At 68.9% G+C, this 57,219-nt stretch carries 50 protein-coding genes and 1 pseudogene (1 of these 51 only partly in view); 35 read left to right on the forward strand and 16 right to left on the reverse strand.

Annotated elements, in window-relative coordinates; translation table 11 throughout:
* Window positions 1–462 precede the first annotated feature (462 nt).
* The 22 genes from RT91_RS00655 (at window position 463) to RT91_RS00760 (ending at window position 28,048) form a co-directional block, all read left to right on the forward strand.
* Window positions 463–1,194 carry a sugar transferase gene (locus RT91_RS00655; RefSeq protein ID WP_035185091.1) on the forward strand — a complete coding sequence of 244 codons (732 nt, stop codon included), beginning with the start codon at window positions 463–465 and terminating at the stop codon, window positions 1,192–1,194.
* Window positions 1,195–1,210: 16 nt separating this feature from the next.
* A complete protein-coding gene (prsK, locus tag RT91_RS00660; protein WP_035185366.1) occupies window positions 1,211–3,268 on the forward strand; it encodes an XrtA/PEP-CTERM system histidine kinase PrsK in 2,058 nt (685 codons plus the stop codon).
* The gene (gene prsR / locus RT91_RS00665) at window positions 3,261–4,679 is read left to right on the forward strand and encodes a PEP-CTERM-box response regulator transcription factor (protein WP_007423615.1); all 1,419 of its coding nucleotides are present in this window, start codon (window positions 3,261–3,263) and stop codon (window positions 4,677–4,679) included. The genes prsK and prsR overlap by 8 nt, the downstream gene beginning before the upstream one ends.
* Window positions 4,680–4,780: 101 nt before the next feature.
* On the forward strand, window positions 4,781–7,561 hold the full coding sequence (locus RT91_RS00670; RefSeq protein WP_240314132.1) for a tetratricopeptide repeat protein: 2,781 nt from the start codon (window positions 4,781–4,783) through the stop codon (window positions 7,559–7,561).
* A gap of 9 nt (window positions 7,562–7,570) precedes the next feature.
* Window positions 7,571–8,881 carry a putative O-glycosylation ligase, exosortase A system-associated gene (locus tag RT91_RS00675; RefSeq protein ID WP_035185099.1) on the forward strand — a complete coding sequence of 437 codons (1,311 nt, stop codon included), beginning with the start codon at window positions 7,571–7,573 and terminating at the stop codon, window positions 8,879–8,881.
* On the forward strand, window positions 8,878–9,090 hold the full coding sequence (locus tag RT91_RS00680) for a hypothetical protein (RefSeq protein WP_013641132.1): 213 nt from the start codon (window positions 8,878–8,880) through the stop codon (window positions 9,088–9,090). Before RT91_RS00675 ends, RT91_RS00680 begins: the two co-directional genes overlap by 4 nt.
* Entirely contained in the window at window positions 9,090–10,319 is a 1,230-nt protein-coding gene (locus tag RT91_RS00685) for a glycosyltransferase (protein ID WP_035185103.1), read from the forward strand. The genes RT91_RS00680 and RT91_RS00685 overlap by 1 nt, the downstream gene beginning before the upstream one ends.
* A gap of 538 nt (window positions 10,320–10,857) precedes the next feature.
* On the forward strand, window positions 10,858–11,499 hold the full coding sequence (locus RT91_RS00690; RefSeq protein WP_012040442.1) for an XrtA/PEP-CTERM system exopolysaccharide export protein: 642 nt from the start codon (window positions 10,858–10,860) through the stop codon (window positions 11,497–11,499).
* A 7-nt stretch (window positions 11,500–11,506) separates the two neighbouring features.
* A complete protein-coding gene (locus tag RT91_RS00695; protein ID WP_007423881.1) occupies window positions 11,507–12,988 on the forward strand; it encodes an XrtA system polysaccharide chain length determinant in 1,482 nt (493 codons plus the stop codon).
* Complete coding sequence (locus RT91_RS00700; protein ID WP_013641133.1) at window positions 12,985–13,914, forward strand: chromosome partitioning protein; 930 nt, start codon at window positions 12,985–12,987, stop codon at window positions 13,912–13,914. Before RT91_RS00695 ends, RT91_RS00700 begins: the two co-directional genes overlap by 4 nt.
* A gap of 4 nt (window positions 13,915–13,918) precedes the next feature.
* On the forward strand, window positions 13,919–15,643 hold the full coding sequence (locus RT91_RS00705) for a hypothetical protein (protein ID WP_035185108.1): 1,725 nt from the start codon (window positions 13,919–13,921) through the stop codon (window positions 15,641–15,643).
* A 2-nt stretch (window positions 15,644–15,645) separates the two neighbouring features.
* Complete coding sequence (locus RT91_RS00710; RefSeq protein WP_035185111.1) at window positions 15,646–16,572, forward strand: ExeA family protein; 927 nt, start codon at window positions 15,646–15,648, stop codon at window positions 16,570–16,572.
* Complete coding sequence (locus RT91_RS00715) at window positions 16,569–17,423, forward strand: XrtA system polysaccharide deacetylase (RefSeq protein WP_013641135.1); 855 nt, start codon at window positions 16,569–16,571, stop codon at window positions 17,421–17,423. Before RT91_RS00710 ends, RT91_RS00715 begins: the two co-directional genes overlap by 4 nt.
* On the forward strand, window positions 17,389–18,465 hold the full coding sequence (locus RT91_RS00720) for a FemAB family XrtA/PEP-CTERM system-associated protein (RefSeq protein ID WP_408735328.1): 1,077 nt from the start codon (window positions 17,389–17,391) through the stop codon (window positions 18,463–18,465). Before RT91_RS00715 ends, RT91_RS00720 begins: the two co-directional genes overlap by 35 nt.
* A 6-nt stretch (window positions 18,466–18,471) precedes the next feature.
* Window positions 18,472–19,656 carry a TIGR03087 family PEP-CTERM/XrtA system glycosyltransferase gene (locus tag RT91_RS00725; RefSeq protein WP_035185117.1) on the forward strand — a complete coding sequence of 395 codons (1,185 nt, stop codon included), beginning with the start codon at window positions 18,472–18,474 and terminating at the stop codon, window positions 19,654–19,656.
* Window positions 19,653–21,110, forward strand: a complete 1,458-nt coding sequence (gene xrtA / locus RT91_RS00730) for an exosortase A (protein WP_035185119.1) — start codon at window positions 19,653–19,655, stop codon at window positions 21,108–21,110. The genes RT91_RS00725 and xrtA overlap by 4 nt, the downstream gene beginning before the upstream one ends.
* A gap of 118 nt (window positions 21,111–21,228) precedes the next feature.
* Entirely contained in the window at window positions 21,229–21,603 is a 375-nt protein-coding gene (locus RT91_RS00735) for a hypothetical protein (RefSeq protein WP_012040450.1), read from the forward strand.
* A gap of 145 nt (window positions 21,604–21,748) precedes the next feature.
* The gene (locus tag RT91_RS00740) at window positions 21,749–22,111 is read left to right on the forward strand and encodes a hypothetical protein (RefSeq protein WP_012040451.1); all 363 of its coding nucleotides are present in this window, start codon (window positions 21,749–21,751) and stop codon (window positions 22,109–22,111) included.
* 402 nt (window positions 22,112–22,513) lie between these two features.
* Window positions 22,514–22,945 (forward strand): cupin domain-containing protein, encoded by a 432-nt coding sequence (locus RT91_RS00745; protein WP_240314133.1) that lies wholly within the window; start codon window positions 22,514–22,516, stop codon window positions 22,943–22,945.
* A 147-nt stretch (window positions 22,946–23,092) separates the two neighbouring features.
* Complete coding sequence (locus RT91_RS00750; protein WP_013641140.1) at window positions 23,093–24,976, forward strand: sigma-54-dependent Fis family transcriptional regulator; 1,884 nt, start codon at window positions 23,093–23,095, stop codon at window positions 24,974–24,976.
* Window positions 24,977–25,114: 138 nt separating this feature from the next.
* On the forward strand, window positions 25,115–26,191 hold the full coding sequence (locus tag RT91_RS00755) for a 2,3-butanediol dehydrogenase (RefSeq protein WP_013641141.1): 1,077 nt from the start codon (window positions 25,115–25,117) through the stop codon (window positions 26,189–26,191).
* A gap of 33 nt (window positions 26,192–26,224) precedes the next feature.
* Window positions 26,225–28,048 (forward strand): NAD(P)/FAD-dependent oxidoreductase, encoded by a 1,824-nt coding sequence (locus RT91_RS00760; protein WP_013641142.1) that lies wholly within the window; start codon window positions 26,225–26,227, stop codon window positions 28,046–28,048.
* Window positions 28,049–28,203: 155 nt separating this feature from the next.
* Here RT91_RS00760 and RT91_RS00765 read toward each other — a convergent pair whose 3' ends face one another.
* From RT91_RS00765 to RT91_RS00800, 8 genes are all read right to left on the reverse strand, one after another.
* On the reverse strand, window positions 28,204–28,794 hold the full coding sequence (locus RT91_RS00765) for a TadE/TadG family type IV pilus assembly protein (RefSeq protein ID WP_035185125.1): 591 nt from the start codon (window positions 28,792–28,794) through the stop codon (window positions 28,204–28,206).
* Window positions 28,781–29,338 carry a TadE/TadG family type IV pilus assembly protein gene (locus tag RT91_RS00770; protein ID WP_007423486.1) on the reverse strand — a complete coding sequence of 186 codons (558 nt, stop codon included), beginning with the start codon at window positions 29,336–29,338 and terminating at the stop codon, window positions 28,781–28,783. Before RT91_RS00770 ends, RT91_RS00765 begins: the two co-directional genes overlap by 14 nt.
* 12 nt (window positions 29,339–29,350) lie before the next feature.
* Window positions 29,351–30,646 carry a pilus assembly protein TadG-related protein gene (locus RT91_RS00775; RefSeq protein ID WP_035185130.1) on the reverse strand — a complete coding sequence of 432 codons (1,296 nt, stop codon included), beginning with the start codon at window positions 30,644–30,646 and terminating at the stop codon, window positions 29,351–29,353.
* Window positions 30,647–30,733: 87 nt separating this feature from the next.
* A complete protein-coding gene (gene rhaM, locus RT91_RS00780) occupies window positions 30,734–31,048 on the reverse strand; it encodes an L-rhamnose mutarotase (RefSeq protein ID WP_035185133.1) in 315 nt (104 codons plus the stop codon).
* A gap of 19 nt (window positions 31,049–31,067) precedes the next feature.
* A complete protein-coding gene (locus RT91_RS00785; RefSeq protein WP_035185136.1) occupies window positions 31,068–32,039 on the reverse strand; it encodes an ABC transporter permease in 972 nt (323 codons plus the stop codon).
* A complete protein-coding gene (locus RT91_RS00790; RefSeq protein ID WP_240314134.1) occupies window positions 32,039–33,073 on the reverse strand; it encodes an ABC transporter permease in 1,035 nt (344 codons plus the stop codon). The genes RT91_RS00785 and RT91_RS00790 overlap by 1 nt, the downstream gene beginning before the upstream one ends.
* Window positions 33,074–33,116: 43 nt before the next feature.
* Window positions 33,117–34,646, reverse strand: coding sequence for a sugar ABC transporter ATP-binding protein (locus tag RT91_RS00795; protein WP_035185140.1), 1,530 nt, complete (start codon window positions 34,644–34,646; stop codon window positions 33,117–33,119).
* Between the two features lie 7 nt (window positions 34,647–34,653).
* Entirely contained in the window at window positions 34,654–35,664 is a 1,011-nt protein-coding gene (locus tag RT91_RS00800; RefSeq protein WP_007423655.1) for an autoinducer 2 ABC transporter substrate-binding protein, read from the reverse strand.
* Between the two features lie 251 nt (window positions 35,665–35,915).
* On the opposite strand from RT91_RS00800, the gene RT91_RS00805 reads away from it, so the two are divergent.
* Genes RT91_RS00805 through RT91_RS00820 form a run of 4 tightly spaced genes read left to right on the forward strand, consistent with a single transcriptional unit; the run spans window position 35,916 to window position 41,434 of the window.
* On the forward strand, window positions 35,916–36,698 hold the full coding sequence (locus tag RT91_RS00805) for a DeoR/GlpR family DNA-binding transcription regulator (RefSeq protein ID WP_012040461.1): 783 nt from the start codon (window positions 35,916–35,918) through the stop codon (window positions 36,696–36,698).
* Between the two features lie 26 nt (window positions 36,699–36,724).
* Window positions 36,725–37,909, forward strand: coding sequence for an L-rhamnose isomerase (rhaI, locus tag RT91_RS00810; protein WP_035185368.1), 1,185 nt, complete (start codon window positions 36,725–36,727; stop codon window positions 37,907–37,909).
* 11 nt (window positions 37,910–37,920) lie between these two features.
* Entirely contained in the window at window positions 37,921–40,023 is a 2,103-nt protein-coding gene (locus tag RT91_RS00815; protein WP_035185143.1) for a bifunctional rhamnulose-1-phosphate aldolase/short-chain dehydrogenase, read from the forward strand.
* Complete coding sequence (locus RT91_RS00820; RefSeq protein ID WP_035185145.1) at window positions 40,013–41,434, forward strand: rhamnulokinase family protein; 1,422 nt, start codon at window positions 40,013–40,015, stop codon at window positions 41,432–41,434. The genes RT91_RS00815 and RT91_RS00820 overlap by 11 nt, the downstream gene beginning before the upstream one ends.
* 15 nt (window positions 41,435–41,449) lie before the next feature.
* Here RT91_RS00820 and RT91_RS00825 read toward each other — a convergent pair whose 3' ends face one another.
* Window positions 41,450–43,345 (reverse strand): methyl-accepting chemotaxis protein, encoded by a 1,896-nt coding sequence (locus RT91_RS00825; RefSeq protein ID WP_007423431.1) that lies wholly within the window; start codon window positions 43,343–43,345, stop codon window positions 41,450–41,452.
* 156 nt (window positions 43,346–43,501) lie between these two features.
* Here RT91_RS00825 and RT91_RS00830 point away from each other — a divergent pair, with 156 nt between their 5' ends.
* The 3 genes from RT91_RS00830 to RT91_RS00840 are packed head-to-tail and all read left to right on the forward strand — an operon-like array spanning window position 43,502 to window position 45,386.
* Complete coding sequence (locus RT91_RS00830) at window positions 43,502–44,062, forward strand: HPF/RaiA family ribosome-associated protein (RefSeq protein WP_012040466.1); 561 nt, start codon at window positions 43,502–43,504, stop codon at window positions 44,060–44,062.
* A 59-nt stretch (window positions 44,063–44,121) separates the two neighbouring features.
* Window positions 44,122–45,039 (forward strand): DnaJ C-terminal domain-containing protein, encoded by a 918-nt coding sequence (locus tag RT91_RS00835; protein ID WP_035185148.1) that lies wholly within the window; start codon window positions 44,122–44,124, stop codon window positions 45,037–45,039.
* Window positions 45,036–45,386 (forward strand): chaperone modulator CbpM, encoded by a 351-nt coding sequence (locus RT91_RS00840; protein WP_035185150.1) that lies wholly within the window; start codon window positions 45,036–45,038, stop codon window positions 45,384–45,386. Before RT91_RS00835 ends, RT91_RS00840 begins: the two co-directional genes overlap by 4 nt.
* On the opposite strand, the gene RT91_RS00845 is transcribed toward RT91_RS00840, so the two are convergent.
* Both RT91_RS00845 and RT91_RS00850 read right to left on the reverse strand, forming a co-directional pair.
* Window positions 45,362–46,081 (reverse strand): molybdopterin-dependent oxidoreductase, encoded by a 720-nt coding sequence (locus tag RT91_RS00845; protein WP_012040468.1) that lies wholly within the window; start codon window positions 46,079–46,081, stop codon window positions 45,362–45,364. The genes RT91_RS00840 and RT91_RS00845 overlap by 25 nt on opposite strands.
* Before the next feature lie 5 nt (window positions 46,082–46,086).
* Window positions 46,087–46,719: a cytochrome b/b6 domain-containing protein gene (locus tag RT91_RS00850; RefSeq protein ID WP_012040469.1), complete on the reverse strand. Its 633-nt coding sequence runs from the start codon at window positions 46,717–46,719 to the stop codon at window positions 46,087–46,089.
* Between the two features lie 194 nt (window positions 46,720–46,913).
* On the opposite strand from RT91_RS00850, the gene RT91_RS00855 reads away from it, so the two are divergent.
* From RT91_RS00855 to RT91_RS00870, 4 genes are all read left to right on the forward strand, one after another.
* A complete protein-coding gene (locus tag RT91_RS00855) occupies window positions 46,914–47,156 on the forward strand; it encodes a hypothetical protein (RefSeq protein ID WP_007424011.1) in 243 nt (80 codons plus the stop codon).
* Between the two features lie 135 nt (window positions 47,157–47,291).
* Window positions 47,292–47,948, forward strand: a complete 657-nt coding sequence (locus tag RT91_RS00860; RefSeq protein ID WP_012040470.1) for a peroxiredoxin-like family protein — start codon at window positions 47,292–47,294, stop codon at window positions 47,946–47,948.
* A gap of 5 nt (window positions 47,949–47,953) precedes the next feature.
* A complete protein-coding gene (locus RT91_RS00865; protein ID WP_007424009.1) occupies window positions 47,954–48,823 on the forward strand; it encodes a LysR family transcriptional regulator in 870 nt (289 codons plus the stop codon).
* 84 nt (window positions 48,824–48,907) lie between these two features.
* A complete protein-coding gene (locus RT91_RS00870; protein ID WP_012040471.1) occupies window positions 48,908–49,498 on the forward strand; it encodes a peroxidase-related enzyme in 591 nt (196 codons plus the stop codon).
* A 4-nt stretch (window positions 49,499–49,502) separates the two neighbouring features.
* Here the strand turns inward: RT91_RS00870 and RT91_RS00875 are convergent, their stop codons facing one another.
* Genes RT91_RS00875 through RT91_RS00890 form a run of 4 tightly spaced genes read right to left on the reverse strand, consistent with a single transcriptional unit; the run spans window position 49,503 to window position 53,625 of the window.
* A complete protein-coding gene (locus tag RT91_RS00875) occupies window positions 49,503–50,573 on the reverse strand; it encodes an ABC transporter ATP-binding protein (RefSeq protein ID WP_035185154.1) in 1,071 nt (356 codons plus the stop codon).
* Window positions 50,573–51,409, reverse strand: a complete 837-nt coding sequence (gene ugpE / locus RT91_RS00880) for a sn-glycerol-3-phosphate ABC transporter permease UgpE (RefSeq protein WP_007424006.1) — start codon at window positions 51,407–51,409, stop codon at window positions 50,573–50,575. The genes RT91_RS00875 and ugpE overlap by 1 nt, the downstream gene beginning before the upstream one ends.
* Entirely contained in the window at window positions 51,406–52,284 is an 879-nt protein-coding gene (locus RT91_RS00885) for an ABC transporter permease subunit (protein ID WP_035185157.1), read from the reverse strand. Before RT91_RS00885 ends, ugpE begins: the two co-directional genes overlap by 4 nt.
* Window positions 52,285–52,296: 12 nt before the next feature.
* Window positions 52,297–53,625 carry an extracellular solute-binding protein gene (locus RT91_RS00890; protein ID WP_007424004.1) on the reverse strand — a complete coding sequence of 443 codons (1,329 nt, stop codon included), beginning with the start codon at window positions 53,623–53,625 and terminating at the stop codon, window positions 52,297–52,299.
* A gap of 194 nt (window positions 53,626–53,819) precedes the next feature.
* On the opposite strand from RT91_RS00890, the pseudogene RT91_RS22950 reads away from it, so the two are divergent.
* A pseudogene (locus tag RT91_RS22950) lies at window positions 53,820–54,554 on the forward strand (alpha/beta fold hydrolase); the annotation flags it as partial.
* Between the two features lie 21 nt (window positions 54,555–54,575).
* The gene (gene pcaC / locus RT91_RS22955) at window positions 54,576–54,983 is read left to right on the forward strand and encodes a 4-carboxymuconolactone decarboxylase (RefSeq protein ID WP_373856276.1); all 408 of its coding nucleotides are present in this window, start codon (window positions 54,576–54,578) and stop codon (window positions 54,981–54,983) included.
* Between the two features lie 33 nt (window positions 54,984–55,016).
* Here pcaC and RT91_RS00900 read toward each other — a convergent pair whose 3' ends face one another.
* A protein-coding gene (locus RT91_RS00900; RefSeq protein ID WP_035185161.1) for a molybdopterin cofactor-binding domain-containing protein crosses the window boundary here: on the reverse strand, window positions 55,017–57,219 show its 3' portion. 80 nt of this gene lie beyond the right edge of the window; the window shows 2,203 of its 2,283 coding nt (coding positions 81–2,283); the start codon falls outside the window, past its right edge — the gene reads right to left on this strand; it ends in the stop codon at window positions 55,017–55,019.

A 57,219-nucleotide genomic window follows, 5' to 3' on the forward strand; every position in this document is an offset into this window, starting at 1 on the left:
CGCCCGGCAACCGCGCCTGTCCGCTCCACCCGGACCTCCGCCTCGACACCGGCTGATCCGGCGCGGCGGCACGCCGCGTCGCGACCGGCGGATGATCCGGAAACGGGTTGGGAGAGGCTCTTCAGCCGCGATTCGGGCAGCCTTACGTTTACGTCATCTAAAAAATGCGAATCGTTTAACTAAACGATACAACAAGACAAATTTAAGATTATTTGCGTAAATTGATGCAAATCATGAAAAATTATTAATTGGATTCCATCATATTTTGTAGACATTTTGCATACGAATCGACATAACAAACTGTTTTTGTGGCATAATGTCAAGCGCGGTCGATATCTCCGTTTTGAGAACTTCGTTTGCCTATTAGATAAAATTGAGTTAATAAAGCGCCACTGGATAACATTGCTTCACATTAGGCGTTTCGATCCGCCTTTTAGATTTATCGCATATTTGAGAGGTTGCATGATGATCGTCGATCCGAAGCATCGGTTTCCGCTGGTCCGCTTCATGCCTTATGGCGATCAGCTTGCAGAACTGCCGCATTTCGCCTCGCCGGTCACCCGCGCCCCTGCCGCGCCCGACCTGCAGATCCGGCGGGAGGGGCGCCTGGCCCGCGCCTCCCGCCGGGTCTTCGACGTCACGATGAGCCTCGTCATGGCGGTCTTTCTCGCCCCCGTCATGCTTCTCGCCGCCCTCGCCATCGCCATCGACAGTCCCGGCCCGGTCTTCTACCGCCAGACCCGCGTCGGCCTGAACGGCCGGCCGTTCCGCATCACCAAGTTCCGCAGCATGCGCCGCGACGCCGAGGGAGCGGGCGTCGCCGTCTGGGCCGCGACCGAGGATCCGCGCATCACCGCGGTCGGCCGCATCCTGCGCAAATACCGGATCGACGAGCTGCCCCAGTTCTTCGACGTCCTGCGCGGCGACATGAGCATCATCGGCCCGCGCCCCGAGCGTCCCGAGTTCGTCGCGATCCTGCGCGAGTCGATCCCGGACTACGATTTGCGCCACGCGGTGAAGCCGGGCATTACCGGTCTCGCTCAAGTGCGCTATGCTTACGGCGCCTCGGTCGAGGATGCGCGGATCAAGCACATCTATGACACCGAGTACCTCAGGAAGAGGTCGTTCCTGCTCGATGGAAAAATTCTGATCGAAACCGTTTCGGTCGTATTGTTTGGCAAGGGCGCACGGTGACGGCCTGCGTGGGCATGTGAACGAATCCGGACTCGGCGCCGCCGGCATCGCCGTCGGCCTGGCCTATCTCGCTCTCTCGGTCTTCGTGATTCTCGCCCGGCTGCCGCGGCAGGACCGGCTGAACCTGCCGCCGGTCGCCTGGCCGCTCTGGCGCCGCACCCGCCTGCCGATGACGCTCGCCGCCGTGGCGACCGGCGCCTTCGCCCTCGCCTCGAGCCTGCTTCCGCCCGGCTCGGCCGTGGCCTCCGGCACCTGGATGGCGGCGCTGCTCGGCTGGACCGGCGCGGTCGTCATCCTCGATGCGGTCTCCCGCGGCAAGAGGCTGCGCGAGCTGCCGGCCCTCCAGCGCGGCCTGCTGACCGCGCTCGTCGTCGTCTTCGCCGCGGTGACGCTGACGCGGGCGCTCGCACCGGCGCTGGGCGCGGCCATCGCCATCGAGGCCCAGGTCGTCTTCGCCATCGCCATGCTGGTGCTGCTGGAAAACGTCATGCGCAACGCCGAGCGCGAGATCCTCTGGCATGTCAGCCTGCCCGGCGTCGCCACCGGCGGCCTCGCGCTGGTCAGCCTGCTTCTCTACGCGGCGGTGATCCTGCAGCACCGCTTCAGCCCGCCGCTGATCGGCGCGAGGCTCGCCCTGCTGGTCATGGTCCTGCCGCTCTTCGCCGCCGGCGCGATGCGCGCGATCCGCTGGCGGCCGCGCCGGCTGCACCTCTCGCGGGAGGCGGCGTTCTACTCCGCCAGCCTGATCCTCGGCGGATCGTTCATGATCGTGCTCGGCATCGTCGCCGAACTCGTGCGCGATTACGGCACCGGCCTCGCCGGGGTCATCGAATGGGCCATCATGTTCGCCGGCCTGCTGGTGCTCGCGATCGTGGCGAGTTCCGGCTCGGCGCGCTCCCGCCTCATGGTCGCGCTCAGCCGCCATTTCGCGGCGGCGCCGTACGACTACCGCCAGGAATGGCTGCGCAGCATCGCGACGCTGTCCGCCGATGGCGGGGTCAGCGTCGCCCAGCGGGCGATCAAGGCGCTGGCCGACACGGCGGATTCCCCCAGCGGCATCCTGCTCACGCACGACCGGCAGGCCGCCAGGCTCCGCTACAGCGAGGGGTGGAACACCGCGCTCGAAATCCCGGCCATTCCGGCGGGGACCGACCTGTTCCGCCAATGCTGCGAACGCACGGTCGTCGAACTCGACCCCGAGGGCGTGACCGCGCCGTTCTGGCTCGCCGTCGCCCTGCCCGATCCGCGCGCGAGCGGCCCGCTCGGCGTGGTGCTGCTCGGCCGGCCGCGCGTCGCGCAGCCGTTGCACCGCGAGATGGCGGCGCTGCTCACCGTGGTCGCCGGCGAGATCTCGCTGGTGATGGCGGAGCGGCAGGCCGCGGAAGCCCTGGCCGTCGCCCGCCGCTTCGAGGAAGCCGGCAAGCGCTTCGCCTTCGTCGCGCACGACATCAAGAACATCGCCAACCAGCTCGGGCTGCTGCTCGACAACTCCCAGCGCCACATGGCCGACCCGGAATTCCAGGCCGACCTGATCGGCACGGTCCGCGATTCGGTCGACAAGATCCGCGCGATGATCCGCCGCCTCGATCCGTCGGCCGCCGACCGGGCCGGCCGGCTCGACGTCGGCGCCCGCCTGCGGCATCTGCTCGCCCATCGCGGCAGGGTGGTGCTCGACGAGGGAGACGGTCACTCGATCGTCGCCATCGACCCGATCACGTTCGACATGATCGTCAACCATTTGCTGGACAATGCCCTGGAGGCCGGCACGGCGGCGCAGACCGTCACCGTCGCCCTGTCGCACGAGCCCGGCCGGGTGACGATCCGGGTCATCGACCAGGGCCGCGGGATGAGCGCGCATTTCGTGCGCGAGCGCCTGTTCAGGCCCTTCGCCTCGACCAAGGCCGCCGGCTTCGGGATCGGCGCCTTCCAGACGCGCGAACTGATCCTGCAGGCCGGCGGATCGCTCGACGTGGAGAGCGAGGAAGCGGCCGGCACCACCATGACGATCCGCCTGCCGACGGTCCACGAACCGGCGGCGGAACGCCTCGAAACGGCCGGCATCGATCATGAGTGAGCCCACCGTCCCCGAGCCGAGCCTGCTGATCGTCGAGGACGATCCGGGCCTGCGCCGGCAATATCGCTGGGCGTTCCCCGGCCGCACCGTCCTCGTCGCGGGCGACCGCGACCAGGCCATCGACCAGGCGCGCCGGGCGCGGCCCGAGGTCGCCATCATCGATCTCGGACTGCCGCCCGACCCCGACGGCATCAGCGAGGGGCTGGCCATCCTCGATGCGCTCTTCCGCGAGCTTCCGGCGATCAAGGTGATCGTGGCGACCGGCAACGGCCGCCGCGAGAACGCGCTGCTGGCGATCGGGCGCGGCGCCCACGACTTCTTTGAAAAGCCGGTCGATATCGAGATCCTGCGGATCATCGTCGACCGCGCCTTCCGGCTGGCCGCGCTGGAGCGGGAGAACCGCCGCCTCAGCAACATGGTGGGGCCGAGCCCGCTGCCGCGCGTCATCGCCGGCTCCGAGACCATGCTCAAGACCTGCCGGACGATCGAGAAGCTCGCGCCGGCGACCGCGCCGGTCCTGCTGCTGGGCGAAAGCGGCACCGGCAAGGAGATCCTCGCCCGGGCGCTACACGATCTCGGCCCCCGCGCGGACGGCCCCTTCATCGCGATCAATTGCGGCGCGATCCCCGAGCCCCTGCTGGAGTCCGAGCTGTTCGGGCACGAGAAGGGCGCCTTCACCGGCGCCATCAAGCAGACGCCGGGCCGGATCGAACTGGCCCAGGGCGGCACGCTCTTCCTCGATGAAATCGGCGACCTGCCGCTCGCCCTGCAGGTCAAGCTGCTGCGCTTCCTGCAGGAGGGCGTGATCGAGCGGGTGGGCGGGCGGCGCCCGATCCCGATCGACGCGCGGATCGTGTCCGCGACCCATCAGGATCTCGACGGGCTGGTCGCCGCCGGGCGGTTCCGGCTCGACCTGCTGTTCCGCCTGAATATCGTCAGCGTCAGGATCCCGCCGCTGCGCGAGCGCGGCGGCGACGCGGTCCTGCTGGCGCGCTTCTTTCTCCGGCGCTTCGCCCAGGACCAGAACCGTCAGGGACTCGCCTTCTCCGAGGCGGCGATCGCCGCGCTGATGCGGCATGGCTGGCCGGGCAACGTGCGCGAGCTGGAAAACCGGGTGCGCCGCGCCGTCATCATGGCCGAAGGCCAGCAGATCGAGGCGGCCGACCTCGACCTGGCGGACGGCGCGCTCGCGCCGCTGCCGGACCTGCGCTCGGCGCGCCGCGAGGCGGAGCGTGAAGCCGTCCAGCTCGCGCTGGCCCGGGCCGACGGCTCGATGGTCGCCGCGGCGAAGCTGCTCGGCATCAGCCGTCCCACCCTGTACGCGCTGATCGACAGCCTGGGCCTGAGCGATGACGTCAGGGCGGACCGCGCCGCCGACGCCGCCGACCCGTCCGGACCCGACGAGCCATGACCGCGCCATCGACGGTCAGGCCTGAACGCAATGCCGCACATGAACGCGAGAAGAGGCGCGCGATGATGAAACCAGCGTCGATCATGCGATCCGTCCGGTCGGTGACACTGTCACTGGCCGTGGCGGGGATGGCGGGCTTCGCCCCCGCCGCCCATGCCGGGCAACCGCGCTCCTACCAGCGGGCGCAGGCGGCCGTGGCGCACGGCAAGCTGCTCGATGCGCGGCTCGACCTGCTGAACGCCGTCCGCCGGCATCCGCATGACGGCGCCGCGCACGCCCTGCTGGGCGAGGTCTCGCTCCAGCTCGGCGATGCCGTCTCGGCCGAGCGCGAGGCGCGCAAGGCCATCGCCGCCGGCTACCAGCCGAACCGCAGCCTGGCCCTGCTGCTGCGCAGCTACGTGGCCCAGGGCAGGTCGATCGCCCTGCTGCACGATTTCCCGATCGGCTCGGCCACCGGGGTCCACGCCGCCGTCATCGCCGTGGGGCGGGCGCGCGCCAACCTGGTCCTCGCCCGCTTCGACCGCGCCGAGGCCGACCTCGCGCGCGCCGCCGGTTTCGCGCCCGATGCGCCGGGCCTGTACGAGACCCGGATCGACCTCGCCATCGCCCGGCACGACCTCGCCGCGGCGCGGCGCATGATCGCCGCGCGGCTCAAGGTGACGCCGGCCGCGCCGGCCCTGCTGCGCCGCGAGGCGCAACTGGACATCGGGGAGGGCCAGCCGGCGCGCGCCGCAACCATCCTGCAGCGCGCCAATGCCGCGGACCCGCTCAACACCCGCGGCAAACTGCTGCTCATCCAGGCTCACCTGGCCGCCGGCGCGCTGCCCGCGGCGCAGGCCGAGCTCAAGCGCGCGGCTTCCCTGCTGCCCCATTCGGCCGGGCTCGCGTATTTCCAGGCGACGATCGACGTCGACGAACATCACTGGCATCGCGCCAGCGCGCTGCTCGATCATCTCGGCGGCATCGCCACGCAGCTGCCCGGCATCCTGTATCTTCGCGCGAGGACGGATGCGGCGCTCGGCCAGCCGGCCGCCGCGCTGACCGCGGCCCAGAAGTTCGCGGCGCAGCAGCCCGGTGACAGCGCCGCGCAGCTGCTGGTGGCCACGCTGGCGGTGCGGAGCGGTCATTACGGCGTCGCCAGCCGCAGCCTCGACAAGCTGGCGGCGGCCGGGAAGCTGGATGCCCAGGCCCTCGACCTGCGCACGGCGATCGAGATCCACGACCACAAGTGGAATGAGGCCGAACAGGACGCGCTTCAGGCCCTCAAGGAGGATCCGAAGGATCTCGCGGCGGGGATCAATCTGGCCGAGCTCGCCCAGCAGCGCGGCGACTTCAAGGCGGCCGAGCAGCGATACCGCGCGGTGCTCGCCGGGGTTCCCGCATCGGCGAGCGCCGTGCTCACCTCGGTCGAGATCCGGCTGGGATCGGCCGCGCTGCTGGCGAACGACGCCCCGACGGTAACGCAGATGGTCGCCGCGCTGGACAAGCAGGGCGCCACACCCGCCGCCGCGCAGCTGCAGGCGAAACTGGACTTCCGCCGCGGCGATCTCGACGCGGCGCGGGCCGACCTGACCCGGCTGCTCGCCGCCCGCCCTGGCTCGGTGACGGCGCAGCTCGGCCTCGCGCGGGTCGACCTGCTGACGCAGCGGCCGGATGCGGCGCTGAAACGCCTGACCGCCGTGGTGAAGGCGCATCCCGCGGACCCGCGCCCCGTGCTCGCGCTGGCCGCCCTGCAACGGACGATGAACCAGCCCGACGCCGCGCTGGCCACGCTCGATCGCGCGCATGACCGTGCCCCCGACAATGTCGCGTTCGTGGCGGCGATCCTGCAGCAGCGGCTCGCGGCGAAGCAGTTCACCGAGGCCGGCAACCTGGTCTCGACCCTCCCGGCCGCGATGCAGCGCCAGCCGCAGATCCTGCTCCTGCGCGCGAAGCTCGATGCCGCGCAGGGGCGCCTCGATCAGGCCGCCCTGAACCTGCAATCCCTGCTGGCCGCGACGCCGGACGACGTGACGTCGCGGCTGGCGCTCGCGCATATCGACATGGCGCGCAAGCAGCCGCAGGCGGCCGAAGCGGTGATCGAGGCCGGGCTCGCGCGCGATCCGCGCCAGCTCGCCCTCATGCAGGCCCGGGTCGGCCTGGCCCTGGCGCGGCACGGCGCCGGCGCGGCCGAGCAGGAGGCGAAGCGACTCGCCGCCGCGCCCGACCACATGCCCGAGGCCGGCGCGCTGGAAGGCGATCTCGCCCTGTCGCTGCATCATTGGGCGAAGGCGGCGGCCGCGTTCAAGGCCGCCTATGACGCCAATCCGTCGCCGGCGCTGGCGGCGGGCGCGATCCGCGCCGACATCCAGGGCGGCCATCGCGACGCGGCGCTGGCCCTGCTCAAGGCGGCGAGCGCCCGGTTCCCCGACAGCGTGGCGCTGAGCGACATGCGGGGATCGGTCGCGCTGTCCCGGGGCGACCTGAAAGCGGCCGCGGCGGAGTACGCACACTCCCTGCGCCTGGCGCCGCAGGACGCGGTGGCGCTCAACAATCTCGCCTGGATCGAGGCGAAATCCGGCAAGCCGGACGCCGAGGCCTTGGCCGAGCGCGCCTATGTCGGGGCGCCGACGCCGCAAACCGCCGACACACTCGGCTGGATCCTGCTCCACGGCACGCCCGGCAAGGCGCGGCGCGCGCGGGCGGCGGCGCTGCTCGATGCGGCGCACCGGGAAGACCCCGCCGACCCGTCGATCGCCTATCACGATGCCGCCGCGCTGGCCCGCACCGGCGAGCGGGGCAAGGCGATCGCGATCCTCAAGCCGATCGTCACGCCGAAGGCCTCGTTCGCCGACCATGCCGCGGCGGCGGCGCTGCTGGCGAAACTGGAGCGGCAGGGCTGAGATCCCGCGATGCTGCATCTCCTGGCGCTGGCCGTTCCGTTCCTGATCCTGCTCGGCATGGCCATGGTGCGCCCCATGGTCGGGGTGATCGCGTTCGACTGGATCTCGCTGATGAACCCCCAGCAGGACCTCTTCGGCACCGGGGCGCATCTGCCCTGGGCGCTGGGTGCCGCGCTGGCGACCGTGATCGGCTGTCTCGTCGCGCATGAGCCGCGCCGCTTTCAGATGACATCGACGCAGGTACTGATCGTCGCCTTCGCCGGCCTGATCACCTTCAACACGCTCTTCGCCCTGGTGCCGGCCAGTGTGGAGAGCCATGACTACATCCAGCTGATCAAGTCGCTCGGCTTTGCCCTGCTCGCCGGCGCCCTCGTCACCAGCCGCCGGCGGCTGCACGCGGTGCTCTGGATCATGGTCATCTCGATCGGCTATTACGGCGTGCGCGGCGGTGGTTTCGCGTTGCTGACCGGCGGGAAAGATCACGTCTACGGCCCGGCCAACACGTTCATCGGCGACAACAACCAGCTCGCGGTGGCGCTGCTGATGACGATCCCGCTGATGAACTACCTGCGCCTGCACGCCGCCCATCGCGCGGTGCGGACGGGTCTGCTCGCGAGCATGGTGCTGACGCTGTTCGCCGTGGTCGCGACCTATTCGCGCGGCGGATTGATCGCCCTCGCCGCCATGGTCGCGCGGCTGTGGTGGAACAGCAGAAACCGCCTGACCAGTTTCCTGCTGTTCGGAATCGTGATGGCCACCGCGATCAGCTTCATGCCCGCCGACTGGAAGGCGCGCATGTTCACCATCCTGCATTTCCATCATTCGAATTCGGCCAATGAGAGAATGACGGTCTGGCGCGATGCGTTCGGGATCGCGCTGCACAATCCGCTAACCGGCGGCGGATTCCAGGCCACCGCCATGCCTGGCGTCATCCATCGCTATTTTCCGATGGCGCAGCAGCGGGCGACCCACAGCATCTGGTTCGAGGTCCTGGGCGACCAGGGATTCCCGGCGCTGTTCGTCTGGATCGCGCTGAACCTCAACGGCCTGTTCATGGCGCGGCGGGTGGCGCGGCGGGCGCGAGGCAATCCGGCCCTGGCCTGGCTGGTCGATTTCGGCCGCATGACGGAGGTTTCCATCATTGCCTTCATGGTCGGCGGATCGTTCCTTTCGCTCGGCTATTACGACTACTTCTACATGCTGCTGATTCTCGTGTCCTCGGCCCTGGTGCTGCTGCGCGCGGAATTGCCCCGGGTCGCCGCCGAGGCGGCGCCTGCGGCCGCACGGGGGTGGCGGGCGCGCGGGGCGGTCGCGCAATGAGCGCCGCGCTTTTTCTCCTCGCCATGATCGCCGTCCTCTGGCTCGGGGTCTGGATTTTCGACGAGCCCCGGACGGCGGATCCGTCCCGCAAGCCGCGCGCGACCCCGTTCGATTACGTCGAGGCGAAGCCGGCCGCACCGGCCGCGGTCACCCCGGCCGCGGGCGCGGGCTGGCGGCAGCGGCGGGCGCAGTCGAAGACGCGGCCGTGATGCGCATCGCCACCGTGTCCACGCTTTATCCCAATGCGATGTTTCCCTCGCACGGGATTTTCGTGGAGACGCGGCTGCGTCATCTCGTCGCCGATACCGGCTGCGCGGCGCGGGTGATCGCGCCGGTGCCCTATTTTCCATTCCGCGCGCCGCTCTTCGGCCGGTTCGGGCAATGGGGCCGCGTGCCGCGCGAGGATGTTCGCCTCGGGCTCGATGTGCTGCATCCGCGCTACGGGGTGATTCCCGGCATCAGCGGTGCCGCGACGCCGTCGCTGCTCTACCGGGCGATGTGCCGGGGCATGGAGCGCCTGCATGCGGCCGGATTTCATCCGCAGCTGATCGATGCCCATTACCTGTATCCGGACGGTGTCGCCGCCGCGCGTCTGGCGCGGCGCCTGGGCCTGCCGCTGGTGATCACGGCGCGTGGTTCAGATGTCACCGCCTGGCCGGCGCACAGGGGGCCGGCCCGGCAGATCCGCGCCGCGATCCGGCAGGCGGATCACCTGATCGCGGTGAGTGCGGCACTGGCCGAGGGCCTGGTCTCGCTGGGCGCGGACCCGCGATCGGTCACGGTGTTGCGCAACGGCGTCGACCTCGGGCGGTTCGTCGCGATCGACCCCGCGCTGGCCCGCGAGCGGATCGGTCAGCAACGGCGGTATCTGCTCTCGGTCGGGCATCTGATCCCGCGCAAGGGGCATGACCGGGTGATCCGCGCGCTGGCGATCCTGCATCGGCGCGGCCTCGGCTCGCACGACCTGCTGATCGCCGGCAGCGGCGCGGAGGAGCCGCGGTTGCGCAGGCTCGCGGCGTCGCTCGGGCTGGGCGGGCGGGTGCGGTTTGCGGGCAGTATCCCGCAGGAAGATCTGCACGCCTATTATTCCGGCGCGGATCTTCTCGTGCTGGCGTCGAGCCGGGAAGGCTGGGCCAACGTGCTGCTCGAGTCGATGGCGTGCGGCACGCCGGCCGTCGCGTCGCCGGCGCCGGGAAATGCCGAGGTCGTGCGCGATCCGGCGGCGGGGCTCGTGGCCGCGGCGAACACGCCGGAGGCCCTGGCCGACGCGATCCTGACGCTGCTCTCATCCCCGCCCGATCGCGCGGCGACGGAGGGTTTTGCCGCGGCGCACGACTGGCGGAGCATCAGCCTCGGCCAGGCCCGGATTTTCGAGACCGTTCTGGCACGGCGCGGTGCGGCGGCGGGCGCGCCGGTCGAACAGGCGGCCTGCGCATGAGGGGCGCGATGACGATGCTCCGCTCATCAACATGAGGGGCACCGCAGCCGATCCTTCATGGTCTTCGGCGGAAGATCGTCGTAACGCAAGGTTGTCTTAAATTAAACATACTCGCCGCTCTCGTGATTTTTATACCGTAATAGGATTCCAGTCCAGAAATGTGCATAAATCTGTCGCTTTCCCACGATCGCCATGCTATGCCCTGAGGGATCGCTTAACTGATTGTCAGGCGCGTATTTCAGCGAGAGAGGTCATTTTGAAGAACGTATCGATCGACGTGTCTGGCGTCGGGGACGCCGATCGCGTTCCCCGTCGCTGACCGGCCCGCATGAGCATCGTCGTGTCTCCTGCCGCAAGCTGCCGTGAACCCGGTTGGGCGCGTGTCGCCGCGCCCCGCGGCGACGGGTGGGTGCGCGGGCCTGGCCGGCCGCGGCGTGGTCGGACGATGCACGATCCCGGCCCGGAATTTTCATCACCGCCCCGATGACCGTTTCACGCGCCGCCCGGGATCTTTGACCGGCAAGGAGATTGCAAGCCCATGAATTCAGATCGTTACCGGCGGATTTTTCGCCACAAGACAACCCTGCCGTTGCTGTTCATGGCCGCGCTAAGCCTGGGACTGGCCAGCTGCGCGGCGCCGCCGGCGCCGAAAGTGCCGACCGTCGCGGTTCCGAACCCGACCTACCGGATCGGGCCGGGGGATGTGTTGAGCGTGTTCGTCTATGGCTCGCCCGATCTCTCGGAGGCGGCGGTGCCGGTGCGGCCGGACGGACGATTCTCGATCCCGCTCGTCCAGAACATCCGCGCGGCCGGCAAGACGCCCCTGCAACTGCAGAACGACATCGCCAGGCGGCTGAAAAGCTACGTCAAGAATCCCAACGTCACCGTGATCGTCAAAAGCTTTCACGGCGCGCTCGGCAGCGACATCAGGGTCATCGGCGCCGGCAAGCCGCGCGCGATCCCGTACGTCAACGGCATGACCATGCTCGACCTGATGACCGAGATCGGCGGCGTGCCCCGTTTCGGCCTGGCCAATGGCGCCTTCATCATCCGCCGCACCGGCGGGCATGACGTGAAGATCCCGGTCGCCCTCGGCGCGCTGCTGAACCAGGGCGACCTGAAGCAGAATATCACCCTGCAGCCGGGTGACATCGTCGTCATCCCGCGCAGCCTGTTCTGAGCCGCCGATGGAACAGCTCATCGAAACCGCACTGCGGCTGCTCGCCACCGCCTGGCGCAAGCGCTGGTACGCGCTCGCCACCGCGTGGCTCGTCTGCGCGCTCGGGTGGACGGCGGTCATGCTGCTGCCGCCGAATTTCGAGGCCAGCGCGCAGCTCTACGTCGCGGCCGACCCGGTGCTGACGCCGCTGCTGCGCGGCATCGCCATCAACGGCAATTCCGAACAGGAATTCAACCTGCTCCGCCAGACGCTGCTCAGCACCCCCAATCTCCAGCACCTGATCGACCGCGAAGGGCTGCACGCGCAGGGGCCGGGTGCGCGCGAGGCGCTGGTGCGCCGGCTGCGGGCGCGGGTGACCGTGGTGCCGCAGAGCCGCAACCTGTTCACCATCCGCTATGTCGGCCACGATCCGCGGCGCGCCTACAACATCATCGCCGGTCTGGTGAACATCTATGTCGAGCGCGCGTCGGACCACAACCAGAGCGACATCGACAATGCCGGCAAGTTCCTGCAATCGCAGATCGACTATTTCCACAACCAGCTGAAATCGCTCGAAGCGCGCCGCGCGGCGTTCCAGGCGAAATATCTCGAACTGCTGCCGGGCAGCGACGGCGTTTCCGCCGTGCGGGCATCGGGCGCGCGGGTCCGCAAGCTGGAGACCGAACTGCAGGACGCCAAGGCCGAGCAGGCGCTGCTGGCCAGCGAACTCGCCAAGACCAAGCCGCTGCTGTCGGAAACCCAGGCCGCCGGCGGCAACCCCGCGCTCGCCGCGGCCCTCGCCAACCTGGCCAGGCTGCGCCAGCAATACACCAACAGCTATCCCGGCGTGCAGGCGGCCGAACGGCAGGTCAAGGCGCTCGAACACGGGCCGGCCGGCGGCGGCAAGTCCAGCTACAGCGTGCCGGTCGCCAATCCGGTCTACAAGGCGCTGCATCTCGAGATCCTGCAGACGCAGACCAGGATCCTCGAGACGACCCGCGCGCTGGCGCGCGCCAAGGTGGAGCATGCGAAGCTGACCGCGCTCGCCCGTTCGGCGCCCGGCGTCGAGGCGAAGTTCATCAACCTCAACCGGAATTACGGTGTCCTGCAGAAGGAATATCAGGACCTGATCAGCCGGCGCGAGGCGATGCGCATCGGCGCCGCCGCCAATATCGATGCCAACCAGGTGCAGCTGCAGGTGATCAATCCGCCGGTTCTGCCCCGGCTTCCCATCGGGCCGAACCGGCGCCTGTTCCTCGTCGCCGTGCTGGTCCTCGGCCTCGGCGCCGGGCTCGGCGTCGGCGTGCTGCTCGGCGAACTCGAGGGCCGCGTCCGCTCCGAGGCGGATCTGCGCGGCTTCGGCATCCCGGTGATCGGCCAGATTTCCGACATCTCGCCGCAATCCGGCGTGATCATGCCGGCGCTGCGCATCGGCATCGGCGGTTCGCTGCTCCTGGGCGTGTTCGGCGCGCTCTTCATTGCGACCTTCATCATCGGGGGGCTCGGATGAGCCAGAACGAACGTCCGCCGAATTCCGTCCGCAGCCTGATCGAGCGCCTCGCCGCCGGGCTGGACGCCGAGGGGATGCCGGTGATCAACCCGAACGAGCCGCAGGCCGCATCGCAACCGGCCCGCCAGGCATCCGCCGCGGCCGAACCGCTCGCGCTGCGCGCCGCGCGATTCTCCTCGCCCCTCGCGCCGCGCCGCCAGCACCGCCCTGCCGTCGTGTCGCTGGCCCAGCTGGAGGAAAACGGCATGGTCGCCCTTCGTCGTCACCGTCATGTTGGCGAGGAGTTCCGGATCGTCCGCCACCATGTGCTGGAACACTTCCAGCAGGCGCAGGGGCAGCACGACCCGGTGCGCCGCAACAACATCGTCCTCGTCACCAGCCCGCGCGACGGCGACGGCAAGAGTTTCGCCGCGCTGAATCTCGCCGGCCTGCTGGCGGAGGGCGGGGATCGCGACATCGTGCTCGTCGATGCCGATTTCGGCGGCGCCTCGCTGACCGCGCATTTCGGTCTTGCGGAATCGCCCGGCCTTCTCGAATTCGGCGACTCGCCAAGGCAACTCGCCGGATCGATCCCGCTCGGCACCGCGATCGACCGGCTGGTGTTCATTCCCGTCGGCGGTTCGGCCGACGCCGAAGCCCGCACCGCTCTGGCCGCCCAGCGGCATGTCCGCAGCCTGGCCAGCGCGGTGGCCGACAGCTACGAGGACGCGATCGTCGTGGTCGACGCCCCGGCCTGCCTGACCAGGAGCGACGCCACCGAAATCTCCGCGATCGCCGGGCAGGCGATCCTGGTGGTGCAGGCCGGGCAGACGCGCCGCGCCGAAATCGAACAGTCGCTCGACCTGCTCGATTCCTGCCCGCAGCTCAGCCTGCTGCTGAACCGCGCGGCGAAGCGCCGGCGCGGCCTGTTCGCCAGAAGGGGCTGACGCGTTGTCGGCGCCATTGTTCCCGCGCGCCCGCACCCTGCGCATGGCCCTGCTGCTCGTGCCGGCGCTGGTCGCGCGGGAAGGGCGGGCGGTCGCCCAGGCCACGAGCGACGCGGCCGCGTCGTCGTCATCTTCAGCATCGTCGTCGTCGTCGTCCGCCGGCGTGACGGACTCGTCGATGACCAGCGCGGCGCCGTTCGGCACCGCGGTGCGCCTCGGCGCGCTGCCGAGCCCCTTCGCCTCGTCCGGCGGGCTCGAAGGCCCGGCGCCGCTGCCGAGGGGGTTGGAATTCACCCCCTCGATCGGCCTGTCGGAGGAGGCGCTTGTCGGCGGATTTCCGAAATCCTATGGCTTCGACAACGAATTCATCACCAGCCTGACGCCGGGCCTGCGTGTCGTCGGCACCGCGCCGATCGGGCGCGTGTCGCTCGACTATCGGCCGCAGCTCGAACTCTACGCGCGCGAGAGCCGGGATTCCGGCATCAGCCAGTCGCTGAACGGCAGCTTCGAGACCCAGCTGATTCCCGGCCGGCTCGACCTCAGTGCCAGCGCCTTCCTGACCCAGCAGGCGACGGAAGGCGGCCTGGCGCCCGGTGGTTCCGCCGCCATCGCGCCGAACGCGCGCACCACCACGCAGAGCTACCTGGTCAGCCCGCATTACCGCTACAGGTTTCGCGGGCTGGGCCGGCTCGATCTGGTGTATCTGGCCCAGTATACGCGGCAGACCGGCAACAGCGCCGCGCTGTCCGGCAGCCAGCTTCCCTATTTCGTGCCGAACGACGTCTTTTCGCAGACGGGCAGCGCGCAGTTCACCACGGTGCCGCTCTTCCCCGATCTCGACGATGTCGTCCTCGTCACCGCCTCGCAGGACACCGGCACCGGCGTGCTGGACGGATCGAGCCAGATGCGGGCCGAGGACCGGGTCCGCTACGCCTTCCTGCCGCAGGAATTTCTCATCGTCTCCGGCGGCTACGAAAATCTCCGCTACCAGGGCTTTCCGCCGACCCATATCGCCGATGCCGTCTGGAGCATCGGCCTGCATCTGCATCCGCGCCGCGACGTCGATATCCGGCTCGCCTATCGCCACCGCGACGGGTTCGACGCGCCCTATCTGCGCGCCACCCTGCAACTGACGCCGCGCACCACACTATCGGCCAGTTATTCGGAAACGCTGGCCACCCAGGCCCAGGCGATCGCGGCCAACCTCGCCGGCAGCACGGTGAGCGCCGGCGGGCAGATCGTCGCCACCGGCACGCAGGTGCCGCTGCTGCTGACCAATAACAGCCTCAGCGTCCAGTCGGGCCTGTTCCGCACGCGGCAGTTCTCGATCGCGACCATCACCCGCTGGTCGCGCGACCGTCTCTCGCTCAACCTCGTGCGCAGCGACGAAACCCTGGTCGCCAACGCGCCCGGCACGTCCGGCTTTTCGCAGCGCAGCCTGTCGGCGTCGGCCACGTTTTCGCATCAGCTCACGCGGAGCGCGACGGTCAGCGCCTATTTCGACTATAGCACGCTCGATACGCCGCAGGGCGGAGCACTGGCCGGGCTCGGCCAGAGCCCGGTCTATACCGGCGCCCTGACCGGCACTTATCAAACCGCCAACCGGCTCGAATTCGACCTGCAGCTCGCGGTCACCAACACATCGCTCAACGGCTACGGCGTTTCGCCCGGCATCGCCGGCAACGGGGTGCAGGCGAGCATCACCTTCGGCGTGCAGAAGGTGTTCTGAGCGTGGATCTGCTTCGAAGCCATTTCAACCTGCGGGAAATGCCGTTCCGGCTGACGCCGGACGAGCGCTATTTCTTCGAGAGCGGCGAACATGGCCGGGCGATGGCGCATCTGCTGTTCGGCCTCTCCCAGGGGGATGGCTTCGTGGTGATCACCGGCGAGGTCGGCGCCGGCAAGACCACGCTGATGGAGCGCCTGCTCGCGCGCCTCAACCCGAGCGCCTACCGGCCCGCGGTGATCACGACGCCGGCGGTCAGCGGCTGGTCGCTGCTCCGCCTGATCGGGGCGGAATTCGGCATCACCCGCGTCGCCGACCAGGCCGAGTTCCTCGGGCAGATCTGCGAGCGCTGGCGCGGCGACCATGCCCGCGGGCGCCGCCCCGTCATCGTCATCGACGAGGCGCAGGCCCTGCCGGCGCAGACGCTGGAAATCCTGCGCCTGCTCTCCAACCTCGCGGACCGGTCGCGCCCGCTGATGCAGGTCATCCTGCTGGGCCAGCCGGAATTCCGCCGCACGCTCGCCAGCCCGCAGATGGAACAGCTGCGCCAGCGGGTCCTCGCCTCCTACCATCTGAACCCGCTGCCGGCCGCCGATGTCGCCGCCTATATCCGGCACCGGCTCGCCGCGGCCGGCTGCGAGCGCGACGACCTGTTCGACGAGGGCGCGGTCGCCGCGATCCATGCCGCCACCAACGGCGTGCCGCGCCGCATCAACCGCCTCTGCGCCCGGCTGCTGTTCAACGCCGCACTGGAGGGCGAGCAGCATATCGGCGCGGCGGCGGCGAAGCGGATCGCCGACGAGCTCGAGCGCGACCTCACCGCCGGCAGCCCGCCCGAGCCGGCCCCGCGCGCGCGGTCGCGCACCGGCCTGGTCGAGCCGGCCGACTTCGATCCCGACGATGCGCCGGCCTCTCCGGAGTTCTTCCGATGAGCCTGACCGGGGCCATGACCATCGATGTCGAGGATTATTTCCAGGTGCAGGCCTTCGCCGACGTGATCGACCGCGAGAGCTGGGAGCGCTGGCCGCGGCGCGTCGAGGCCAATACGGAATGGATGCTCGAGGCGCTGGCCGCGCGCGGCGTGCACGCGACCTTCTTCACCCTCGGCTGGGTGGCCGAGCGGCACAGGGGTCTGGTCCGCCGCATCGTCGCGGCCGGGCACGAGCTGGCCAGCCACGGCTACGGGCACCAGCTGGTCGACCGCATCGGGCCGGAGGCCTTCCGCGCCGACCTCGCCCGCGCCCGCGCCGCGCTGGAGGATGCCGGCGGCGTCGCGGTGATCGGCTATCGGGCGCCGACCTTCTCGATCGGGCCGCACGTGCCCTGGGCGTGGGAGATCCTCGAGGAGACCGGGCATCGCTACACCTCCAGCCTGTTCCCGGTGAAGCACGACCTCTACGGCACGCCGGATGCCGCGCGCGTGCCGTTCCGGCCGGCGGGATCGTCGCTCTGGGAAATTCCGCTCACCACCGTTCACGGCTTCGGACGCAACTGGCCCTGTGCCGGCGGCGGCTATTTCCGCCTGCTGCCCTATGCCGCCTATCGCGGCGCGGTGCGGCACCTGCACCGGCGGGAAGGGCGGCCGCAGATCTTCTACACCCATCCCTGGGAACTCGACCCCGGGCAGCCGCACATCCCCCATGCCCGGCTCAGCGCGCGGTTTCGCCACCGGGTCAATCTCGGCCGGATGAAGACGCGCTTCGCGGCCCTGCTGGAGGATTTCGCCTGGGACCGGATGGACCGGGTCTATGCCGATCTTCTCGACCCGTCCCGCCCGTGCTGACATGACGCTCCGTTACCGCCCCGCAGAACCGCGCGACGCCGCCGCCTGGGATGCGTTCGTCGACACCCATCCCGACGCGACCTTCTTTCACCGCTTCGCCTGGGGCGGGATTCTCGCCACCGGCTTCGGGCATCGGCCGCATTTCCTGCTCGCCGAGCGCGACGGGCAGGTCTGCGGCGTGCTGCCGCTGATGGAGGTGAAGACGCTGCTGTTCGGCCATTCGCTGGTCTCGCTGCCCTTCGCCGTCTATGGCGGCCCGCTGGCGGCGGATGCCGAGACGCTGCAGGGCCTCGCCGAGGCGGCGCTGGCGCTGCAACGCGTGCTGGGCGCGCCGGTGTGCGAATTCCGCGCGCGGGGCGGGCTCGACCTCGACCCGCAGCGCTTCGTCACCCCCGAGCCGCTCTATTTCACCTTCCGCAAGACGCTGCCCGAGGGCGAGGACGACCTGCTGAAGGCGATCCCGCGCAAGCAGCGCGCCGTGGTGCGCAAGGCGATCGAGCGCGGGCTGACCAGCCGGATCGAGCACACGGTCGAGCCGTTCTTTTCGCTCTATGCCGAGAGCGTGCATCATCTCGGCACGCCGGTCTTCTCGCGCCGCTATGTCCGCGCCCTGCTGGAAGGTCTTGGCCGGGATGTCGAGATCCTGACCGTGCGGCACGAGGACCGGCCGGTCTGCGCCGTGCTGTCCTTCGTGTTCCGCGACGAGATCCTGCCCTATTACGCCGGCGGCGGGCCGGCGGCGCGGGGCGTCGGCGGCCACGACTTCATGTATTGGGCGCTGATGCGCCGCGCCCGGGAGCGGGGGCTGAGCGGGTTCGATTTCGGCCGCAGCAAGGCCGGCACCGGCGCCTTCGACTTCAAGAAGAACTGGGGCTTCGCGCCCGCGCCGCTGCCCTATTGCTTCGCGCTGGCGCCGGGTGCCGCGATCCCGGAGAACAACCCGCTCAATCCGAAATACCGCGCCATGATCGCGCTCTGGAAGCGCCTGCCGCGGCCGGTGGTGAACCGGCTGGGCCCGGCGATCATCCGCGGCCTCGGGTGAGGGGCGATGCATCTGCTGTTTCTCGCCCACCGGCTGCCCTATCCGCCGAACAAGGGCGACAAGATCCGCTCCTTCCGCTGGCTCGATCATCTCAGCCGGAAATACGACGTCCATCTCGGCTGCTTCGTCGACCGGCAGGAGGACATGGCGCATGTCGAGACGCTGCGGCCCGGCCTCGCCTCGGTCGCGGCGATCCCGCTCGATCCGCGGCTGGCGCGGCTGCGCGCGCTCGCCCGGCTGCGGCCCGGGATGCCGCTCAGCGTCGGCTATTTCCATGACCGGCGGCTGCGCGCCTGGGTGCGGCAGACGCGCCGGAACCACCCGATCGAGCGCGCATTGGTGTTCTCCAGCGCGATGGCGCCGTATCTCGACGATGCCGAAGCGCTGCCGACGCTGTTCGACATGGTGGATCTCGATTCGGAGAAATTCGCCGCCTATGGCGCGGAGTCCGGCGGCCTTCGCGCGCTGGTCTGGCGGCGGGAGGCGCGCACGCTGCTGGCCCTCGAACGGGCCGCGACGGCGCGCTTCACCCGCACCTTCCTGGTTTCCGATGCCGAGCGCGACCGCTTCACCGCCCTGGCGCCGGAGACCGGGGCGCGGACCGAGGCGGTGCCGAACGGCGTCGATACCGGGTTTTTCGATCCGGGGCAGGACTGGCCCAACCCCTATCCGCCCGACCGGCCGGCCATCGTGTTCACCGGCGCGATGGACTACCGGCCGAACATCGACGCCTGCCTGTGGTTCGCCCAGAGCGTGATGCCCGACCTGGCGCGGGACCGGCCCGGGCCGGTGTTCCACATCGTCGGCGCCGATCCCGCGCCGCAGATCCGCGCGCTGGCGGCGCATCCATCCATCGACGTGCATCCCGACGTGCCCGACATCCGCCCCTATCTCCGTCACGCCGCCCTGGCGGTCGCGCCGCTGCGCATCGCCCGCGGCATCCAGAACAAGGTGCTCGAAGCCATGGCCATGGCCCGCCCCGTGCTGACCACCACCGCCGCCCTGACCGGCATATCCGCGATCGCCGGGCGCGATGCGCTGGTCGCCGATGACGCGGCGGCGATGCTCTCCGGCGCGCGGGCGATCCTGCGGGGCGAGTGGCCCGGGCTCGGTGCGGCCGGGCGGGCTTCGGTGATCGCGAATCACGGCTGGTCGACCGCGCTCGCAGCACTTGACCGGGTGCTCGCGTGAGCGCTTCATGGCGCCGGGCCGGGCTGGCGCTTGCCCTCGGCATCGTCGGGTTCGGCATCGTCTTCGCGCATGAGGCCGAGGCCGCCTATGGCGTCTGGTGGGCGTCGACGGCGTATAATCATTGCTTCCTGATCCTGCCGATCGCGCTGTATCTGCTGTGGGAACGCCGCGCCGGGTTCGCCGCGCTTGAGCCTGCGGCCGAGCCGCGCGCGGCGCTGCTGGCGGTGCCCTTCGCGCTGGCATGGTTCGTCGCCCAGCGCCTCGGCATCATGGAGGGCCGCCAGCTCGCCGCGATGGGGATCCTGCAATGCCTGCTGCTCGGCGTGCTCGGCCGGTCGGTCTACTGGCATTTTCGCGCGCCGTTCTGGTACCTGGTCTTCCTCGTGCCGTTCGGCAGTTTCCTGGTCGCGCCGCTCCAGCGTTTCACCGCCGAATTCGCCGCCGCCGGCCTGAGCCTGCTGGGGATCGCCCATTATCTGCACGGCACCACGATCGAGATCGCCGCCGGCGCGTTCCGCATCGCCCGGGCCTGCGCCGGGCTGCGCTTCCTGATCGCCGCCATCGCCTTCGCCGTGCTGTATGCGCTGGTGATCTTCCGCTCCACCGGGCGGCGGCTGGCGTTCATTGCCGTCTGTCTCGTCGTGCCGGTCATCGCGAACGGGTTCCGCGCGCTCGGCATCATCTGGCTCGGCTATGCCGAAGGCAGTGCGAAGGCCGCCGCGACCGATCACGTGCTGTACGGCTACATCTTCTTCTCGATCGTACTGTTCGTGATCATCCTGCTCGGCCTGCCGTTCCGCGAGGATCACGCGCCGCCGGCGGTGGTGCCGGGCGCGCCGGCGCCGGCGGCGCGGGGCACGAGTCTGGTTGCCGCCCTCGCCGTGCTGGCGGTCAGCCTCGCCGGGCCGGCCGTCGCCTTCGCGCTGGACCGGCAGGCGCGGCAGACCGTCGTCGTGCCGCCGGCCAGGCTGGCCGGATGGCGCGCGGTTCCGACCCCTTCCGGCGGTCTGCCCGCCGGCGCCATCCGCCGCGACTTCGTCGACCCCGACGGGTTCAGGGCGACGATCGTCGCCTTTCCGCCGGGCACCGCGCCGGAGCCGATCTTCGACCTGCGCCGCCGGCTCGGCCTGTTCAACCTGCGCGAAGTGCATCTCGGGCTGATCCGGGCAACGGGTTCCGGCGCGCCGAACTGGCAGCTCGCGGTGAGCAAGAACGGGCATCGCATGGCCGCGAGCGATCTCGTGATCGACGGCCGGCTTACCCTCGGCTCGCTGGTCACCCGCCTCTACATGCTGGACGACCTGTTCGCGGCCCGGGATGCGCAACTCGTGGTCGTGGTGACGGCGCCGCGCGGCGGGCTGCCGACCGTTGCTGCCCTGCGCCATGTGCTGGCCAGCCCCGCGCTGACGCCCCCCGCCCTCGGCAAGATCGCCCGCGCCGCCGCGAACCGGTAGGCCCGAGCGGCGCGGGCGCCGCATCGACCGGGGATGGTATGTCGGCCGCCCCCCTTGGAAGCGGAAGATTTCGGCCGATCTTGAAGGGATGGGCCGGAGCGTCTCGGGGAGTGAGGGGATGCGCGTGAGGAATGGCTGGCGACTGGGTCTGATGGCGCTGTGGTCTCTCGGCCTCGCCGGATGCGCCGGGCCGCACCTTGCCAGGACGATGAGCGCCTATGTCGGCAAGCCGGAATCGGCGCTGGTGGCGGCGCTGGGCGTGCCGGCCAGCCGCACCGAAAGCGGCGGGATCACCTATGATCGCTACGAGCGGACGATCACCTACTCGGTCCCCGGCTGGGTCGGCGGGCCGCTCTTCGTGGACCAGAGACCGGCGATCGGCGGAATTCCCCCGGCCGTTCCGCCCCAGACCTATCACAATACCTGCACCGTGACCTTCGCCATCGTCGGCGGCGTGGTGCGTTCCTACACGGCGCACGGGTCCGTCTGCTGATCCTGCTTCATTCATCAACAGGATCGGGCGCTGCATACGGTCTGGACGAGGGCGCCGCTCAGGTGGTCGCGAGTGCGCCGGACACGATCGTCCTGGTCACGCCCCGGGCGAGCCGCTCGACGGCGCCGGACGGGCGGGCCGCGCCATGGCGCTGCCGGATGCGCAGAACCGGCTTGCGGGCACCGTGTCTCCATGCCAAGTTTTCCGGCAAATGCCCGATAACGTCAGACCTTATGAAAAGGATCCGGGGCGCGGCGATGATCGGCTCTGGGCCGTTATCGCCACCATCGGCCGTGTTGTACGGATCGCCGACATTCATGCCAGCCACACCCGCGCCCAGGCTGACCAGATCTGGCGCGAGCAGCAGGTGCGGGCCTATCTCGGCTTTCTGCAACGCTGCGAGCTGCCAGTGCCGCGCTATACGATCCGCTCGATGAGCCGCGCGCAATTGCCCCGCGGGTGGCGGCCGCTGCCGGCGCTCGGCTTTCTGAACGGGCGCATGTCCTGAATGGGCGCGGTGCCGCTCTCTCGGGACCGCGCAAGCCATGATCCGCCGTTCCGCTCCGGGCGAGACCTGGCCGCGAACCCGGCCCGGTGCGCGGGAGCGGTGCTCGTGGTGAGGATGCCAGGCGCGGTCACCGGGGCCGGGTTGGCCTGCCGTGCTCCGGTATCGTCAGCCGCGCGTCCGCCCCCGGCGTCGTGAACGGCGCGGCACCTTGTCGTCCGCCGTGGTGCATGGGCGCTCCCGTGGCCGTTCATCTGCGCAACCGAAAGGGTGGATCAAAAGATTTCATTTGAACGATGGCGGGGACGGGCCAGATCCGGTGCGGACACGGCAGAGCGGAACGGGCCGGGACGATCCGTTCGGACGTGCACGAATTCAATGCAAATGCAGGTCTGGAACATAATCATGGGCAACGACATTCATAATTTCTTCGATCTTGACGAAATCAAGGCGAGATTTCCCGACACTGCGGATTCCGTGATTGTCGATGCCTATCTGTCGGACAGTGAATCGGCTAGTTCCCGTGTCTTTCGTTTGTATCGGCCATTGCCGAGGCATTTTCACATGAATTGCGACGAGCACCTCCTGCTCCTGGATGGCGAGGCCGATTTCAGCCTGGCCGACGAGCCGCCGCGCCGGCTTCGCGCGGGCCAGATGGTGATGTTCCTGCGTCACGTCGTGCATGCGATCCGGCCGGTCGAAGGCGCCGCCCCCGCGATATTCCTGACCGTCGACACGCCACGCCGCGCGCCGGACGATGTGCATTTCGTGGACCCGGCAGATGAGGCGGGCGCGCGCTTCGTGACCCATCTCGCGGGCTACGGTAGCCGCCGGTGACGAACGGGTTCCGGGGCCCTCAGCGCCGATGATCGGGAGGCGGCCGATCGCGTCGGACCCCGCACGTTGAACATTTCGTGCTATTTCCGTGCAGGCGGATTCGGTTTTTGTCATATGATGCCTTGGGAAACGTTGAAAAGTCGAAGCATGACCATCGCCGACCATGTGCGTGAGATCGAATCCGTCTGGCAGGGCAATGCCAGCATGCGCGACCCCTATGTCATCCAGTCCTGGCGCCGCTGCCTCGATGACTACCGCCTTGATCCTGCGGTGAATGCCGAAGCCGTCATCCTCCCCGAGGGACGGCTGAAGGAGCACCGCCAGCAGGCCGAGGGACTGATCGCCATCGCCCGGTCCGGCCTCGAGCGGCTTTATGGCAATGTCGCGAACCAGGCCTATGTCCTGCTCCTCGCCGACCGGGCTGGCGTCACCGTCGAATATCTCGGCGATCCCCGCTACGATGACGATCTGCGCCGCGCAGGGCTCTATCTCGGCTCGGACTGGGCCGAATCGCATGCCGGCACCTGCGCCGTCGGTGCCTGCATCGCCACCGGCGAGGCGTTGACGATCCACCAGACCGACCATTTCGACATGACCCACACGCCGCTCTCCTGCACGGCGGCGCCGATCTACGATACCGCGGGGCAGCTTTCCGCGGTGCTCGACATCTCGCTCCTCAAATCGCCCGTGGAAAAGACCAGCCAGAACCTGGCCCGGCACCTTGTCACCACCACCGTGCGGCGCATCGAACTCGCCAACCTGATGGAACGCACCCGGCGCCAGTGGGTGCTGCGTTTCGCCCTCTCTCCCGAGTTTCTCGACGTCGACCCCGAAGGCGGCATCGCGATCGATGATTCCGGCCGCATCGCCGGCCTCACCCACGGCGCGGCGCGCATGCTCGCCCGCGCCGCGGGGCGCGACTGGCGCCGCCCCGAGCAGTTGATCGGCCAGCCGATCTCCCGCTTCCTCGATCTCTCGATCGACGATCTGCCCGCCCTGATGCGCGGCCGGCCAACCCATGAGCGCGTGCTCCGCGCCCGTGACGGCAACATGCTCTTCGCCCATGCGATCGAGCCGCCGCCCCGTCCGCGCGCAGCACGGCAAACCCTGCCGCCCGCCCTCCGCCGCCTCGGCGGCGAGACGCCCGAGATCAAGGCGCTTCAGGACCGTGCCGCGCGCTTTGCCCGCACCGACCTGCCGGTGCTGATCCACGGCGAAACCGGCACCGGCAAGGAATATCTCGCCCGCGCAATTCACGAGGCGAGCGGCGCGAAAGGCCCCTTCGTCGCGGTCAACTGCGCTGCGATTCCGGAAACCCTGGCCGAATCAGAGCTGTTCGGCCACGCTCCCGGCGCGTTCACCGGAGCGGCCCCGCGCGGCCGCCGCGGCCTGATCGAGGAGGCGGATGGCGGCACGCTGTTCCTCGACGAGATTGGCGACATGCCGCTCTCCCTGCAGACCCGCCTGCTGCGCGTCCTTGCCGAACGCACGGTCCAGCCCCTCGGCGCCGCCCGCCCGCGCAAGGTCGGCTTCCGGCTGATCTCGGCCTCGCATCGCGACCTTCGCGCATTGGTCGCCGCGGGGAGCTTCCGCGAGGATCTCTTCTATCGGCTGAACGTCGCCGCGCTCAGCCTCCCGCCGCTGCGCAGCCGCGGCGATTTCGACTGGCTGCTCGCCCGTCTGCTGGCGACGCGGCAGCGCGAGGGGCGGCCGGTCCGTCTCGCGCCGGATGCCGCCGCCATGCTTCGCGCCCACCGGTGGCCGGGCAATCTGCGCGAACTCGACAACGTCCTCGCGGTGGCGACCGCCTTGTGCGAGGAAGGCGAAATCCGCGTTGCGGATCTTCCCGGCGGTCTTGGCCCGGTCTCCGTTCGAACGGAGGACGATGCGGCCGCTTCGCTCCGCGCCGCGCTCGATGGCTGTGGCGGCAATGTTTCCGCTCTCGCCCGCCGCCTGGGCTGCGACCGTACCACCTTGCACCGCCGGATGCGCCGCCTCGGCATCTCCGGCCGCCTCCGCCCGCAGCGCTGAGCGCCACGGAACGCCACACAGGGGCGCCACACTGTGGCGCCATCCTGCCCGGCCGGCCGCGCATTTCCGCCGAATCCGGGCTGGCATGCCGTTTGCTTTTCACTCGTTCGCAACGCCAAGATTGCAAGGAGGAACGACGTGAAAGCACTACGATTCCATGCCGCCCGCGATCTGCGGATCGAGGACGTCGCCGCACCTGACCGCAAGCCACCACCCGGTCAGGTCCTCGTGCGCAACCGCTTCGTCGGCATCTGCGGCACCGACCTGCACGAATACGCCTACGGGCCGATCTTCATCCCCACCACACCGCATCCCTTCACCGGCGCCCAGGGGCCGCAAATCCTCGGGCACGAATTCGGCGGTGTCGTCACCGCGATCGGCGAGGGCGTCTCCAGCGTGAAGCCGGGCGACCGCGTCTCCGTCCAGCCCCTGATCATGCCGCGCGCCGGCGACTATTATGCCGACCGTGGCCTGTTTCACCTCAGCCCGCAGCTGGCGCTGGCCGGCCTCAGCTGGGCCTGGGGCGGCATGGCCGAGGAAGCGATGCTGCACGAATACAACGTGCAGAGGATTCCCGACGCGCTGAGCGACGAGGAGGCCGCCCTGGTCGAGCCCGCCGCCGTCGCCGTCTATTCCTGCGACCGCGGCGGCGTCGGCGCGGGCAGCGCGGTGCTGGTGACGGGCGCCGGGCCGATCGGCCTGCTCACCCTGATTGCCGCCCGCGCCGCCGGCGCGACGACGCTCTTCCTCTCCGACATCAACGACGCGCGGCTCGCCTTCGCCCGCAGCATCCTTCCCGACATCGTCGTTCTCAACCCGCAGCGCGACGATGTCGGCTCCCGCGTCCGTGCGGCGACCGAGGGCGGGGCGGGCTGCGACGTCGCCCTCGAATGCGTCGGGAACGAGCACGCGCTGAAAGCCTGCCTCGATGCGGTGCGCAAGCAGGGCGTGGTGGTCCAGACCGGGCTTCACCCGCACGACAATCCGCTCGACTGGTTCCAGGTCACGTTCAAGGATGTCGACCTGCGGGGCGCCTGGGCCTACCCGACCCATTACTGGCCGCGCGTGATCCGCATGATCGCGAGCGGCATCCTGCCCGCCTCGAAGATCGTCACCGCCCGCATCCGGCTCGACGATGCCGTTGCCGAAGGGTTCGAGGCGCTGCTCGATCCCTCCGGCAGGCACATCAAGATTCTCATCGATCTCGCCGCCTGACGCGGCGTCACAACAGCAAGGGAAACGCAACCCATGAACGACATGACGATCGACAAGCCCATCACCGTCTCCGCGCCGCAGAAGGCGGTCGAGGCGTGGCTCGACAGTTTCAACCGGGCATTGAACGCCGGTGACGCCGAAGCCGCCGCCCGGCTCTTTGCGCCGGTCAGCTTCTGGCGCGACCTGATCGCCTTCACCTGGAACATCAGGACCGTCGAAACGCCCGACGGCGTGCGCGACATGCTGGCGGCGACCCTCGACAATGTCCGTCCGGTCAGCTTCGCGCTCGCCGAGCCGCCGACCGAGTCCAACGGCGTCATCGAGGCCTGGCTCGCCTTCGAGACGAAGATCGGCCGCGGGGAGGGGCTGCTCCGCCTGCAGGACGGCAAGGCCTGGACGCTGCTCACCACCCTCGCCGAACTCAAGGGCCACGAGGAGCCCAAGGGCATCCGCCGGCCCATGGGCGCCGAGCACGGCGTCCGCCGCGGCCGGCAGAGCTGGCAGGAAAGGCGCGAGGAGGAAGCCCGCACGCTCGGCTACGAAACCCAGCCTTATGTCCTCGTCGTCGGCGGCGGGCAGGGCGGCATCGCGCTTGGCGCGCGGCTGCGCCAGCTCGGCGTGCCCGCCATCGTGATCGACAGGCACGACCGGCCGGGCGACCAGTGGCGCAAGCGCTACAAGTCGCTCTGCCTGCATGATCCGGTCTGGTACGACCACCTGCCCTATATCGATTTCCCCGCCAACTGGCCGGTCTTCGCGCCGAAGGACAAGATCGGCGACTGGCTGGAAATGTACACCAAGGTCATGGAGATCAATTACTGGACCAGAACCACCGCGAAGAGCGCCGCCTTCGATGAAGCGAGCGGCACCTGGCGTGTCGTCGTCGATCGCGATGGCGAGGAGATCGAGCTCCGTCCGACCCAACTCGTCCTCGCCACCGGCATGTCGGGCAAGCCGAACATCCCGCAGTTCAAGGGCATGGACCGCTTCCGCGGCGAGCAGCACCACAGCTCCCGGCACCCGGGGCCCGATGCCTATGCGGGCAAGAAGGTCGTGGTCATCGGCGCCAACAACTCGGCGCACGACATCTGCGCCGCCCTCTGGGAGCATGGTGCGGACGTCACCATGGTCCAGCGCTCCAGCACGCATATCGTCCGCTCGGATTCGCTGATGGAGATCGGCCTCGGCGAGCTCTATTCCGAGAGGGCGGTCGCCAATGGCGTGACCACCCGCAAGGCGGACATGATCTTCGCATCGCTGCCCTACCGGATCATGCACGAGTTCCAGATCCCGGTTTATGACGCGATCCGCGAAAAGGACGCCGATTTCTATGCCGCCCTCGAAAAGGCCGGCTTCATGCTCGATTTCGGCGCGGACGATTCAGGCCTGTTCATGAAATATCTCCGCCGCGGCTCGGGCTATTATATCGATGTCGGCGCCTGTGACCTGGTGATCGACGGCAGCATCAAGCTCAAGAGCGGCGTCGGGGTCGACGAGATCACCGAAACCGGCGTGAGGATGGCGGATGGCGAGGAACTCCCGGCCGATCTCATCGTCTACGCCACGGGCTATGGCTCGATGAACGGCTGGGCCGCCGATCTGATCAGCCAGGAGGTCGCCGACAAGGTCGGCAAGGTCTGGGGCCTCGGTTCCGACACGCCGAAGGACCCCGGCCCCTGGGAAGGCGAGCAGCGCAACATGTGGAAGCCGACGCAGCAGCAAAACCTCTGGTTCCACGGCGGCAATCTCCACCAGTCACGCCATTACTCGCTGTATCTCGCCCTCCAGCTGAAAGCGCGGCAGGTCGGCATTCCAACACCCGTCTATGGCCTGCAGGAGGTGCATCACCTGTCCTGAGTGGGTCTGGGTGCCGCGGGTCGTCCCGCCTGCGGCACGCATTCCGGCCGTGACCGTGCCATGCCAGCGCGGTTGCCGGCGGTGGCGTTTCGGACGCCGGGAACGGCCTGATGAGTTGCGGGATCTGCCCGCCGAAGGCGATGACCCTGCGTCGTTTACGGCACCAAGCTGATCGTCGAGGAATTACGGGGCAGCATGTAGACGGAGGACTGGAGATGGAACGGGCCGAGCTTGAGAAAATCGAGCGTCGGCTCGAACGCGTAATCGACCTGTCCGAGGATGACGCTGGTATTCGGCACGTCGAGTGAGGTCGGGACGGTGACGGCCTGGCCTTGTTGCAGCGCAGTGGCGTTCGAGGCTTCGCTCCAGGCGACCCTGGCATCGCCATCATCGTCGATCGAGATGCAGCTGACGACGATCTGGGCTGGCGATGCGGGGTAGGGGGCGAGGATTTGCGACGCGGCGGAGAAGATGTCCGGAAGCTGCGTGCTCGCGCTGATGCTGGTGTATTGCGAGACGATGTTGGTGATGGTCGAACCCGTTTGCGAGACGAGCTGGTTGACGATCACCGCCTGTTCCAGCTCGGTCGTCGCGAAGAAGAACAGCAGGAGCACGGGCAGAACGAGGGCGAACTCGACCGCCGCCACACCCGCGCGGCGGCGTTGGGACGCGGCGGCGAGACGGCGCAGGATGCGTCGTGCCCATGTGCATGTGCATGCGCCGCTCTTGCCGTCAGTAGGGTTCATTTCGGAACACCGCTGTTGCCTGCAGCAGGCGATAGTTGCCGTTCATCGTCGCGAAGCTGAAATTCAGCAGGCTGGCCATGACCGGCAGCTGGTAGAAGACCTGAACCATCACGATGTCCCCGGGGCCGCCAAGGCTGTAACTCAGCGATGACGTATTGAAGTTGCCGCTTGTCAGAGGATTGACCTGCGTGATGGCGTTGAAGGACGGGAAGGTCTGTACGTTGACGTTGAGATTGGCGCAGGTGATCAGGGGCACACCGTCGGTGCAGACGTCCTGAAGGAATTGCTGCGCGGTCATGCCGGATGACTGCGCCTGCCCGGTCATGATCAGGCGTGCCGTGTCGTTTGTCGCGTTCTGCAGCACTTCCTGGGTGAAGAAGATCAGCCCGGCCTCGATGATGGCGAACAGCAAGGCGAAATAGGGAGCTGCGACGAGCGCGAATTCGACGGCGGCGACCGCCCGGCCATCGCCGAGCAGGGTTCTGAGCCGGGCCGGCAGCTTGAATCTTCCGGTCTTCGGGGCGCGTCTCGTCTTTCGGAGCACGATATCGCTCCGCTAACTCGATAGATAGGAGGATTGCACGGCCGTCTGGAACAGCGCGGACATCGCGGCAGAAATGTCGCCGCCGGATTTCACCTCGAAATAGAGGCCGGGCGAGGCGCATTGCTGAAGGGTTGGCGCGATGCTGTTCTGGAACGGCGCGATGTAGGTGTTGTACCAGCTGTTGGTCGGCAGCGGCAGGTATTCTGTGTAGAGGACCGCGATCCTGATCCCCCGGTTCTTGATGGCGGTGCAGAGGTCGGTGTTGAGGAGGGATTGCTGGCGGTTGCCGTTGACGTCCTCGTCCTCGACGCCGTCCGTCACGAAGAAGAGCACTTCCTGCGGCGTGTCGCCGGCGGCACCGGTGCCGTTTCCCGGGTTGGGCATGATCGCGTTGATGCCGTTCAGGGCGGTGTCGTAATTGGTGTCCTCGTCGTCATTGTAGTCGTTCTGGGTCAGCCAGTTGTTGGAGTAGACTTCCAGCAGCTGGATGTTGCCCGCCTCGGTCTGGGCCTGGGAAAGGTCGGAGGTGAGGTTGCCGATCGTGTTCAGCCCGATGTCGAACGTGTAGATCGCCATCCGGTAGGTGGTGCCCTTCTGGGTTTCGGTCGTCTGCGCCGTCGTCATCAGGTCCTGCGTGGCCTGGCGGAGCATGTCGATCCGCAAGGTCACGCCGAGGCTGCGGGCGAGGGCGTAATTGTCCTCGCCGTAGGGGTTTTGGAGGTTATCGGCGGACGGATTCTCTTCATGGCAGCCGAAGGCGCAACCGCCCTGCGCCGTCGTGTTGGCGACCATCGTGTTGATGCCGCTCTGGGTGGCGGCGATCGCCATCGAGGGGGAGTCGTCGAGCAGGAGATAGAAGTCGATGTTCGGGGCGATCGTCGTCGTCGCCGTAGCCTGGCCGCCGATCTTGATGGAACCGAACCCCATCACATCCGGCAGCATGGCTTGCGACTGGGCCTGGTATTGCACCGTCGCGGTGCGCTTGTCGCCGCTGGTGGCGATCGACACGGTGACGTCGTTGGCGTTGTAGGTCACGCCGGTCATCGTGAGGGCCTGCGCGTTGAAGACGTTCTGGGCCGTCGTGATGGCGGAGGATTGGCCGGCGGCGACCATCGCGGGGGTGACGGCGGCGAGGGCCGCGGCGTCGGCATAGGATTCCATCTGCGACTTGCGGTCGATCGCGAGGCCGTAATCGATCCCCATGCCGAGGATGAAGATCAGGGTCAGGGATACAAGCGCGGTGATGATCGCGATATTGCCGCGCCGGTCGCCGCATAGTGCTTTGAATTTGATAAATAATACTAACATGGCTTCCGCTGCCGCTGGTCGGCCCCGGCTGGTTCTAAGCCGAATGTCTGAAGAAACGCTTAACGCGCTCCGGGTTGGCCGCCGGCTTCAGGGCAGGTGGAAGACGCGGCGCAGCGGCGATGCGGTGGGAGAGGCGTCCGGGTTGGTCCGCATGATGTCGGCCATCGCCTGCCACCAGCGTCGCATCACCGCCTGTTCGGGCAGCGCGTCCATCGCATGGCCGGGGCGGCGGCGCAGCACGGCGAAGAGCGAGCCGTCCGACGGGTCGAGGAAGATGCTGTAATCGCTGATCCCGGCATCCTTCAGCGCGGCGACGAGTTCGGGCCAGATCTCGTCGTGGCGGCGCTCGTATTCCGCCGCCTGCGCGGGGTCGAGCTGCATGCGGAAGGCGATCTGTTCCATCGGGCGCTGCGTCTCGCGTTCAGGCGCGGGGGCGGCGGGCGCGCCAGGCGACGAACGGGGTTTCGATCAGGATGACCCCGATCAGGATCGTCCCGATCACGCCGGCCTGATAGATCGGGTTGAAGTCGTTGTAGCTCAGGCCGTAATCGACGATGGCGATGACGACGGTCGCCATCGCCGTGCCGATCACCGATCCGGTGCCGCCGAAAATGCCGGTGCCGCCGAGCACGACGATGGCGATGCTGATCAGGTTCGCCTGCGCGCCGGCATCGGGCCGGGCGGTGCCGAGCCGGGCGGCGCTGACGACGCCGGCGATCGCCGCGACCAGCCCGGCGGCGACATAGGCCCAGCCGCGGACCCGCGCGACGCGCACGCCGGCGAGCGTCGCCGCGCGGTCGTTGGTGCCGGTGAGGTAGAGGGCGCGGCCGTAGCGTGTGCCGTGCTGGACGAAGGCGAAGACGGCGAGCAGCGGCAGGTAGAGCGCCAGCAGCTGGAAGGGCAGGCCGGCCAGCGTGCCCTGGCCGATGGCGAGGAAGGCGGGCGGCGATTTCGTCAGGTCGATATTCACCCCGCCGGTGACCACCAGCGCGAGCCCGTCATAGGCGAACAGCGTGGCGAGGGTCGCGATGATCGGCGGGATGCGGAAGCGGCTGACCGCCGCGGCGTTCACCCCGCCGAGCGCCAGGCCGGACGCCAGCGCGCCGCCGACCGCCACCGGCCAGGGCAGGCCGCCATGCAGCAGGCGGCCGAGAATCACCTGGGAGAGCGCCATCGTCGCGCCGACCGACAGATCGATCCCGGTATCGCCGCCGCAGATCACGAAGGTCTGGCCGAGGGCGATCATGCCGATCTCGACGCCGAACACCGCCATGCTCGAGAGATTGGCGCCGGAGAGGATCGCGGGGTGGCCGATGGCGAAGCCGAGAAGGGCGAGCACCGCCATGGCGAGCAGCAGGACGGGGCGGGTTCGTTCGAAGCCGGAAGCGTGCATCAGCGTGTCTCCATCGCTTCGCGTTTCGCGCCGGCGCCGATCGAGGCCAGGATCACCGCGCCGAGGGCGACGCCGCCCCAGAAGGGCTGGATGTGCAGCAGCACGATCGCGTCATCGACGACCTGCACGATGAGCGTGCCGAGCAGCGTGCCGAGCAGCGTGCCGCGGCCGCCGCTCAGCGCCGTGCCGCCGAGCACGACGGCGGCGATCACCTGCAGCACGAAGCCGCTGCCCGTCGATGTCTGCGCCATCGGGCTCTGGCCGAGGGTGAGCAGGGCCGCGAGGCCGGTGAGCAGGCCGAGCATCACATAGGCGGCGAGCTTGATCCGCTCGGGCTTGATTCCGGCGAGGCGTGCGGCCTCCTCGTTGTTGCCGAGCGCGTAGACGTGCCGGCCCCAGCGGAAATACCGCAGGAAGACCATGCCGGCGGCGAGCAGGACGATGGCGATGACGGCGACCACCGGCAGGAAGGCCAGGTGGTCGACCACGAAGATCATCGTCAGCGCCGGCGGAATCTGGGTGATCCAGTTGCCGCCGAGCACGATGAAGACGAACATGCGGTAGATGCTCAGCGTGCCCAGCGTCGCGATCACCGGCGGGATGCGCCCGTTGATGATCAGCAGCGCGTTGATCAGGCCTAAGGCGGCGCCGGAGAGGAGAAAGACCGGGATCGTCGCGGCGATGCTCCAGCCGGCGGCGAAGCAGGTGCCGCCGATCGCGGTGCAGAGGCCGAGCATCGAGCCGGTCGAGACGTCGATCCCGCCGGTGAGGATCACCACGGTCATGCCGATCGCCGGGATCAGCGTGATCGCGCTGCCGACCAGGAGATTGTCGAGATTGACCCGGCTCCAGAAGGCGCCGTGCGAGCCGAATCCGGCCGCGAGCACGAGGATCGCGAGCGTGACCAGCAGCAGCCCCTCGCGGCCGCGCGGCAGGTAGTCGCGCGGCGGCCGCGGGGCGGGGCGGCCGGTGGTGGGGGCGGGGCCGAACGCCCCGATCGTCCTCGGCGTTCCCGCCGGGTTGTCGACTGACATGCGTTTTGCGTCCGTTTCCTGCATCTTGCGCCGGGCCGCCGGGTCAGGCCGCGCGCGCGGCGGCGCCGACGGCGGCGGCGAGGATCGTCTCGGCCTGCATCGCCTCGCCTTCGGCGACCTGCACGACCGTGCCCCGCCGCATCACGATCACCCGGTCGCTGACCGCCAGAACCTCCGGCAGGTCCGACGAGATCACGACGACGGCGAGGCCGCCGGCGGCGAGGCTGCGGATGAAGTCGTGAATCTCGGCCTTGGTGCCGATGTCGATGCCGCGGGTCGGCTCGTCGAGGATGAGCACCTTCAGGGACTGCCCTGCCCAGCGGGCGAACAGCGCCTTCTGCTGGTTGCCGCCCGAGAGCGTGCCGATCGCCACCGTCTCGTCCCGCGCCTTGATCCGGTAATGGGCGATCAGCCGCGCCGCCTCGCCGCGCAGGGCGGCGAAATCGAGCCTCATCGCGGCGCGGAGGAAACGGTCGAGCGTGCTGACGGTCAGGTTCGCCTCGAGGGGCTTGGTGGCGAAGATGCCCTGTAGCTTGCGATCCTCCGGCAGGTAGCCGATGCCGAGGGCGATGGCCTGCGCCGGATCGCGCGGGCTGATCGGCCGGCCGTGCAGCAGGACGCGGCCGCTGTCGGCGGGGAGCGCGCCGAACGCGGCGAGGGCCACTTCGCTGCGGCCGGAGCCGACCAGCCCGTAGACGCCGGTGACCGTGCCCGGCGGGATCGACCAGTCCACGCCGTCATAAAGTCCCGCCCTGGTCAGTTTCTCGATCCTGAGGGCGGGATCGGCATCGTTGGCGATCCGCCGGTCCTCGCGCGGCTTGCCGTAATCGCGATGCGCCTTGCCGGCCATCAGGTCGAGCAGGCGCTCCTCGTCGAGATCGTCCGCCGCCGCGCTGCCGGTGACGCGGCCATCGGTGAGCACCGTCACGCGGTCGGAGATCCGGCGGATCTCGTCGAGGCGATGGGTGATGTAGACGATCGAGCGGCCGTCGGCGCGCAGCCGGCCGATGATGGTGAACAGCCGGTCGGTCTCCGCCTGGGACAGGATCGAGGTCGGTTCGTCGAAAATGATCACCTGCGCGTCCTGCACCAGCGCCTTGGCGATGAGAACGAGCTGCTGATAGCCGAGGCTGAGTTCGCCCATCCGGCGGTGCAGCAGGGCGGGATCGAGTTCCAGCCGGTCGAACCAGGGGAGCGCGGCCTCGGCCATCTCCTGCCGGCGCACGATGCCGGCGGCGGAGGCGATCTCGTTGCCGGTGAAGATGTTTTCCAGCACCGTCAGGTGCGGATAGATCATCGGCTCCTGATAGACCGCGGCGATCCCGGCCGCCTGCGCGTCGCGCGGGTGGGCGAAGCGGCGGGGCGCGCCGTCGATCCGGATCTCGCCCTCGTCGGGCATGATCGCGCCGGTGAGAACGCGGATCAGGGTGGACTTGCCGGCGCCGTTCTCGCCGAGCAGGGCATGCACCTCGCCCCGCCCGATCGAGAGATCGACGCCGCCCAGCGCCGTCACACCGCCGAAGCGCTTGCGGATTCCCGAGACCTCGACCCGGGGTGAGGACGGCGTGGGCATCCCGGCCTCAGAAATTCATGCTCACATTGGCCTTGGTGATGACCATCGGATTGCCGAGCAGCAGCGTGTGGGTCTTCGGGAAATACTTCACCTTCTGCTTCAGGCCGGGCACCGTGTTTTCCGCCTTGAACGGCTTGTGCTCCAGCTCCTGGATCACGCCCCAGCCGGTGAGGTATCCGAGCGAAATCGGGTTCCACAGCACCACGCTCTTCACCGTGCCGTCGAGGATGAAGGGGCGGATGCTGTTCGGGTCGGTGATGCCGGTCACGGCGACCTTGCCGCTGAGGCCGGCGCGCAGCACCGCCTGGGCGGCGCCGGGCACCGCGGTCGAATTGATGCCGACCACGCCCTTCAGGTGCGGATAGGCCGACAGCAACTGGCCGGTGACCTGCGTCGCCTTGTTGATGTCCTCGCCGGCGTACTGGACCGAGACGAGCTTGATCTGCGGGTATTTCGCGGCGAGGCGCTGCTTCATCAGCGCGATCCATGCGTTCAGGTTGGTCGCGGTCGGCCCGCCGGAGACGAAGGCGACATCGCCCTTGCCGCCGATCGTCTTGGCGAGCTGGTCGACCACCGTGTCGGCCAGCGCCTTGTTGCTGGTCTGCTGCACGCGCAGGGCGACATCCGGCCCCTCGACCTGGGAGTCGCTCGAATAGAACAGGATTCCCTTTGCCTTCGCCTGCTTCGCGAGCGCCTCGAGCGCGGTCGGGCTGTTGGCGGAAACGCCGACCGCGGTGACGTGCTTGTTGATCAGGCTCTGCACGATTTCCGACTGGCCGGAGACCGAGGCCGTGGTCGGCCCCTGGTAGATGATGTGCGCGCCGAACTTCTTCCCGGCCTGATCCAGCCCCTGCTTCATCGCCGTGAAATAGGTGATGCCGATCAGCTTGGGCACGAAGGCGATGGTCGGCTCGGCGGCGCGGGCCGGCGTCGCGCCGGCGGCGAGGATCATCGCGCCGGCGAGGCCGAGGCCGAGCCGGAAGGCGGTCTGGTGGCGGAGTCGGGCCGCGAGGGTCATTGGCGTTTCCTTTCTGTTTCTTGGACCACGACGTTCCCGGCCGGCGCCGGATTGACGGCCCGACCAGATGTCACATGCAGCAAACATCGGCGCACATAAATCTGTCAAGTCATTTCTGAGTTTCGTGCCGATTTGGTGCGGTGCAATATTCGAGATCGAAAAATTCATGCTCAAGCCTTGATATTCTTGAACGGCGATGATCTTATAGCACACATGATGATGTTAGATTGTCCGGGATTTCAAACAGCAGGATGAGCGAAACGCAACGCCAGGACATTCCGGCCTCGGAGCGCCAGCAGGACATCCTGCGCCGTTCGCTCGGCGGCGGCGTGGTGCGAGTGCGCGATCTCGCAGCGGAGTTCGGGGTTCACGAAATGACGATCCGGCGCGATTTCGACGCGCTGGTCGACCAGGGGCTGATGGAGCGCGTGCGCGGCGGCGCGCGGCTGCGCGAGCGGATGGGCGAGGAGATCAGCCACCAGCTGCGGGCCGCCCGCAACACCGAGGCGAAGACGGCGATCGCCCGCGCGGCGCTGTCGCTCATCGCGCCGGGCGACACCGTCGCCTTCGATGCCTCGACCACGGCGCTCGCCCTCGTGCGCATGGTGCATGACCGGAACGTGTCGGCGATCGTCTCCGGGCTCGACGCCGCCAATGCGCTGGCCGCGAGTGCTGTGCCCTTCGTGATGGTGGGCGGCGCGTTCCATGGGCCCGCCCGCTCGTTCACCGGGGTATTGTTCGAGGAATCGATGTCGCGCCTGCATCCGGACAAGGTGTTCTTTTCGGCGCGCGGCTTTCATGCCGCGCTGGGGCTGACCGACTCGCATCTGCCGGAAGTGGGGGCGAAGCGCGCCATGCTGCGTTCCGGCGCGATGACCGTGGCGCTGATGGATTCATCGAAATTCGGCCGCCGCGCGCTCGCGACCATCGCGGCAATGGACGAGATCGACGTGCTGGTGACCGACCGGCCGCCGGCGGATGCGGACATGGCGGCGCTCGAGGCAGCCGACATCAGGGTGATCGTCGCGCCGTGAACGCGCCGGCGGCGCAGGGAGGACACATGGACCAGGAAGCAGTGATGGCGCGGCTCGATGCGCAGGCGATCGAGACGCCGAGCTGGGCGTTCGGCAATACCGGCTCGCGGTTCAAGACGTTCCCGCTGCCGGGCGCGGCCCGCACCGTGTGGGAAAAGATCGAGGATGCCGCCGAGGTGCACCGGCAGACCGGCATCGCGCCGCGCGTCGCCCTGCACATTCCCTGGGACCGCGTGGACGATCCGGCGGCGCTCGGCCGCTTCGCGGCATCGCGCGGGATCGGCATCGGCGCGATCAATCCGAACCTGTTCCAGGACGACGACTACCGCCTCGGCTCGCTCACCCACCCGCAGGCGGCGGTGCGGGCGAAGGCGGCGGCGCATCTCGAGGAATGCATCGCGATCATGAAGGCGACGGGTTCGACCGATCTCAGCCTGTGGTTCGCGGATGGCACCAACTATGCCGGGCAGGACGATTTCCGCGCCCGCCGGCGGCGGCTGCGCGGCGGGCTCGAAGCCTGCGCGGCACTCTTGCCCGAGGGCGCGCGCATGCTGATCGAATACAAGTTCTTCGAGCCCGCCTTCTACTACACCGATCTGGCCGACTGGGGCGCGGCGCTCGCCCATGCCAGGGCGATCGGGCCGCAGGCGGCGGTGCTGGTCGATCTCGGCCATCACGCGCAGGGCGTGAACATCGAATCGATCGTCGCCGTGCTGCTCGACGAGGGCAAGCTCGGCGGCTTCCACTTCAACGCCCGCCGCTATGCCGATGACGACCTGATCGTCGGCTCGGTCAATCCGCTCGAACTGTTCCTGATCTATGCCGAACTCGTCGCCGCCGAGGCGGATGCGGACACGGGCACCGCCGCCTGCGCCCGGGCGGTTTCATACATGATCGATCAGAGCTTCAACATCGAGGAAAAGATCGAGGGCATGATCCTGAGCGTGCTGAACTGCCAGGAGGCCTATGCGAAGGCGCTGCTGATCGATCGCGCGGCACTGGCCGCTGCCCAGGAAGCGGGGGACGTGCTGGGCGCGCATCGCATCGTCATGGAGGCGTTCCGCACCGATGTGCGCCCGCTGCTCGCCGGCTGGCGGCGCCGGCGCAACCTCCCGGAGGATCCGGTGATGGCGCATCGCGACGGGTCGTATCTGCGCGAGATCCGCCGCGACCGCGGCACTGCCGCCGCCGCCAGCGGCTATGGGGACTGAGGAGAGAGCCGATGAAGGACGTTCTGGGCCGCGTGCCCGATAAACGATGCGCAGGCTGGGCCGCCTCGTCGCCGCCCGCCGGCGAGGGGCTCGCCGCGCTGGCGCACCGCTCCCGCCTGCTCGGCGCCGACCGCCGCATCGTCAACATCTTCGGCGGCAATACCTCGGTGAAATCGGTCGAGACCGATCACCTCGGCCGGAAGACAAGGGTGCTCTGGGTGAAGGGATCGGGCAGCGATCTCGGCAGCATAAGCGAGACCGATTTCGCCGCGCTGAAGCTCGACGAGATCGACCCGCTGTTCGCGCGCGAAGAGATGTCGGATGAGGAGATGACCGCCTATCTCGAACGCACCGTGTTCGAGCCCGGACGGCCGCGGCAGAGCATCGAGACGCTGCTGCACGCCTTCGTGCCGGCGCCGCATGTCGATCACACCCATCCCGACGCGATCATCTCGATCGCCTGTTCGCCGCGCGGCGAGGAACTGATGCGCGAGATCTTCGGCGCGCGCGCGGCCTGGGTGCCGTATGTGCGGCCGGGCTTCTCGCTCTCGCGCATGATCGGCGCGGCGGTGCGCGACAATCCGGGGCTCGACTGCGTGGTGATGGGCAAGCACGGGCTGGTCACCTGGGGCGAGACCTCGGCGGAATGCTACGCGAAGACGATCGCGGTGATCGAGGAGGCGGAGGCCTGGCTTGCCGCCCGTGCCACGGATGCGCCGTTCGGGGCGGCACGGGTTGAGGCCGCGGCGGCGGCGCGCCGGCAAGACCTGTTCGCCGCCCTGCTGCCCGCGTTGCGCGGCGCGATGGCCGGCGTGCTGGGCGACGGGCGGAAGGTGGTGCTGCGCGTCGACGATGATGACGAGGTGCTGGAGTTCGTCGGCGCCGCCGCATGCCGCGACCTTGCGATGCGCGGCGCCGCTTGCCCCGATCATCTGGTCCACACCAAGCGGGTGCCGCTGGTGCTGGACTGGACGCCGGAGCGGGACGCGGCGTCGCTGCTGGCCGCGGCGAAGGCCGGAATCGCCGAATTCGTCGACGCCTACAAGGCGTATTTCGCGGCGCACGCGGCGGTGGGCGACCGCATGGCGGCGCCGTATCCGCGCATCGTGCTGGTTCCGGGCCTCGGCATGGTGACCTCGGGCGCCGATATCGGCGCTGCCGAGGTCTCGCGCCAGCTCTATCGCCGGGCGATCGCGGTGATGCGGCATGCCGGCAGCGTCGGCGGTTTCGAGACGCTGAGCGATTCGGAAAGCTACGCCATCGAATACTGGCCGCTCGAGCTCTACAAACTTTCGCGCAAGCCGCCGCCGAAGCCGCTGGACGGGCATGTCGCCTTCGTGACCGGTGCTGCGAGCGGCATCGGCCGCGCGGTGGCGGCGCGGCTCGCGCGCGACGGCGCGCATGTCGTCATCGCCGACCGCAATGCCGAGGGGGCCGCGCAGGTCGCCGGCGCCATCGTGGCGGCGGGCGGCGCGGGGCGGGCGATGGCAGCGAGCGTGGACGTGACCGACGAGGCCGCCGTCGGCACGGCGTTCGAGGAGACGGTGCTGGCCTATGGCGGCGTCGATATCGTGGTGAACAACGCGGGGATCAGCCGCAGCGCGCCGATCGAGGAGACCAGCCTCGCGGACTGGCAGGTGCAGTTCGACATTCTCGCGACCGGTTACTTCCTCGTCGCCCGCGCCGCCTTCCGCATCCTGCGCGCGCAGGCGGGCGGCGGGTCGCTGGTGTTCGTCGCCAGCAAGAACGCGGTCGCGGCCGGGCGCAATGCCGGTGCCTATTCGGCGGCGAAGGCGGCGGAACTGCACCTGGCCCGCTGCCTCGCCGAGGAGGGCGGCGGCGCCGGGATCCGGGTGAACACGGTGTTGCCGGACGCGGTGCTGGCCGGATCCTCGATCTGGAATTCCGCCTGGCGGGCGGATCGTGCCGCGACCTATGGCATCAGCGATGACGAGCTGGAAGCGCATTACCGCGCGCGCACCACGCTGAAGGTGAACATTCTGCCGGAGGATGTGGCCGAGGCCGTGTTCTTCTTCGCCTCCGGCCTTTCGGCGAAGACGACCGGCGGCGTGCTGACCGTCGATGGCGGCGTGCCGGCGGCCTATGTCCGCTGAGGCGCCGCGCCACGTCGCGATCGATCTCGGCGCTTCCGGCGGGCGCGTCGCCTGCGGCGCGGTCACGGAGGGCGTCCTGGATTTCGAGATCGTCCACCGGTTTCCGAACCGGCCGGTGCGCCTCGGCCGGCATCTCTACTGGGATGTGCTGCGGCTGTGGCAGGAAATCCGGGACGGACTGCGCAAGGTCGCGCGCGGGGGGGCGGTCGCCAGTCTCGGCGTGACGACCTGGGGCGTCGATTACGCGCTGCTGGATGCCGACCGGGTGCCGCTCGGCATGGTGCATTGCTACCGCGACGAGCGGACCGCGGGGGCCTATGACCTGATCGCGCCGCGGCTGCCGCGCGAGGCGATCTATGCCGCCACGGGCATCCAGTTCCTGCCGATCAACACCTTGCCGCAGCTTGTCGCGGCGCGGCGGGATGCGCCCCGCCTGTTCGACCATGCGGCACATCTGCTGATGTTGCCCGACCTGCTGAACTTCTGGCTCACCGGCCGGATCGTCGCCGAGCATACCAATGCGAGCACGACCCAGCTCTACGATCCGGTGCGTCGTGGCTGGGCGGAGGCGCTGATCGCCGCGGCGGGGTTCGATCCCGCGATGTTTCCGGAACTGGTGGAGCCCGGAACGGTCCTGGGTCCGCTGCTGCCGGAGATCGCGGCGGATACCGGGCTGCAGGGCGCCGTGGTGGTGGCCCCGGCGACGCATGATACCGCGAGTGCCGTCGCCGCGATTCCGGCGGCGGACGATCTGCCCTGGAGCTACGTCTCGAGCGGGACCTGGTGCCTGACCGGCATCGAGGTGACGGCGCCGGTGCTGACCGCGGCGGCGCGGGAGGCGAACGTGACCAACGAGCAGGGCGTGCGGGGCACGACGCGGCTGCTGCGCAACACGAGCGGATTGTTCCTGTTGCAGGAATCGATGCGCGGCTGGGGCGATCCGCCGATCGAGGCGCTACTGGCGGCGGCGGAAAAGGTCGCGACCGACACCGTGATCGACGCCGAGGACCCGCTGTTCCTGCAGCCGGGGATGGACATGCCGGCGCGCATCGCGCGCTGGTGCGCGGCGCACGGACGACGCGCGCCCGAGAGCGAGGCGGCGACGACGCGGGTGATCCTGAACAGCCTGGGCGAGGCGATCGCCCGCACCCTGCGCATGGTCGACCGGGTGGCGGACCGGCGGAGCCGGACCGTGCATGTCGTCGGCGGTGGCTCGCGCATGGCGCTGCTCAATCAGGCGATCGCCGATGCGGTGGGGCTCGAGGTCGTGGCCGGGCCGGTGGAGGCGACGACCTCTGGCAATCTGCTGCTGCAGGCCGAGGCTCTCGGCGTCATCCACGCGGGGGACGCGCGCGCGGTGATGCGCCGGTCGGCCGCGTTGGCGCGATATGCGCCGCGCGCCGAGGCGTGATGGCGCGGCCTCGCCTCAGAACTCCTCCCAGCCTTCATCGGCCATGGTCGGTTCCGGCATGCGCCGGGCGGGCGGTGCCGCGGCCGGCCGTTCGGCCGGAGCCGGAGAGCGCACCGGTGCCGGAGCAGACTCCTCGATATCGAAGCGGTGGATCAGGGCTGCGAGCTGCTTGACCTCACGCGCCAGGTTGTGGCTTGCCGCGGTCGACTCCTCGACCATCGCGGCATTCTGCTGGGTCGCCTGGTCCATCTGGCTCACGGCATCGTTGACCTGGAGCAGGCGGGCGGAATTGCCCTGCGCGCCGCTGGCGATGTCGCTGACGACCTGGTTGATCTCGGCGATCTGGGCCACGATGCGTTCCAGCGCCTTGCCGGTCTGCCCGACCTGATCGACGCCGGCGGCGACCTGCTGGTTCGATTTCGAGATCAACGCCTTGATTTCCTTCGCCGCATCGGCCGATCGCTGGGCCAGCGCCCGCACCTCGGAGGCGACGACCGCGAAGCCGCGCCCGGCATCGCCCGCGCGGGCCGCCTCGACGCCGGCGTTCAGCGCAAGGAGATTGGTCTGGAAGGCGATTTCGTCGATCACGCCGATGATGTTGCCGATCTGCTCGGCGGAGGTCTCGATTTCGCCCATGGCGGCCACGGCGCGGGCGACAACGGCGCCTCCGCGCCCGGCATCCGCCATGGCGGCACTGACGGCCTCGCGCGCATGGGCGGCATGGGTTGCGGTGCCGCTGACGGTTTCGGTGATTTCGCTGAGAGTGGCGGCGGTTTCCTCGATCGTTGCGGCCTGGTGTTCGGTGCGCCGCGCCAGATCGTCGGCGGCGGCGGCGATTTCGCCGGTGCCGGAGCGGATTGCCGAGGTGTTCGCGGCGATCACCCGCATCGTGTCCTGAAGCCTCTCCATCGCCGCGTTGAAATCGGTGCGCAGGCGTTCGTATTCGGCGGCGAAGGACGTGTTGAGGCGATAGGTAATTCGCCCGGCAGCGAGGTTCTCAAGGCCGGTCGCGATGGATTCGACGACGAAAGCGAGTTGCTGCGCCGCTTGTTCGCGCTCGGCCGCGCTTCGTGCGGCCTCGGCCTCGCGCGCCGCGCGTGAAGCGGCCGCCTCGGCTTCGAGCCTGGCTTTCTCGATGCCTGCCGCCTTGAAGACCTCGACGGCCCGGGCCATGCCGCCGATTTCATCGGCGCGCGCGACATAGGGCACCTCCGCCTTCAGGTCGCCCTTCGAGAGCCGCGCCATCGCACCGGTCATGGCCTTCAGGATTCCGGCGATGTTGCGCTGGATGAAATACATCGCGACCAGGAAGAGCAGGAAGACCGGTACGAAGATGCCGACGAAACGGGCAACGTTGCTCCAGAACGAGGTGCGCAGGTCGCTGACATACATGCCGGTGCCGATCACCCAGTTCCACCCGGGCACCTTGGCCATGTAGGAAATCTTGGCCTCGGGCGTCTTCGAGCCGGCCTTCGGAATGTAGTATTCGTGGAAGATCGGGTGGCCCGCCAGTGCCGCCTTCAGCATCGGCCGGATGATGTAGGTGCCGTAGGCATCCTTGGTGTTGCTGCGGTTCGTGCCGATCAGGGCCTTGTTGGCGTGCTGGATGATCGTGCCGTCCTTGTCGTCCACAAAATAGTAGTTGCCGTGATCGAACCTGGCGGCGCCGAGAATCTCGAGAGCCAGGCCCTGCGCCTGGTCTTCGGTCAGGGCGCCGTATTTGGCGAGGCGGACGAAGGAGCCGGTGAGGGCGACGGCATTGTTCACCAGCGTGCGGACTTCCGCCTTCTTCGCGTTCAGTTCGAGGTGATAGGCGCCGAGCAGGCTGATCACCAGGGCGGCAATCGTCATGGTGATACCGAAAAGGCCGATCGCCGCGAATTGATGACGAATCGAAAGCTTGTGAAGCACGCCATACTCCCGATGTCTGTGCACTGCGCGCAGGGAAACAGAAAATCCTTAACGAAAGATTGGGAATGGCGGACGCGTCTTGACGTCGGTCAATGCGGCGGGCGGATGAAGGCCTAGGCTGTTCATGTGACAGGCAAGAGCCAAGGAGAAGTCGCAATGACCGTGCCGCTGCAGATCACCTTCAAGGACATCGACCGTTCCCCCGCGCTCGAGGCGCGCATCCGCGAGAAGGCGGAGGCGCTGAGCCGGTTCGAGGCGCGGATCCTGCGCTGCCATGTCATCATCGAGGCGCCGCACCGGCATCACCACAAGGGCAAGCTCTACCGCGCACGGATCGAGATCGCGGTGCCGCGGGGCGATATCGTGATCAACCGGGAAAGCCCGGAGAACCACGCGCATGAGGATCCGTATGTCGCGGTTCGCGACGCGTTCGATGCCGCGGTACGCAAGCTGGAGGACCATGCGCGGCGGCTCGACGACGCGGTGAAGCACCATGAGGAGGCGCTGGTCCATGGTCAGGTGGTCCGGTTCGTCGCCGATGCCGACTATGGCTTCATCGCGACGGATGACGGGCGCGAGGTGTATTTCCACCGCAACAGCGTGGCCGGAAACGGGTTCGCGCGGCTGCGCGTGGGCGATGATGTGCGCCTCGCCGTGGCCGAGGGGCGGGACGGGCCGCAGGCGAGCCTCGTGCGCCCCGCCGGGCGGGGCGGCTGACAGCCGTCCCGCGGCGTGCTTTGATCGCGACAGACGACGCTGTTCCGGGATGAGGCAGAGTGAAGGATCCTTACGACGTTCTGGGTGTGGCGCGCGATGCGGGGCAGGATGACATAAGGCGGGCCTATCGCCGGCTGGCGAAGGACCATCATCCCGACCTCAACCCCGGCAACGCGGCGGCCGAGGCGCGGTTCAAGGAGGTCTCGGCGGCCTATCATCTGCTGTCCGACGCCGATCAGCGCGCCCGCTTCGACCGCGGCGAGATCGATGCTGAGGGGCAGGAACGCGCGCGGCACGGCACCTGGCGCGACTATGCCGAGACCGGCGAGGGCGCGCGCTACGGCGGCGGCGCCTGGACCACCGACGATCTCGAGGCGATGTTCGGCTCGATGTTCGGTGGCGGCGGCGGACGGCGCGGCGGGCCGGGGCGCGGGCAGGACCGGCATTATTCGATGACGATCGGCTTCGTCGAGGCGGTGGTCGGCGGCACGCGGCGGCTGTCGCTTCCCGATGGCGGCACGCTCGACGTGCGGATTCCCCCGGGCACCGAGGACGGGCAACTGCTGCGCCTGCGCGGCAAGGGCGGGGTGGGATGGAATGGCGGGCCGGCGGGCGATGCGCTGATCCGCGTCAGCGTGGCGCCGCATCGCTTCTTCACCCGCGAAGGGCAGGATATCCGGCTCGATCTGCCGGTGACGCTGGCCGAGGCGGTGCTGGGCGGGCAGGTCGAGGTGCCGACGCCGGGCGGCGCGGTGCGGATGCGGATTCCCGCGGGCTCGGACAGCGGCACGGTGCTGCGGCTGCGCGGGCGCGGCGTGCCGGCGCATGGCGCCGCCGCCGCGGGCGATCTCTATGCCACGCTGCGCGTTGTGATTGGCAAGTCTGACACGGCGCTGGAAACCTTCCTGCGCGGCTGGACGCCGGAGGAGACGCCCGATCCGCGCGCCGGGATGACGGAGACGGAGGTGCCGCCATGAGCGACGGGGTGACGATCGATGTCGTGATCGCCGAGGAGGCGGGGCTGGCCCGGGCGGATCTCGAACGCTGGGTGGCGCTGGAATGGGTGCGGCCGGAGCGGGCGGAGGGACTCTGGCTGTTCCATGGCATCGACATCGCGCGGGTGCGGCTGATCCACGAGCTCGCCGCCGATCTGCGGGTGGACGAGGAGGCGATGCCGGTGGTGCTCTCGCTGCTCGACCAGCTTTACGACGCCCGCCGGCGGATGCGCGCGCTGGCCGAGGCGATCGCCGCGGCTCCGGAGGAACCGCGGCGCGTGGTGCTCGAACACATCGCAGCCGCTCAGGAGCCGCCGAACCAGTTATAGCCCTGCCGCACCCAGTAGCCGCTGGGGAAGGTGTTGGTGACGCCGAGGGCGACGATCGATTTCGGGTTCTTGTAGCCGAGCTTTGTCGGAATCCGCAGCCGCACCGGGGCGCCGAACGGGGCGGTGAGCGGCGCGCCGAGAAAGTCGAGCGCGAGGATCGTCTGCGGGTGCAGGGCGGAGGCCATGTCGATGCTCTCGTAATACCCGTCGGCGCAGTGGAACGAGACATAGCGCGCCTTCAGGTCGGCATTGACCCGCCGCAGGAAATGGCCGAGCGGCACGCCGCCCCACTGGCCGACCACCCGCCAGCCCTCGACGCAGACGAGGCGGGTGATCTGGCTTTCCTGCGGCAGGGCGCGCAGCTCCGCGAGGCGCCAGGGCCGCTTGTCGCCGATGCGACCGGTGAGGCCGAGGCGCCAGGTGGCGAGATCGACGCGGGGTGCCTGGTCGATGCCGTAGAAGGCGTTGAAGCGCGGCGGCCGGGTGATTGCGGAGGCCGGGAAGGTCGGCGCCAGCGTGTGCGGATCGAACAGAGCGGCCTGCACCTCGTCGTTCCAGCGGGACATCGCGGTGAGCGCGCGGTCGGCGAGGTCGGGGTGTTTGAGGTTGTCGTAGTCGCAGCCGGTGAGGCTGGCGGCGGCGCCGAAGGCGAGGCTGCGGCCGAGCAGGGCGCGGCGGTTGAGGCGCGTGTTCATGGATCTTACTCCGCGGCTTCGGTCATCTTGGGGAGGGGATCGGGCAGGCGGCCGCCGGTGATCATCGCGGGCAGGACGCGCGGCACCAGGGCGACCAGCAGGACGTGGACGATCAGGAAGGCGGAGATCCCGGCCATCGCGATGAAGTGGACGATGCGGGAATCGAAGAATCCGCCGAACAGATCGGAGAGATACCAGAGCTGCACCGGCTTCCAGACCGCCAGCCCCGACAGCACGGCGAGAATGCCGAGGGCGATGACGCCGAGATAGAGCAGCCGCTGCACCGCGTTGTAGACGCCGACCTCGTGCGGCAGGCGCAGGCGCAGCGCGGCCCAGATGTCGCGCAGCACGGCGCGGGGCGTCACCGGCAGGAGCTTGCGGCGGAAATGGCCGCTCGCCGTGCCCCAGGCGAGATAGGCGAGCCCGTTGAGCATCAGCAGCCAGATCGCGGCGAGATGCCAGGCGATCGCCCCGCCCAGCCATTGCCCGATCGTCGCCCATTGCGGGAAGGTGAAGGGCAGGAAGGGAGAGGCATCGTAGATCTCCCAGCCGCTGCCGATCAGCGTGATGATGGCGACCGCGTTCAGCCAGTGCATGACGCGCAGCGGCAGGGGGTGGATGGGGCGGTGTCGGCGCATTGTCGGTTTCCTCGCCTGTTGTTGCGATGACGCCGTGATGCGCCCGCCGCCGTGCCCGGGTCGAGGTATCGAAACGATGACCAAACGGCATTGGATCGGCCGCGCCGGGCCGGTCATGTTTGCGGGGCGGACGACGATCACCGGTCCGCGAGAAACCAGACCGGGGCGCCGCCCCCCAGACAGAGGAGACCACCATGATCCGCATTCTCGCCACGACCGCCCTTGCCCTCGGCCTCGTCGCCGGCGTCGCCCAGGCGCAGACCACCAGCGCGATGGGGCATGACACGATGAGCCACCAGAGCGCGATGGGCCACACCACCGCCATGGGCCACAATGCGATGGGCCACGGCACCGCCATGGGTCACAACGCGATGGGTCACGACAAGATGGGGCACGACAAGATGGGTCACAGCGCAATGGGTCACTCCGCCTCGTAGGACGCGCCCGATCCTGTCGGATCGGACGATGCCCCGACGCATCGCAGCCGCCGCCCGGTCGTCCCGGCTCTGGCCGGGAATTGATCGGGATGGCGGCTTTGCTACACTCTGCAGGTGACGGAGACCGAACCGGCCATGGGCCTAGATGAACAACTCCAGGCAGAACGCGACCGCCGCACCGCCGACGAGGCGGTGCGCCTCGCTTACGAGGAAGTCTTCACCACACTCAGCACCAACGGCTTCCTGCCCAGCGTTCTGCCGGAGGAGGCAACGTTTCCGGATTTCGTGCTGCCGGATACCGAGGGGCGGCTCGTCTCGCTCGCCAGCCGCCTCGCGCGGGGGCCGGTCCTCGTGCAGTTCTTTCGCGGCGAATGGTGCCCGTTTTGCCGGCTGATGCTTGATGCGCTGGTGGGCGCCCTGCCGGAGATCGAGGCCGCGGGGGCATCGCTCATGGCCCTCACCCCCGATATCGGTCCCTGGGCGCGGGAGGCGAAGCGCAACCACGGCGCGATGTTCGACGTGCTGTCGGACGTCGATTGCGGGGTGGGACTCGCCGCCGGGGTGGTGTTCAGGATTCCGCCGATCTACCGGGCGCGGCTGATGCGGGCAGGGATCGACTTTGCCGACCGCCATGACAACGGCGCGGAATTTCTGCCGATACCAGCGGTGTTCCTGCTCGATGCCGATGGCCGCGTGGCCTGGCGCTTCGTCAATGTCGACTTCACCCGCCGCGCCGCCCCCGAGCGCATCCTCTCCGCGCTGCGCCGCCTCACCGCGCCGGAACGGGAGTAGACGCGATGGAGCTGACCCAAGTGCGCTATTTCGTCGCGCTGAGCCGGCTGCTGAACTTCACGCGCGCCGCCGAGGCCTGCAATGTCAGCCAGCCGGCGCTGACGCGCGCGATCCAGCGGCTGGAGGACGAGCTGGGCGGCCCACTCGTCTATCGCGAGCGCAACCTGACGCAACTGACCGAACTCGGCCGGGCCATGCTGCCGCATCTCGATGCGATGCTGGCCGCGGCCGACAATGCCGCGGCACTGGCCGAGGCGCGGCGGCGGCAGCCGATGGCGAGTCTGAAGATCGGCCTCGGCCCCGGCGTCGGCGCCTCGGCGATCGCCGGCGCGGTGCGCGAGATCGCGACGCTGATGCCCGACCTGATGGTCCGCTTCGAGGAAGCGGCCGCGGCGATGCTGGTCGAATCGATGCTCTCCGACATGCTCGACTGCGCGGTGCTGCCCGCCGACTGCGCCCTGCCGGAACGCTTCAACCACTGGAAACTCTATGAGGAGGGGGCTGTCGCGGTCATGCCGCCGCAGCACCGGCTGGCGAATGCCGCAAGCGTCACCGCCGCCGACCTGAACGGCGAGGTGCTGCTGCACGGCGAGCGCTGCGGCGGCTTCGCCCAGGCGCTGTACGCGGCCTGCGACGGGGCGTTCCGTTTGCGCCGATGCGATGGCGGCACCGGGCACATGCTGGATCTCGTCGCCGCGGGACTTGGCATCGCCCTTCTTTCGGAACGGATGGCGGTGCCCTCGCCGCTGGTGACCTGCCGCCTCGCCGAGCCGCCGCTGAGCCGCGAGGTGCGCCTCGCCGCGATCGCCGGCCGGCCGCAGGGCCCGGCGGTCGCCGGGTTCATCAAGCTCTGCCGCGCCGGTCGGGGCCTCTGAGCCGCCGCGGCAAGGTTGATTTTCCCACCCCGCGCGCCGAATGTGCGGTGGCGCGAAACGAGGCCGGAGAGGGGCGCTGTGGCAATGAACGACAAGCGGCATGACGCGATCAGCCGGTTTCCGGTGCCCGACCTCGGCGCGCTTCCCGCGGACATCCGCGAGAAGATCCTCGCCGTGCAGGAAAAGGCGGGCTTCGTTCCGAACGTGTTCCTCGCCCTCGCGCACCGGCCCGACGAGTTCCGCGCCTTTTTCGCCTATCACGACGCGCTGATGCTCCGTCCGGCCGGGCTGAGCAAGGCGGAGCGCGAGATGATCGTGGTTGCGACCTCGGGCGCCAATCACTGCCTCTATTGCGTGGTGGCGCACGGGGCGATCCTGCGGATCTATGCGAAGGATCCGGAAATCGCCGACCGGCTGGCGGTCAACCCGGGCAAGGCGCGGTTGACCCCGCGCCAGCGCGCGATGATCGATTACGCGATGAAGGTCGCGACCGCCTCGGACACGGTCGGGCCGGACGATCACGCGGCACTCTACGAACAGGGGTTCGACGCCGACGAGATCTGGGATATCGGCGCGATCGCGGCGTTCTTCGCGATGTCGAACCGGCTCGCCAACATGGCCGGGATGCAGCCCAATCCGGAATTCTTCGCGATGGGGCGGCTACCGAAAGCCTGAACGGTCAGCCGGGCGCGAGGCGCCGGCCGGACCCGCCGTCAAAAACATGGAGCTGTTCGGCGGGCAGGTCGGCGCCGAGTTCGGCGGCGTCGGGCGCCGGCCCGCTGACGCGGATCGCGAAGGTTTCGCCATTGCCGAGATGGCCGTGCAGCAGGGTCTCCGAGCCGAGCGGCTCGACCAGGTCGATCGCGACGCGCAGGGCATCGGCCGATGTGGAGAGGGTCACGTGCTGTGGGCGGATGCCGATCGTCACCCTCGCGCCCTCGCGCCCCCATGAGCCGGCGGGCAGCGCGATCTCCGGCCCGGCATCGAGCCGCGCGCTGCGGCCCTCCGGCCCGAGGCGGGCGGCGCAGAAATTCATCGCCGGCTCACCGATGAAACCGGCGACATAGGTATCGGCCGGATGGGCGAAGACCTCGACCGGCGGGGCGATCTGCGCAGCGCGGCCCTGGTGCATGACGATCAGCCGGTCGGCGAGCGTCATCGCCTCGATCTGGTCGTGGGTGACGTAGAGGCTGGTGACGTTGAGGCGCTTCTGCAGCTTGCGGATATCGGCGCGCACCTGCACCCGCAGCCGGGCGTCGAGATTTGAGAGCGGCTCGTCGAACAGGAACAGCTTCGGCTCGCGCACGATGGCGCGCCCCATGGCGACGCGCTGGCGCTGGCCGCCGGAGAGCGCGCGCGGCTTGCGCCCGAGCAGTTCCGAAAGCCCCAGCGTGTCGGCGGCATCCTCGACCCGGCGGGCGATCTCGGCCTTCGCCATGCCCTTGAGCTTCAGCCCGTAGGCCATGTTGTCGAACACGCTCATGTGCGGATAGAGCGCGTAGTTCTGGAACACCATCGCGATGTCGCGCTTGGAGGGATCGACATCGGTGATGTCGCGCCCATCGAGCAGGATGCGGCCGCTGCTCGGCGCCTCCAGCCCTGCGACGAGGCGCAGCAGGGTTGACTTGCCGCAGCCCGAGGCGCCGACGATGACCAGCATCTCGCCATCGGCGAGGCGCAGGTCGATGCCGTGCAGCACGGTCGTCCGGCCGAAGCTCTTGGTCAGTCCCTGCAGTTCCAGCGTTGCCATTACTTGTCCGTTTCGGTGAGGCCGGCGACGAACCAGCGCTGCATCGCCACCACGACGAAGACCGGCGGCACGATGGCGAGGATGGTCGCCGCCATGACGAGGTTCCAGGGCGTGAGCTGGTCCGAGGTGATCATCTGCACGATGCCGAGCACGATCGTGTCGAGCCGCCCGTTGGTCGCGACCAGCAGCGGCCAGAGATACTGGTTCCAGCCATAGACGAACAGGATCACGAACAGGGCGGCGAGATTGGCGCCGGAGACCGGCAGCAGGATGTCGAAGAAGAAGCGCATCGGCCCGGCGCCGTCGAGCTTCGCCGCCTCGACCAGCTCGTCCGGCACCGCGAGGAAGACCTGGCGGAACAGCAGCGTCGCCGTCGCCGAGGCGATCAGCGGCATGGTCAGGCCGGTGAAGGTGTTGATCAGGTGGAAGTCCGACATCACCGAATAGGTCGGGATGATCCGCACCTCGACCGGCAGCATCAGCGTGATGAAGATCAGCCAGAAGGCGACCATGCGGAAGGGAAAGCGGAAGAAGGCGATGGCGAAGGCCGAGATCGAGGAGATCGCGATCTTGCCGAGGGCGATGCCGAGCGCCATCAGCGCGCTGACCATCATCATGTGCCAGATCGGCACGCCGCCCTTCGCCGTGTTGCCGAAGCCGAGCGCATTTATGAACACGGGCAGGCCCGAGAGGCGCGGGATCAGCGACAGGTCGCCGCGGTTGATCGCCCCGGCCGACTGGGTGGCGCCGGAAAAGGCGACCCAGATCGGGAAGATGAAGATCAGCACGCCGAGGATGAGCACGGCGTGGGCAAGGTAGTCGGGCTTGCGGTTCATGTCGCGCGCTTGCCGGTATAGCGGAACTGGATCGTGGTGAGGACCACGATCAGCGCCATCAGGATGACCGATTGCGCGGCCGAGCCGCCGAGATCGAGATTGATCACCCCGTCGCGATAGACCTTGACCACCAGCGTCGTCGTCGAGCTGCCCGGGCCGCCGCCGGTGAGCGCGAAGATCAGCGCGAAGGCGTCGAAGGCGGCGTAGACGGTGTTGATCACCAGCAGGAAGAAGGTGGTGGGGGCGAGCAGCGGCCAGATCACGGTGCGGAACCGGTAGAAGCCCCGCGCGCCGTCGAGCGTCGCCGCCTCGATCACCGAGGCGGGCACCGATTGCAGGCCCGCAAGGTAGAAGATGAAATTGTAGCTGACCTGCTTCCAGGCAGCGATCAGCACAATCAGGCCGAAGGCGTCGGTGCCGTTGGTGGCATAGTTGAAATCGATCCCCAACCGGGCAAGGACGTTGGAGAGCAGCCCGATCTGCGGCTGGAGCAGGAAGACAAAGATCACCGAGGCCAGAGCCGGTGCGATGGCATAGGGCCAGATCAGCAGGACGCGATAGACCGACTGGCCGCGTATGCCGCGATTGGCGAAGCAGGCAAGCACGAGGCCGCCGGCCATCGACAGCACGGTGACTGCCGCACAGAAGAGCACGGTGCGCAGCAGGGCCGCCTGATAGACCGGCGAGCTCATCAGCGTGCGGAAATTGGCGAGACCGACGAAGCTGGTGTTCAGCCCGAAGGCGTCCGTCGCCTGGACGCTTTCGGAGAAAGCGCGCCAGGCGGGAAGCAGGAAGAACAGGATCGTGATGGCGAGCTGCGGGGCCACCAGGACGGCCGGCAGCAGCCGGCCGCCGAAGAGGGTGCGTCTCTCCATCGCGCCGGCTGGTCAGCCGTGCAGGGCGCGGGCGAAGCGGTCGACCACCGCCTGGCTGCGCTGCTGGGCGCGCGCCAGCGCCTTGTGGGCCGGCGTGCCGTTCTGGATCGCGCTTTCCCACTCTTCCTCGATGATCACGCGGACTTCCGGCATGCCGCCCAGGCGGATGCCGCGCGAATACTTCGTCGGCTCCGTGCGGGTGAGCTGCTTGACCGCGAGGTCGCCGCCCGGCTGCTTTGCGTAAAAGCCCTGCTTGGCGATGTAGTCGTTCCCCGCCAGCGTCACCGGCACATAGCCGGTGGCCTCGGCCCAGCCGGCATCGTTCTGCGGTTCGGAGATGAACTTGAAGAAACGCGCCACGGCCTCGTATTCCGCCTTGCCACGGCCCGGCGCGGTCATCGCCCAGAAGGCGGCGCCGCCGATGATCGAGTTGATCGGGCTCTTGATGATCGAGGGATGGTAGGGGAGGTAGGCGTTGGCGAAGCGGAACTTCGCGCTCTTCACCAGCTGGCCGTAGATCGAGGAGCTGTCGAAGGTGATCGCCGCCTTGCCGGCATAGAAGATCGGGCTCGGCTTGCCGTCGCGGCCCTCGTAGTGGAACAGGCCTTCCTTCTGCATCGTCAGCAGCGTGTCGAGATTGCGCACGAAGGGATGCGAGTCGAGCCGCAGTTTCGGGTTCGGGCCGCCGAAACCGTCATTCAGCGTGGCGTATTCGACATTGTGGATGGCGGCGAACTGCTCGAAATGCACCCAGGTCGGCCATGAGGTCATCACCGGGATTTCAGCGGCCCCCTTCGCCTTGACCGCGCGGGCGGCCTTGATCACGTCGTCCCAGGTCGCGAGCGGGGCCTTGGGGTCGAGTCCGGCCTTCTCGAAGGCGTCCTCGTTGATCCACATCAGCGCGGTCGAGGAGTTGAACGGGGCAGCGCCCATCTTGCCGTCGTTGAGGCTGTAGTAGCCGCGCACCGCAGGGATATAGGTGGATGCCTCGATCGGCACGCCCGTCATCTCCGCGAGCTTGTAGACATCGACCACGGCGCGGCCGGCGCCGAGCATGTCGGCGGTGCCGACATCGAACACCTGGGCGATCGAGGGCGCCTTGCCGGCGCGCCAGGCGGCGATGGTGGCCGTCAGCACCTGCGGGTAGGAGCCCTTGTAGACTGCGTCGACGGCGAAATCCGCCTGGCTCTTGTTGAAGGCGTCGACGATCGACTGCAGCTTGTCGCCGAGCGCGCCACCCATGGCGTGCCAGAGCACGACCCGGGTGGGCGCTGCGGCGCGCGCGGTTGCGGCGACCAGCGCCGTGGCCGGGGCCGAGGCGATCAGGGTGCGGCGTTTCATGCAGAGTCCCCTTTTTTGAATTGGCGCTGCCAGTTAACGCGCCTGCATGTCATGGCGATGACAGTAACGTGACACATTGATGACAAGATCACGTGGCGCGGCGGCGATCAAGCCCCGTCCGCGGTTGCCGGGAGCCGCGCGCCGGCCCTATGGTCCGGGCAACGGCGCGAGGGAAGGAGCGGGCGATGTTCGTGATGGCGGGTGACATCAATGTTCATGTCAGGATCGACGGGCGGGACGGATCGCCGCCGCTGGTTCTGCTGCATTCGCTCGGGACCGACCACCGGGTCTGGGACGACCAGGCCGCGGCGCTCGCGCGGAGCTTCCGGGTCATCCGCCCGGACATGCGCGGCCATGGCCTGACCGAGTCGACGCCGGGCGATTACACCATGGCGCAACTCGCCGGCGATGTCGCCGCGGTGCTCGACGCGCTCGGCGTGGGCGCCGCGGTCATCGGCGGCATCTCGATCGGCGGGATGATCGCCCAGGAATTCGCGGCGCGGCATCCCGGCCGCACCGAGGCGCTGATGCTCTGCGACACCGCGATGGCGATCCCCTCGCTCGAATCCTGGCGCGAGCGGGTGGCGAGCGTGCGCGGGCAGGGAATCGGCGCGATCGAGGACGGGGTGCTGGCGCGCTGGGTGACGCCCGGCTTCATCGACGCGCCGCCGGCGCGCGGCCTGCGCGCGATGCTGCGCGGCACCAGCATCGATGGCTATGCGGGCTGCGCGATGGCGATCGCGATGGCCGATCTCGGGCCGACGACGCGCCGGCTCAAGGTGCCGGCCCTGGTGCTGGTCGGCGATGGCGATGTCTCGACGCCGGTGGCCAGCGCGCAGGCGCTGATGACGGCGCTGGTCGAGGCGGGGGCGCCGGATGTGCGCTTCGCCGTCATCGAGAATGCCGCGCATATTCCCACCGTCGAGAAGTCAGCGGACGTTACCCGCGCGATGCTCGACTTCCTTGCCGCCCGCGGCGGCGGCGATGCGTATGAGGCCGGGCTCGGCGTGCGCCGTGCGGTGCTCGGCCCCGCCCATGTCGCCCGTTCGCTGGACGGGGCGACGGAGTTCGACCGCGACTTCCAGCGCTTCATCACCGAAACCGCCTGGGGCAAGGTCTGGACCCGGCCGGGCCTGCCGCGGGCGATGCGCTCGCTGCTGGTGCTGGCGATCACCGCGTCACTCGGGCGCGAGGAGGAGTTCAAGCTGCATCTGCGCGCGACCCGCAACACCGGAGCGACCCGGGAGGAAATCGCCGAGACGCTGATGCAGGTTGCCGTCTATGCCGGCGTGCCGGCGGCGAATTCCGCCTTCCGCATGGCGAAGGCGATCTTCCGCGAGGAGGAGGAGGGCGGCTAGGCCGCCCCGCCGCCCTCGCGGAAGCGCCGGCGGTCAGGCCCGGCCGAGTGCTGCCTTCACCCGGTCCGGCCGGAACGGCAGTTCGCGGAGCCGGATGCCCACCGCGTCATAGACCGCGTTGCTGATGACCGCCGCGGTCGGGCAGGTGGCGGGCTCGCCGGCCCCGTGCATCGGGTATTTCGGATCGTTGTTGACGATCACGACCTCGATGCTGTCCGGCACCTCGCTGAAGCGCAGGATCGGGTAGCCCACCCAGTCGCGGCTGGTCACGTGCGAGCGGTCGAACGTGACCTCCTCGTGCAGCGTGCGGCTGATCGACTGGATCACGTTGCCTTCGACCTGGTTGCGGATTCCGTCCGGGTTCACCACCAGCCCGCAATCATGCGCGACGACGACGCGCTCGACCCTGATCGTCCCGCTCTGCGGATCGACCGTGACATCGGCGATGGTCGCGACCCGGCTGTCGTCGCGGTTCACCCACGCGATGCCGCGCCCGGTGACGGGATTGCCGCCCTGTGGCGATCGGCCGCGTGCGGGGCGGGGCTTCCAGCCATATTGCTTCGCCGCCGCCTTCAGCACGTCGATCGCGCGCGGATCCTTGAGGTGCTTGAGGCGGAAGTCCAGCGGATCCTGCCCGGTGGCGGCGGCGAGTTCGTCGATGAAGGATTCCATCGCGAAGGTCGTCTCGTACTGCGCGGGCGAGCGCAGCCACGCGGTGCGCAGCGCGACCTTGCCATCGCCATGCGAGGAGACCTCGGCGTTCTCGAACTGGTAGGCATAGGTGATCGCCGGCAGGCCGTGGCCGACCGAGCCGACGAGATCCGGGCGGCCGATCAGCTCGGCGGCGATCAGCGTGGTGTCGAGGAAGGTCGGAATCCACATCCGGTGGCGCCAGGCGGTGACGTTGCCCTTGGCGTCGATCGCCGCTTCGAGGTCCTGCGCGATTGGCGGCCCCTTGGGCTCCCAGCCGTGCTCGTCCCAGCGCATCCACTGCACGCGGACCGGCCGGCCCACCGCCTGCGACATCAGCGCCGCGTCGGCCACCGCGTGTTCGAGCCCGTTGCGGCCATAGGCCCCGGCAGCCTCGAACCAGCGCAGTTCGATCTGGTCGGGCTTCATGCCGAGCAGCTTCGCCATGTCGCGCCGCGCCTCGTGCGGCATCTGCGTGCCGGACCAGAAGATCGCCCGTTCCTTGTTCACATCGGCCACCGCGCAGGAGGGGCCGATCGAGCCATGCATCTGGAACGGCGTCTGGTAGGTGGCCTTCAGCGTCTTCGCGGCGGTTGCCATCGCGTTGTCGACCGAGCCGCGGTTGGCGACCATCGTGGTCTTGCCGGGGGCGTCGCGCACCACGTCCCAGATCCGGTCCATCGGCGGCAGGCCGTCCCATTTGGACCATTTCGCCGGGTAGGCATCGGGGCCCTTCGGATGCAGCACCGAGCCGAGCTTCGCCGCGGCCTGGATGGCGCCCCACTCGGTCTCGCACACGACACCGAGGAAATTGTCGCGCCGGACAAGCTGCACGAAGCCGGGAATGTCCTTCACCGCGGAGACGTCGACGCTTTCCAGCTTCGCATGCACGCCATAGGGGCGCACCACGCGGCCATGCAGCATGCCCGGCACCCGGACGTCCTGGATATAGGTGAAGTCGGCGAGGATCTTGCCCGGAATGTCCTTGCGCGGAACCGAACGGCCGACGACCGTATAGTCCGCCGGGTTCTTGGGCTTCGCCTGCGGTGCCACCTTCATGCCGAACGAGGTGCCGCTGGCGCCGATCTTCATGTCGAGCCGCTTGCCGTCGACGAGCTTGCCATAGGTCACGGTCTTGCCGGGCGCGCCCTTCACCGACACCACGCCGTCCTTCACCGTGAGCGCGTCGGCCTTCGTGCCGAAATGCCGGGCGGCGAGGTCGAGCAGCGCGGCGCGGCCGGCGGCGGCGGCCTGGCGGATCTGCGGGCCGGCATAGCGGATGGTGCGGCTGCCATAGCTGGGGCCCTGATTGACCGTTTCCGCGGTGTTGCCCATCACCACGCCGAGCCGATCGACCGGAAAGTCGAGTTCCTCGGCCGCGATCTGGGCAAGGGCGGTCTCGGTGCCGGTGCCGACATCGACCTTGCCGGTGAACAATGTTGCCGTGTTGTCCGGGTGCACGGCGAGCCAGGCATAGAGGCGATCTGCCGGCGGCGGGGCATGGACGGTGCCGATCTTCTGCGGCGCCTCGGCGGCCTCGGCGCGG

The organism is Acidiphilium sp. JA12-A1 (assembly GCF_000724705.2).
Classification (GTDB): Bacteria; Pseudomonadota; Alphaproteobacteria; order Acetobacterales; family Acetobacteraceae; genus Acidiphilium; species Acidiphilium multivorum.

Bases quoted from the DNA above. Each gene is read 5' to 3' on its own strand.
- RT91_RS00655 (WP_035185091.1), top strand. From the start codon at position 463: ATGATGATCGTCGATCCGAAGCATCGGTTTCCGCTGGTCCGCTTCATG.
- prsR (WP_007423615.1), top strand. From the start codon at position 3,261: ATGAGTGAGCCCACCGTCCCCGAGCCGAGCCTGCTGATCGTCGAGGAC.
- RT91_RS00675 (WP_035185099.1), top strand. From the start codon at position 7,571: ATGCTGCATCTCCTGGCGCTGGCCGTTCCGTTCCTGATCCTGCTCGGC.
- RT91_RS00680 (WP_013641132.1), top strand. From the start codon at position 8,878: ATGAGCGCCGCGCTTTTTCTCCTCGCCATGATCGCCGTCCTCTGGCTC.
- RT91_RS00685 (WP_035185103.1), top strand. From the start codon at position 9,090: ATGCGCATCGCCACCGTGTCCACGCTTTATCCCAATGCGATGTTTCCC.
- RT91_RS00690 (WP_012040442.1), top strand. From the start codon at position 10,858: ATGAATTCAGATCGTTACCGGCGGATTTTTCGCCACAAGACAACCCTG.
- RT91_RS00695 (WP_007423881.1), top strand. From the start codon at position 11,507: ATGGAACAGCTCATCGAAACCGCACTGCGGCTGCTCGCCACCGCCTGG.
- RT91_RS00700 (WP_013641133.1), top strand. From the start codon at position 12,985: ATGAGCCAGAACGAACGTCCGCCGAATTCCGTCCGCAGCCTGATCGAG.
- RT91_RS00715 (WP_013641135.1), top strand. From the start codon at position 16,569: ATGAGCCTGACCGGGGCCATGACCATCGATGTCGAGGATTATTTCCAG.
- RT91_RS00720 (WP_408735328.1), top strand. From the start codon at position 17,389: ATGCCGATCTTCTCGACCCGTCCCGCCCGTGCTGACATGACGCTCCGT.
- RT91_RS00725 (WP_035185117.1), top strand. From the start codon at position 18,472: ATGCATCTGCTGTTTCTCGCCCACCGGCTGCCCTATCCGCCGAACAAG.
- RT91_RS00735 (WP_012040450.1), top strand. From the start codon at position 21,229: ATGCGCGTGAGGAATGGCTGGCGACTGGGTCTGATGGCGCTGTGGTCT.
- RT91_RS00740 (WP_012040451.1), top strand. From the start codon at position 21,749: ATGGCGCTGCCGGATGCGCAGAACCGGCTTGCGGGCACCGTGTCTCCA.
- RT91_RS00745 (WP_240314133.1), top strand. From the start codon at position 22,514: ATGGGCAACGACATTCATAATTTCTTCGATCTTGACGAAATCAAGGCG.
- RT91_RS00750 (WP_013641140.1), top strand. From the start codon at position 23,093: ATGACCATCGCCGACCATGTGCGTGAGATCGAATCCGTCTGGCAGGGC.
- RT91_RS00760 (WP_013641142.1), top strand. From the start codon at position 26,225: ATGAACGACATGACGATCGACAAGCCCATCACCGTCTCCGCGCCGCAG.
- RT91_RS00765 (WP_035185125.1), bottom strand. From the start codon at position 28,794: ATGAACCCTACTGACGGCAAGAGCGGCGCATGCACATGCACATGGGCA.
- RT91_RS00775 (WP_035185130.1), bottom strand. From the start codon at position 30,646: ATGTTAGTATTATTTATCAAATTCAAAGCACTATGCGGCGACCGGCGC.
- rhaM (WP_035185133.1), bottom strand. From the start codon at position 31,048: ATGGAACAGATCGCCTTCCGCATGCAGCTCGACCCCGCGCAGGCGGCG.
- RT91_RS00785 (WP_035185136.1), bottom strand. From the start codon at position 32,039: ATGCACGCTTCCGGCTTCGAACGAACCCGCCCCGTCCTGCTGCTCGCC.
- RT91_RS00790 (WP_240314134.1), bottom strand. From the start codon at position 33,073: ATGTCAGTCGACAACCCGGCGGGAACGCCGAGGACGATCGGGGCGTTC.
- RT91_RS00795 (WP_035185140.1), bottom strand. From the start codon at position 34,646: ATGCCCACGCCGTCCTCACCCCGGGTCGAGGTCTCGGGAATCCGCAAG.
- RT91_RS00800 (WP_007423655.1), bottom strand. From the start codon at position 35,664: ATGACCCTCGCGGCCCGACTCCGCCACCAGACCGCCTTCCGGCTCGGC.
- RT91_RS00805 (WP_012040461.1), top strand. From the start codon at position 35,916: ATGAGCGAAACGCAACGCCAGGACATTCCGGCCTCGGAGCGCCAGCAG.
- rhaI (WP_035185368.1), top strand. From the start codon at position 36,725: ATGGACCAGGAAGCAGTGATGGCGCGGCTCGATGCGCAGGCGATCGAG.
- RT91_RS00815 (WP_035185143.1), top strand. From the start codon at position 37,921: ATGAAGGACGTTCTGGGCCGCGTGCCCGATAAACGATGCGCAGGCTGG.
- RT91_RS00820 (WP_035185145.1), top strand. From the start codon at position 40,013: ATGTCCGCTGAGGCGCCGCGCCACGTCGCGATCGATCTCGGCGCTTCC.
- RT91_RS00830 (WP_012040466.1), top strand. From the start codon at position 43,502: ATGACCGTGCCGCTGCAGATCACCTTCAAGGACATCGACCGTTCCCCC.
- RT91_RS00840 (WP_035185150.1), top strand. From the start codon at position 45,036: ATGAGCGACGGGGTGACGATCGATGTCGTGATCGCCGAGGAGGCGGGG.
- RT91_RS00845 (WP_012040468.1), bottom strand. From the start codon at position 46,081: ATGAACACGCGCCTCAACCGCCGCGCCCTGCTCGGCCGCAGCCTCGCC.
- RT91_RS00850 (WP_012040469.1), bottom strand. From the start codon at position 46,719: ATGCGCCGACACCGCCCCATCCACCCCCTGCCGCTGCGCGTCATGCAC.
- RT91_RS00855 (WP_007424011.1), top strand. From the start codon at position 46,914: ATGATCCGCATTCTCGCCACGACCGCCCTTGCCCTCGGCCTCGTCGCC.
- RT91_RS00860 (WP_012040470.1), top strand. From the start codon at position 47,292: ATGGGCCTAGATGAACAACTCCAGGCAGAACGCGACCGCCGCACCGCC.
- RT91_RS00865 (WP_007424009.1), top strand. From the start codon at position 47,954: ATGGAGCTGACCCAAGTGCGCTATTTCGTCGCGCTGAGCCGGCTGCTG.
- RT91_RS00870 (WP_012040471.1), top strand. From the start codon at position 48,908: ATGAACGACAAGCGGCATGACGCGATCAGCCGGTTTCCGGTGCCCGAC.
- RT91_RS00875 (WP_035185154.1), bottom strand. From the start codon at position 50,573: ATGGCAACGCTGGAACTGCAGGGACTGACCAAGAGCTTCGGCCGGACG.
- ugpE (WP_007424006.1), bottom strand. From the start codon at position 51,409: ATGAACCGCAAGCCCGACTACCTTGCCCACGCCGTGCTCATCCTCGGC.
- RT91_RS00885 (WP_035185157.1), bottom strand. From the start codon at position 52,284: ATGGAGAGACGCACCCTCTTCGGCGGCCGGCTGCTGCCGGCCGTCCTG.
- RT91_RS00890 (WP_007424004.1), bottom strand. From the start codon at position 53,625: ATGAAACGCCGCACCCTGATCGCCTCGGCCCCGGCCACGGCGCTGGTC.
- pcaC (WP_373856276.1), top strand. From the start codon at position 54,576: ATGCTCGACTTCCTTGCCGCCCGCGGCGGCGGCGATGCGTATGAGGCC.